The sequence below is a fragment of the Candidatus Methylomirabilota bacterium genome, from assembly GCA_035315345.1.
Taxonomy (GTDB): Bacteria; Methylomirabilota; Methylomirabilia; order Rokubacteriales; family CSP1-6; genus CAMLFJ01.
Genome location: DATFYA010000072.1, coordinates 1 through 40,535, shown reverse-complemented (window position 1 = coordinate 40,535; position 40,535 = coordinate 1). Strand labels below are relative to the sequence as shown.

Below are 40,535 nucleotides of genomic sequence, written 5' to 3'. Positions count from 1 at the left end.
CCACTCGACGTCGGTGACGTTCCTGTCCCGCGCGGCGATGGAGGACGGGGTGGCCGCGCGGCTCGGTCTGCGCAAGACCACGGTCGCGGTGCGCGGCTGCCGCGGCCTCACGAAGGCGGCCATGGTGCACAACGCGTACTGCCCGCGGATGGAAGTGGACGCCGAGACGTACGAGGTCCGGGCGGACGGTCACCTGCTCACGTGCGAGCCGGCGCGGGTGCTGCCGATGGCCCAGCGCTACTTCCTCTTCTGATCGCCGTGCTCGTCATCACCGAGCCTCGACTCTCCGTGGACGAGGCCGGCCTCACGGGCCGGCAGCGCGACACCGTCTGCCTCGGCTGGGAGGAGCGGCGGTGGAACCGGCGGCGGCTCACCACCACCGGGCGACGGGAGGTCGCGCTCGCGCTGCCCACCGGCAGCGTGCTCGAGCCCGGGGCGATCATCGCGGTGGAGGCGGCGTGGTATCTGGTCGTCGAGTCGCGGCCGGAGGCGCTGCTGGCGATCTACCCGGAGAGCCAGGAGCAGGCCGTGCGCATCGCCTTCGACGTGGGCAACCGCCATTTCACCCTGGCGGTGGAGGACGACGCGCTGCTGGTCCCCGACGACCTGGCCATGGAGCAGCTGGTCCGCCGCCTCGGCGTCCGCTGGGAGCGGCGCCAGGCGCACTACTCGCCTCTCGGCGGCGGTGATGACTGACCGCCGGCTCCTCTCGCTGCTGCACTTCGCGGACAGCGCGTTCCCCACCGGCGGCTACGCGCACTCGTTCGGCCTCGAGCACTACTGCCAGGCCGGCCTCGTGCGTGACCGCGATGGCCTGGAGCGCTTCCTGGTGATGCAGCTGGAGGGCTCCGGCGGACCGTGCGACGCGACGGCGGTCGCGGGAGCCTTGCGCGCGGCGGGGCGGGAGGATCTCGAGGCCTGTCGGCAGCTGGACGCGGCGCTCGAGGCCATGAAGGTCGTGAAGGAGTTCCGCGAGGGCAGCCGTCAGATGGGGCGGCAGACCCTGCGGGTGGCCGTCGCGCTCACGGGCGATCGGAACCTCGCCGTCCACCTGGACGACGTCAACACGGATCGGACGTCGGGCCACCACGCGGTCGCCTTCGGCATGGTGGCGGGGACGCTCGGCTGGGACGCCGCGGCCGCGGCCGTCGCGTTCCTGTATTCCACCACCGCGCTGCTGATCGGCGCCGCGCTGCGACTGCTGCCGATGGGCCAGGTCGAGGGGCAGGGCGTGCTGTGGAGCCTGCACCCGGTGATCGAGCGCGTCGCCCAGGACGCCGCCGAGCGCGGCCCCGAGGATCTGTGGAGCTTCACGCCCGGTCTCGACATCCAGGGCATGCTCCACGAGCGCCTGGACGCGCGGCTCTTCCGCTCATGACCGAGGCCGCCCGGGCGAGCGCCCCACTGCCGAAGCCGGTCAAGATCGGGATCGGCGGCCCGGTCGGCTCGGGCAAGACCGCGCTGGTGGAGTCCCTCTCGCGCCGACTGCGCGATGAGCTCGACATGGCGGTGATCACCAACGACATCTACACGCAGGAGGACGCGGAGTTCTTGATCCGTCGGGGCGCCTTGCCGGCCGAGCGCGTCGTCGGGGTGGAGACCGGCGGCTGTCCGCACACCGCCATCCGCGAGGATGCCTCGGTCAATCTCGAGGCGGTCCACCGCCTCGAGCGCCGCTTCCCGGGGCTCGACCTGCTGCTGGTGGAGAGCGGCGGCGACAACCTGGCCGCGACGTTCAGCCCGGAGCTGGTGGACGCCACCATCTACGTCATCGACGTGGCGCAAGGTGACAAGATTCCTCGAAAGGGCGGGCCCGGCATCATGCGGTCGGATCTGCTCGTGATCAACAAGATCGATCTGGCGCCCTACGTCGGCGCGGATCTCGCGGTCATGGAGCGCGACGCCACGCGCATGCGAGGAGGCCGACCGTTTGTCTTCACCAATCTTCGGGCCGGTGAGGGCGTCGATGCCATCGTCTCCTGGATCCGGCGCGACCTGCTCTTTCAGTCCTGACGCGGCCGGGCTGGCCGGGGCGCCGCATCGCACCGGCCGCGACGGACGGCTGCGGCTGGCCTTCGAGGCGCGCGACGGACGCACCGTGCTCCGGGAGCGGCGCTTCACGCTGCCGCTGCAGGCGCTCGAGCCCATGGACCTGGGCGACGGCGGTGCCACGCTCCTGCTCCTGAACCCGACCGGCGGCCTGCTCGCCGGCGATCGGCTGCAGACGCAGATCGCGCTCGGCCCGGGCAGCGCGGTGTGCCTGTCCACGCCGTCGGCCACCCGGGTGTACCGCAGCCCCGGGCCGCCCGCGGTCCAGCACGTGGCGATCGAGATCGGCGGCGGGGCCACGCTCGAGTGGCTGCCCGATCACGTCATTCCCTCACCGGGGGCGCGGCTCCGCCAGTCCACCGAGATCGCGCTGGGCCCCGATGCCACGTTGCTCCACCTGGACGCGTGGGCCGTCGGGCGGGCGGCGCGAGGCGAGACGTGGGGGTTCGACCTGCTCGACAGCCGCCTGACCGTCCGCGACGACTCGGGACTCCTCCTCCGCGAGCGATCGGTCTTGTCGGGCAGCTTGCCGCGCGACGGCCTCGGCGGAACCGAGGGCTTCGGCTACGTCGCCACCTTCGTGGCCGTGCGGTCGGGCTCCGCGGACTGGGACGGCCTGGCGCGCACCCTCCACGAGACGGCGGGCGGGGTGGGAGCCGACCTGCGCGCCGGGGTCACCACGCTCGGCCGCGGCGGGGTCATCGCCCGCCTGCTGTGCGCCTCGGCGCCCGCGCTTCGGTCCGGGGTCGAGGCCTTGTGGACCTGCTGTCGTCGAACGCTGCTGGCCAAGGGGCCGCTTGACCTGCGAAAGCTGTGAGCGCACTCGAGGAGGAGAGACCATGACCGAAGCGCCGACGCCCGAGGACCTGGGCGCGCACGTGGACCGCGCCGCGAAGCTGATCGGCCTGCCGATTCTCCACGCGCATCGCGCCGGCGTCATCCAGGCGATGGGGGTCATCGCGGCGGCGGCAACGCTCGTGATGGACTTCCCGCTCCCGGACGATGTCGAGGCCGCCCCGGTGTTCGAGCCATGAGCGACCTGGACTACGTGGGAAGCGACGGGCTCGGCCTGGTCGCGGCCATCCGCGCCCGGCGGGTGAGCGCGCGGGCCGTCACCGAGGCCGCGCTGGCCCGCGCCGCCTCGCGCGGCGTCGCGGTGAACGCGTTCACCGCGGTGCTGGCCGACCAGGCGCGCGCCGACGCCGAGCGGGTCGACGGAGCCCTCGCGGCCGGCCGCGAGCCCGGCCCGCTGGCCGGCCTGCCGTTCGCAGCCAAGAACCTCTTCGACGTTGCCGGCGTGACCACGCTCGCCGGCTCCCGCATCAATGCGAGCCGACCTCCCGCGAGGCGTGATGCGGCGGCGGTGGCCGCACTGCGGCGGGCCGGCGCCATCCTGATCGGCGCCCTGAACATGGACGAGTACGCGTACGGCTTCACCAACGAGAACGCGCACCACGGCGCCGTGCGCAACCCGCACGATCCGGCCCGCGTGGCCGGCGGGTCCTCCGGCGGCTCGGGAGCGGCGGTGGGTGCCGGGCTCGTGCCGCTCGCGCTCGGCTCGGACACCAACGGCTCGGTGCGCGTGCCGGCGGCGCTGTGCGGGGCCTTCGGCTTCAAGCCGACCTACGGGCGCGTCTCGCGGATCGGCTGCGCGCCGCTGGCGGGCAGCCTCGATCACGTCGGCGCCCTCGGCCGCTCGGTGCGCGATGTCACCGCCGCGTTCGACGCCATGCACGGGCCCGACCCGGAGGATCCGGTCTGCGCCCGCCGTCCCGCCGAGCCCTGCCGACCCGTGCTGGGGCAGGGCATCGACGGCCTGCGCATCGCGGTGCTCGACGGCCACTTCGCCCGAGGCGGAGAGCCGGACGTCTTCGCCGCGGTGGCCGCCGCGGCCTCGGCTCTGGGCGTGTCGCGCCGGGCCACGATCCCCGAGGCCCACCGCGCCCGGGCCGCCGCCATGGTCATCACCGCGTGCGAGGGGTCGTCCAATCACCTCGACGATCTGAAAACGCGGCCGCAGGACTTCGATCCGCTCACGCGCGACCGGTTCCTCGCCGGCGCGCTGGTTCCCGGCGTGTTCTACCAGCAGGCGCAGCGGTTCCGCGCCTGGTACCGCGCGCAGGTGGCCCGGCTCTTCGGCGAGGTCGACGTGCTGCTGGCGCCGACCACGCCGTGCCCGGCGCCGCGAATCGGCCAGGACCGGATGGTGCTGGACGGCGTGGAAGTGCCGGCGCGGGCCAGCCTGGGCCTCTTCACCCAGCCACTCTCCTTCATCGGCCTGCCCGTGCTGTCGGTGCCGGTCCGGACGGGGCCGCTCCCGGTGGGCGTGCAGATCATCGGGGCGCCGTTCCGCGAGGCGCACGTCCTCCGCGTGGGAGCGCTGCTGGAGGCCAAGGGCGTGGCCGCAGCGGTGCTGGCGCCATGACGATCAACGACCCCGCGGTGGTGGCGGAGGTCACCGCCGCATTCCTGGACTACGAGCGCGCGCTGAACGACAACGACGTGCCCGCGCTGACCGCCTGGTTCTGGACGAGCCCGCTCACGATCCGCTTCGGGCTCGCCGAGAACCTCTACGGGCACGAGGCCATCAGCGCGTTCCGACGCGCTCGGCCGAGCGTGGACATCCGGCGCACCATCGCCAACACCGTGATCACCGCCTACGGGTCCGACTTCGCGACCGCCAACACCGAGTTCACCAAGCGCGACTCCGGCCGTCGCGGCCGGCAGAGCCAGACCTGGATGCGGACCGAGGACGGGTGGCGGGTGGTGAGCGCCCACGTGTCCTATTCTCCTGCCCAGGATTGAGGCTGCCTGCTCACGCGGTGGGCACGTCCGATGACCGCCCGGGCCGCGGCCCGGGCTAAGCGCCTGAATTGCCGCCCCAGGTCACGGGCACACGCCTTGCTGCGCAGGAGCGCATGAGCAGGGCAACCGGGCCGGGGCGCTTCGACGAGATGGTCACGACCGCGCTGCCGTCACTGGTGAGCGAGGCGAGGCACGCCGGCGGGCGGGTCTACCGCAGCGTCATGGCACGGATGGAGCTGCCGCTGCTGCGCCACGCGCTCGAGCTGTGCGGCGGCAACCAGCTGAAGGCCGCGAAGCTCCTCGGGATCAACCGGAACACGCTCCGCAAGCGCCTGCGGCTGCTCGGGCTCCTTCCGCCCGCCGGGACGAACGGGACGAGCGCGGGAAGCGCGGCCCACACCGCGTAGGCTGGACGGCCCCCGGGGGGCGGGGTAGACTCCGCAGCGGTGCGTTCGCGAGCCGCCGGGCTTGTCCCGTTGCTGGTCCTCGTCGCCTGCGCGGGCGCGGGCACCGGGCCCGGCTCCGGTGAGCCGGTGCATCATGTGAAAGGCGGCTTCCGGAACCTGGATCCCGATTTCGGGCGGGCGTCCGGCTGGACCCGGTGGACCTTCATCCTGCGCCGGAGCATGCAGAGCCTGACATCCCCCCGTCGCTTCGACGCACCGCGAGTCGCCAACGACGGGGCCGCGCTGCGGAGGCAGCCGCCGTCCACCACGATCACCTGGGTGGGACACGCCACCCTGCTGGTGCAGGTGGACGGGCTCAACGTGCTCACCGACCCGCAGTGGAGCGATCGGGCCGGGCCCACGTCCTGGCTCGGGCCCCGGCGGCTCGGGCCGCCCGGCCTCGCCTTCGAGGCGCTGCCCCGCATCGACGTGGTCGTGATCTCGCACGATCACTACGATCATCTCGACCTGCCGACCGTGAAGCGGCTGGCCGCCGCCCACGACCCGCTCTTCATCGTCCCGCTCGGCCTGAAGCCGTGGTTCGCGGACAATGGGATGACCCACGTCGAGGAGCTCGACTGGTGGCAGGAGCGCGAGCACGGGAGCGTACGATTCATCTGTGTGCCGGCGCAGCACTTCTCGCAGCGCTCCTTCTGGGACGCCAACCGGCGCCTCTGGGCGTCGTGGGCCATCGTGGGTCGGGGAAAGCGGCTGTACTTTGCCGGCGACACCGGATACTTCGCGGGCTTCAAGGAGGCGGGGCGACGTCTCGGACCGTTCGACGTGGCCGCCCTGCCCATCGGCGCCTACGTGCCGGCCGAGATCATGAAGTGGGTGCACGTGACTCCGGAGGAGTCGGTGCAGGCCTTCGTGGACCTGGGCGCGCGGACGATGGTGGCGATGCACTGGGGCACGTTCGATCTCGCGGACGAGCCGCTCGACGAGCCGCCCGTCCGCATGATCGCGGAGATCCAGCGGCGCAACATCGAGGCCTCGCGCGCCTGGATCCTCAAGGTCGGAGAAAGCCGAGCCTGGTGAGGGTGCTCATCATCGAGGACGAGCCGGATATCCGGGACCTGCTCGCCTTCCACCTCGAGCGCGAGGGCTACACGGTCACGAAGGCCGGCAACGGGGCGGAAGGCCTGCGGCTGGCGCGCGCGGCGCCGCCCGATCTGATCCTGCTGGATCTCATGCTCCCGGAGATGGACGGTTTCGAGGTGTGCCGGCGACTGCGCCAGGACCCGGCGACCCAGGGGGTGCCGCTGGTGATGCTCACCGCGCGTGGTGACGAGGTGGACCGCGTGCTGGGCCTCGAGCTGGGCGCCGACGACTACGTGGTCAAGCCGTTCTCGCCGCGCGAGGTGGTGGCCCGCGTCCGCGCGGTGCTGCGTCGCAGCCGCCCCGCCGCCGGCACCACGCCGGTGACCGTCGGTCCCCTGCAGATCGACGCGGCCGCGCACACCGTCTCCGTCGACGGCGTACCGGTCAATCTGGCTCGGCGCGAGTTCGACCTGCTCCGGGCGCTGGTCGAGGCCCGGGGGCGCGTGCTCTCGCGCGAGTTCCTGCTCGAGCACGTGTGGGGCTATACCGCGGCCGGCGAGATCGAGTCGCGCACGGTGGACGTCCACGTGCGCCGCCTGCGCCAGAAGCTCGGACCGGCCGGACCGCGGATCGGCACGGTCACCGGGGTCGGATACCGCCTGGAGCGTGACGACTGATGGCGATGCTCCTGCGGACGATCCGGCGCAGCATCGCGCTGAAGCTGACGCTGACTCTGATCGGCTTCGTGGCCATCTCCGGCGCGGTGGCCGGCCTGTACCTGAGCCGCGCGCTCCAGGCCTTCGCGGTGGAGTCGCTCGAGACCAGGCTCGGGGCGGTGGCCGCGGTGGCCCACGAGGAGGCCGCCGCCGCGCTGCGGAGCGGGACGCCGGCCTCGATGCAGGAGCTCGTGGGACGGATCGCTCGCTCGACCGGCGCCCGGGTGACCCTCATCGCCCCCGACGGACGGGTGCTGGGCGAGTCGGCGCGCGGGCTCGGCGATCTGGCCGCGATGGACAACCACGCCGACCGCCCCGAGGTGCGCGCCGCGCTCGCGGGACGGCAGGGTCGCGACCTGCGGCACAGCACGACCATCGCCGCTCCGCTGCTCTACGTGGCGGTGCCAGTTCGCGTGGACGGACGCCTCGTGGGGGCGCTGCGCCTGGCCCTCCCGGTCTCGGCGGTGACCGCCTCGTACGCCACGCTGCACCAGGTGATGCTGGCGGGTGGTGCGGTGACCCTGCTGGTGGCGCTCGGCATCGGAGTCTTCGTGGCCGGGCGGGTCACCCGGCCGGTGGTGGAGATGCAGTCGATCGCCCGCCAGATGAGCGAGGGCAGCTTCCTCGTGCGCGCCCCTACCGGGTCCACCGACGAGATCGGCATGCTCGGCCGCTCGCTCAACGTGATGGCCGGCCGCCTGCGCGAGAAGATCGGCGACCTCGGGCAGGAGCAGGCCAAGGTCACCGCGATCCTCGACGCGATGGTCGAGGGGGTGGTCGCGGTGGACGGGCAGGAGCATGTCCTGCTGATGAACGAGCAGGCGCGCGCGATGTTCGCGCTGGGCAGCGCCCGCGGGGAGGGCAAGCCGTTCCTCGAGGTGATCCGCAACGCCGACCTCCACGAGATCTTCCGGGCGGTGCACGCGGGCGGGGAGGCGGCGCTGCAACGGGAGATCGAGCTCACCAGCCCGCCGCGGATCCTCGGCGTCAACGCGGTCAGGCTGGCCGCGAGCGGCGACCGCTCCGCCGCGGGGCCCGGCGTGGTGCTGGTGCTCCACGACGTCACCGCGCTCCGGCAGCTCGAGCGGGTGCGCACCGAGTTCGTGGCCAACGTCAGCCACGAGCTGCGGACGCCGCTCACCGCGATCCAGGGCTACCTGGAGACCCTCCTGTCGGGGGCGCTCGAGGAGCGGGAGAACGCGCGCCGTTTCCTCGAGATCGCGCTCCGCCACAGCGAGCGGCTCGGGCGCCTGCTCAACGACCTCACCGATCTCTCCAACATCGAGCTGGGCAAGGTGGCCCTGCGGCGGGAGCCGGTGCGGGTCGACGAGGTGGTCGCCTCGGTGGTCGGCATCATCGCCCCGCGCGCCGCGCGCGCGAAGGTGGACGTGACCTCCCACGTCCCGCCGGATCTTCCCCAGGTCCCGGCGGACCGCGACCGGCTGGCCCAGATCCTGATCAATCTGGTGGACAACGCGGTCAAGTACACGCCCGAGGGCGGCTCCGTGACGGTGACTGCGCGTCGCGTGGCGGAGAGCACGATCGAGACGGCGGTCACCGACACCGGCATCGGCATCCCGCCCGCCGATCTGCCGCGCATCACCGAACGCTTCTATCGCGTCGACCGAGCCCGTTCGCGGGAGCTGGGCGGCACCGGGCTCGGCCTGGCCATCGTCAAGCACCTGGTGATGGCCCACGGCGGCCAGCTCGGCATCGAGAGCGAGCAGGAGCGCGGCACCAGCGTCCGCTTCACCCTGCCCATCGAGCCCCCCGCGGTCTGATCCGGCGGTTGTCCGACAAGTACGCGACAGATCGAGTCTGCCCGCGTTTCCTGAGGCATTTGACAAATCCAGGGTCATGGAAGATTACTTCCGATAGGCGTTCCATTTTCACTTGGGCACCAGCCCAGAACAGGAGGCGACCTATGGCGCTCGCGCGGTTCCGCACCTTTTCCCAGTGACCGGATGATCCTTTGCGAGACGTGACGGATATCCAGGGGCAGATGAATCGGCTCCTCGACAGCTGTTGGGGCCGGCCCAGCCCCCTGGCCGGGCTGGCGCGGGCGTGGGCTCCGGCCGTGGACATGTACGAGAGCAAGGATGAGCTGGTCATTGCGGCCGAGCTGCCCGGACTGATCCATCCGGGGAGCGCAGCAGCGGCCGCATGAGGTGATGCATGACAGCGACTACCGAGCCGAGCGCTGGTGGGGCACGTTCGAGCCTCGTCTAAGGGGGCGGAGAGTCCCGGCGGGCAGGGGCCCAGCCAACTCCGCTCCCGCCGGCTCGTTTCTTCAAAACGTCAACGACCAATCTGGAGGCACCTGCGATGAGACGCCGAAGCGCAACGGTACGCTTCCCGGTGCTGGCAACGCTCGCACTGACCGTGCTGTTCCTGGCCGGCTGTGCAGGCCCGCTCAGAGACCCCCACATCGTCGGCCCGGCCGGACCTGCCGGCCCGGCCGGGCCTGCCGGCCCTCCTGGCCCGCCAGGACCACCCGGGCCGGCAGGTCCTTCGGGACCCGGTGGACCGCCCGGTGTCGCCGGCGCGCCTGGGCCAGCCGGCGCACCGCAAGCGTGGACGTCGTTCAGCGACATCCTGTTCGACTTCGACAAGAGCAACGTCCGCTCGACGGAGACGCCCAAGGTCGACAAGCTGGTGCAGTACATGAGGGACAACCCCAATATCGAGATCGGGCTCGATGGCTACACGGACCCGCGGGGCAATAGCTCCTATAACCGGAAGCTCAGCCAGCGTCGCGTGGACGCGGTGAAGGCCGCGCTGGTGGGCGCAGGCGTCCCGTCGTCGCGGATTCGCACGGGTGCCTTCGGCGAGACGCGGCCGAAATGCACCGAGTCCAACGAGACATGCTGGCAGCAAGACCGGCGGGTCGAAGTGCTCGTGCGTCCCGGAGGTTGACGCCGGCAGTGACAAGGGGGTGGCATCGTGTCGCCCCCTTGTCATCCCGCTCGCGGGGCATAGGCCGACCCTATCCAAAAATCGCACGCGCATCGGCAGGATGGATTGGACCTTTTGAGACGGCCCTGTACCATGTCGCCCGCGCCGGCCGAGTCCGGCGATCTTGCTGGGCATGAGGGACTAGGGAGGCCGTTCATGAGACGACGTGCGTTTCTGAAGACCGGAATGGGTGTGGCCGCGACCGCCGCGGTCGGGGGCCTCGCGCGGCCGTGGCGTTCGGCCGGCGCCGCTCAAGCCGGGGAGGCCAGGTGGCGCACGTTCGAGGTCGTGACGCGCGCCGAGGTCACCAATCCCACCGGCCCGACGCGCGTGTGGATCCCGCTGCCGGTGCAGCCGGACACCGACTACCTGAAGAGCCTCGGGCAGAGCTGGAGCGGCAACGCCGCCGCCACCCGCATCATCCGCGACGAGAAATACGGCGCGGCCATCTTGTACGCCGAGTGGCCGGCCGCCGAGAAGGCGCCCGCGGTGGAGGTGACGACGCGCTTTGCGACGCGCGACCGGATCGTGGACGTGACGAAGGCCGGCGGCAATCCGACGCCGGAGGACCGCTCCACGCTGAACAGGTATCGGGAGTCCACGAAGCTGATCCGCACCGACGGCATCGTGAAGAAGACCGCCCAGCAGATCACCAAGGGCGTCGACGGCGACGTGGAGAAGGCCCGTGCGATCTACGAGTGGATCGTGGAGAACACGTTCCGTGACCCGAAGGTGCGGGGCTGCGGCGTCGGCGACATCCGCGCGATGCTCGAGACCGGGAATCTGGGCGGCAAGTGCGCCGACCTCAATGCGCTCTTCGTGGGGCTGGCCCGCGCGGCCGGCCTGCCCGCCCGTGACGTGTACGGTATCCGGGTCGCCGACTCCGCCGAGTTCAAGTGCCTGGGCAAGAGCGGCGACATCACCCGGGCGCAGCACTGCCGGGCCGAGTTCTATGCTGCGAGCCTGGGGTGGGTGCCGGTCGACCCGGCCGACGTGCGGAAGGTCGTGCTGGAGGAGCGGGGCGGCATCCCACTCGACGATCCGACCACCCGGAAGGCACGGGCCAAGCTGTTCGGCCAGTGGGAGATGAACTGGCTCGCCTACAACTACGCCCACGACGTGAAGCTGGCCGGCTCGAAGGACGACCCGATCGCCTTCCTGATGTACCCGGAGGCCGAGACCGCGGAGCGGCGGAAGGACAGCCTCGACCCCGACACCTTCAAGTACAAGATCACCTCGCGCGAGCTGGGCGCCTGATCCCAGCCCCCGCTCGCTAAAATCTCTCCGACGGCCCCCGCCGCCGCGCGGGGGCGTCGCGCTGTCCGCCTCCGGCGTTTACCGATGATTTACCCCCGCGTCATCAATCCGTAACCGCACGCGGGCAGACTGCGCCCATGACGACCGCGACACGGCAGCGCGCGGGGGTCGATCCGATGGTGGCAAACCGGCGGGGCATGCCGGAGCAGCAGCCGGGCGCGAGCGGCAATCGGCCCGGCAAGGTGCTGGTGGTGGAGGACGAGGCCGATGTGGCCGAGATGCTCCGCCACAACCTCGGGAAGGAAGGCTACGACGTCCGGCTCGCCGCCAACGGCATGGACGCCCTCCGCCAGGTCAAGGACGTCCGGCCCGACGTGATCCTGCTCGACATCATGGTGCCCCAGCTCAACGGCTGGGAGACCTGCCGCCGCCTCAAGCAGGACCGGGAGACGCAGGCCATCCCCGTGATCATGGTGACCGGCCGAGTCGAGGAAGGCGACAAGGTGCTCGGCTTCGAGATGGGCGCCGACGACTACGTGACCAAGCCGTTCTCGCCGCGCGAGCTGGTGGCGCGAGTGCGGGCGGTGTCGCGTCGAGGCCGGACTGGGGAGGACTCGGCGGGCCAGCCGCTGCGGGCAGGCGACCTCGAGATCGATCGGCAGCGCTTCGAGGTCAAGATGAAGGGCCGGCTCGTGGAGCTCACCCGCAAGGAGTTCGATCTACTCGCGGCGCTCGTCCGCACCCCCGGCCGCGTGTTCGGCCGCGAGGAGCTGCTCGACCTGGTCTGGGGCCAGGATGGATTCGTCGAGCCCCGCACGGTCGACGTGCACGTGGCCCGGCTGCGGGCGAAGTTCATCGCCGCGCGAGCGCCCGGGCCCGGGATCGAGACGGTGCGCGGAGTCGGCTACCGGTTCCGCGAGCCGGCGTGAGTGGCCGTTCGATGCTCCGCGCCAACCCAAAGGAACAAGACAAGGAGATCGTGATGAAGAGATGGCACGTCCTCGCGTGGATGCTGGTGATCGCCGTCGCGTGGCTGCCGCTCCCGGCCGGTGCCCAGATGCTCATAAACGGGGCGGGCGCCACGTTCCCCTATCCGATCTACTCGAAGTGGTTCGAGGCGTACATCCAGGTGGATCCGGAAGTGCGCTTCAACTATCAGTCGATCGGCAGCGGCGGCGGCATCCGGCAGATCTCGGAGCGCACCGTGGACTTCGGCGCCTCCGACGGTCCCATGACTGATGACCAGCTCAAGAAGGCACCGGGCGAGCTCTTCCACATCCCCACCGTGCTCGGAGCGGTGGTGGCCACCTACAACCTGCCGGGCAACCCGCAGCTCTCCTTCACGGGTGACGTGCTGGCGGACATCTTCCTCGGAAAGATCACCAAGTGGAATGACGCGCGGATCAAGGCGCTCAATCCGTCGACCAGCCTGCCCGACCAGCCCATCGTGGTGGTCCACCGCTCGGACGGCAGCGGCACGACGTACATCTGGGTGGACTATCTCTGCAAGATCAGCCCGGAGTGGGAGCAGAACGTTGGCCGCGGCACGTCGGTGAAGTGGCCGGTTGGACTGGGCGGCAAGGGCAATGAAGGGGTCGCCGGCCAGGTGAAGAACGCGCCCGGGTCGCTGGGGTACGTGGAGCTGGCTTACGCGATCACCAACAAGCTGCCCGCCGCGAAGGTCCGGAACCAGGCGGGCAAGTTCATCGAGCCGACGATCGAGAGCACGACCGCGGCAGCGGCGGGGGCGGCGAGCAGCATGCCGGCCGATTTCCGGGTGTCCCTGACGAACGCGGCGGGGGCCGAGGCCTATCCGATCGCCAGCTTCACGTGGCTGCTCGTGTACAAGGACCAGACCAACGAGGCCAAGGGCCAGAACCTCGTGAAGTTCCTGTGGTGGGCCATCCACGATGGCCAGAAGCATCCCGCGGCGCTGCTGTACGCTCCGCTGCCGGCCCCGGTGGTGAAGGAGATCGAGGCCAAGATCAAGCAGATCACCTTCTCGGGCCGGCCGCTGCTGGCGGCGCACTAGGCTCGATGGCGGGCGAGTCGACCGCCGGGACGGGGACGGCCGATCGGCTGTCCCTGCCTCCGCGCGCCATCGGCGGTAGCCGGGCCGGTCGGGGCGACCGCGTGTACACCGCGGTCCTCCTCTCATCGGTGTCGCTCGTGCTGCTGCTGGCGGCGGGGCTCGTCGTCGCGCTGGTCCGGGAATCGTGGGACGCGATCCGGACCTTCGGGTTCCGCTTCCTGGTGACGTCGCACTGGGATCCCGTGGCGGGCGAGTTCGGGGCCCTCCCGTTCGTCTACGGGACGCTCCTCTCCTCACTGCTGGCGCTCCTGATCGCGGTCCCGCTCTCGCTCGGGGCGGCCATCTTCCTGGCCGAGCTGGCTCCATCGTGGATCCGTCCGCCCATCGCGTTCCTCATCGAGATGCTCGCGGCGGTCCCGAGCGTCGTGTACGGCCTATGGGGCATCTTCGTGCTGGTGCCGTGGCTACGCGACTGGGTCCAGCCGGCGCTGGGGCGGACACTGGGCTTCCTGCCGCTGTTCCAGGGCCCCCCTTACGGCATCGGCATGCTCGCGGCGGGCATCATCCTGTCCATCATGATCATGCCCTTCATCACATCGGTGAGTCGCGAGGTCCTGCTCGCGGTGCCGGGCTCGCAGCGTGAGGCGGCGCGAGGCCTGGGTGCAACCCGGTGGGAGACGACCCGCATCGCCGTCCTGCGCTACGGACGGTCGGGGCTCATCGGTGCCTTCCTGCTGGGCCTCGGAAGGGCGCTCGGGGAGACGATGGCGGTCACCATGGTGATCGGCAACCGGCCCGAGATCGCCGCCTCCTTGTTCGCGCCCGGCTACACGATGGCCAGCGTGCTCGCCAACGAGTTCACCGAGGCGACGTCCGACCTCTACGTGTCGGCGCTCGTCGAGATCGGTCTCCTGCTCCTCCTGGTTACCGTCGTCGTAAACGGGTTCGCCAAGCTCCTGGTCTGGAGCGTGGGCGGCCCGGTGCGGGGCACGCGGGAGTGAGTCCCCGGGTCCGGCGGCTCGTCAATTCCGCCATGAGCGGGCTCACGTTCGCGGCGGCCGTACTCGCCATCTGTCCGCTCCTGCTGATCTTCGGATTCCTCCTGTACCAGGGCGCGTCGGCGCTGAACTGGGACTTCTTCGTTCACCTCCCGAAACCGGTCGGGGAGGCCGGCGGCGGCGTGGCCAACGCGATCGTGGGCAGCCTGATCGTGATCGGTCTGGCCGTCGCGCTCGGGCTGCCCGTGGGAATCCTGGGTGGCGTCTACCTGGCGGAGTCGCGCGACCGCCGGCTGCCGTGGCTGCTGCGGTTCGTCGCCGACGTGATGAACGGGGTCCCGTCCATCGTGTTCGGGATCTTCGCCTACACCGTGGTGGTGCTGCCGATGCGGCGCTTCTCGGCCCTGGCCGGGGGCCTGGCGCTGGGCCTGATCCTGATCCCGATCGTGCTTCGGACCACCGAGGAGATGGTGCGGCTGGTCCCCAACGCGCTGCGGGAGGCCGGGCTCGGCCTGGGCCTGCCCCAGTGGAAGGTGAGCCTGCGGATCGTCATCCCGGCGGCCCGCGCAGGCATCATCACCGGGATCGTGGTCGCGGTGGCGCGAATCGCCGGGGAGACCGCTCCGCTGCTGTTCACCGCGCTCGGCAATCGCTTCTGGCACCAGGGGCTGGATCAGCCGATCGCCGCGCTTCCGCTGCAGATCTACGCCTACGCCATCGCCCCCTACGACGACTGGCACCGCCAGGCCTGGGCGGGGGCCCTGGTGCTGATCACGCTGGTATTCCTGGCGAGCCTCGCGGCCCGAGTGGCGACGCGGGACCGGGCCATCGCGCGGCTCCGGTGAGCATGGGAGACGGTCTCTACGTCAAGGGCCTCCGGGCCTGGTTCGGTGACAGCCTGATACTGAAGGGGGTCGATCTCACGGTCGCACCCAACGCGGTGACGGCCATCATCGGACCGTCCGGCTGCGGGAAGTCCACGTTCATCCGCTGCGTCAACCGCATGCACGAGACGGTTCCGGGGGCGCGGGTGTCCGGGCAGGTGCTGCTCAACAGCGAGGATCTCTACGCACCGGGCGTGGACCCGGTGCAGGTGCGGCGGCGGATCGGCATGGTATTCCAGAAGCCCAATCCGTTCCCGACCATGTCGGTCTTCGACAACGTGGCGGCCGGGCTGCGACTCGGGAGCATCCGGCGGAAGGCGCACCTCCACGAGCCGGTGGAGCGGGCGCTCCGCCACGCGGCGCTCTGGGACGAGGTGAAGGACGAGCTCGACAAATCGGGCGTGAGCCTGTCGGGTGGCCAGCAGCAGCGCCTCTGCATCGCGCGGGCCCTCGCGGTGGATCCGCAGATCCTCCTGATGGACGAGCCGTGCTCGGCCCTCGACCCGATCGCCACCGCCAAGATCGAGGAGCTGATCCACGATCTCAAGAAGGAGCTGACGATCGTCATCGTCACCCACAACATGCAGCAGGCGGCACGAATGTCGGAGTGGACCGGCTTCTTCCTGTTGGGGGAGCTGGTGGAGTTCGGGGTGACGAAGGACATGTTCACGACCCCCGGTGACAAGCGGACCGAGGACTACATCACCGGCCGCTTCGGATAGGCGAGGAGGGACTTCCGGTGCAACGACATTTCCACGAGGAACTCGAGGGCGTCAAGCACACGCTGCTCGCCATGGGAGGTCTCGTCGAGGACCAGATCCGTCGGGCCATGAAGGCGCTCCTGGAGCGCGACGACGCGCTCGCCCAGGAGGTCATCGACCGCGATCGGCAGGTGAACACCTACGACGTCGAGATCGACGAGCAGTGCGTGAGCCTGCTCGCGCTGCATCAGCCCGCGGCGGGCGACCTGCGCTTCATCACCACCGCCATGAAGATCGTCACCGACCTGGAGCGCATCGGCGACCAGGCGGTGAACATCGCCCAGCGCGTCCTCGAGCTGAACCGCGAGCCCCGGCTCAAGCCGTACATCGATCTCCCGCGCATGGCGGAGCGGGCCCAGCGCATGGTCAAGGAGAGCCTCGACGCCTTCGTGGCCCGGGACACCGCGCTGGCCCGGCGGGTGTGCGGGGAGGACGCGGAGGTGGACGCGCTCAAGGAGCAGATCTTCCGCGAGCTGCTGACCTTCATGATGGAGGATCCGCGGACGATTCCGCGCGCGATCCGGGTCATCCTGATCTCCCGCTTCCTGGAGCGGGTCGCCGACCACGCCACCAACATCGCCGAGATGGTAGTGTACCTGGTCGAGGGCAAGATGATCCGGCACACGCTGGCCTGAAACGACCGGGATGTATACTGGCTCTGTGAGTGCTGATCGCAGGTATCAACTGCAGTCCGAGGAAGCCAACCGCCGTCTGGACGCCCTCCTGGAGCACCTCCGGGTCCCCGAAGCCGCCTGGCCGTTCTACGCCGAGATGCTCACCACCGCGCTCAAGATGTACGAGGACGGCGCGGGCGTCGCGGATCTCAAGATCGCCAACGCCGCGTTCAAGGAGATCCGCTACGGGTTCAAGGTGTTCGCGCCGTGGCGCAACGTCCCGAAGGTCACCATGTTCGGCTCGGCGCGCACGCCGCGATCGAGCCCGATCTCCGAGCAGGCCTTCGCCTTCAGCAAGCGCATCACCGGGGCGGGCTGGATGGTGATGACCGGGGCGGGCGCGGGCGTGATGGGCTCGGCCCAGGAGGGAGCCGGGGCGGAGCGGTCGTTCGGCCTCAACATCCGGCTGCCTTTCGAGCAGGAGGCCAACCCCTGGATCGCCGACGATCCCAAGCTGATCTCGTTCAAGTACTTCTTCACCCGCAAGCTGTTCCTGGTGCGCGAGGCCCACGCGATGGTCTTCCTGCCCGGCGGCTTCGGCACCGCGGACGAGGCCTTCGAGGCCCTGACCCTCGTGCAGACCGGCAAGTCGCCGGTGCTCCCGCTGGTCATGCTGGACGAACCCGGCGGGACCTACTGGAAGCGCTTCGACGAGTTCGTCCGGCGCGAGATGGTCGGACGGGGACTGGTCTCCGCGAACGATCCGGGCCTCTATCGCATCACCGACGACGTGGAGCAGGCCGCGACCGAGGTGGAGAGCTTCTATCGCCTCTGCCACTCGCAGCGGTACGTGCGGGACTCGCTCGTGCTGCGGATCCGCCACGCGCTGGCCGAGACCGTGCTGGCCGACGTCAACCTGCAGTTCCGGGACATCCTCACCGCGCCGGCCACCCAGGCGCCCGGGCCGGTGCCGGGCGAGGGCGACGAGCTACCCGACCTTCCGCGGCTGGTGTTGCCGTTCAACCGCTCGGACTACGCCCGCCTGCGCAGCCTGCTGGACTTCGTGAACGCGGCCGGCTGAGCCCGGCCCGCGCCGACTGCTAGCTCTCCGCCTCGTCCCGCTCCTCGGTGTGCTGACAGTTCGTGCACACCCAGGTGCGCAGCAGGGTGATCCGCTTCGGATCGCGCCTCAACGTCCAGGGCATGAGCTTGCGGGCGCCACAGACCGGGCACGTCTCGGTGGCCTGACCCGGCTGGACCTCGTGGGGGAGCCAGGGGATCTTGGGTTTCATGCGCGCGATTATACGTGATCGAGTCGGGAGCGGGGTGGCTTAGCGTAGTCCGGTGGACGCCTCGGGCCGGATCGTCTGGACGCTGGTCGGCCTCGGCGCGCTCGCGCTCGTCGTCGCGCTTCCGCTGGCCGTGCGCAGCCGCTTCGAAGGCGTCTGGATCCCGTCCGCGTCGATGGCGCCGACGCTGCTGGCCGGCGACTACGTGTTGATGGACAAGGCGGCCCACTGGCCCGCGCGCGGCGATCTGGTGGTGTTCACGGATCCGGCCGAGGCCGATCAACTGCTGGTCAAGCGCGTCGTCGGCGTGGGCGGCGAGCAGATCGTCGTGGACGGCCACGACGTCTACGTCAACTGCGAGCCGCGGAGCGATGGATGCCGCCCGCTCGCCGAGCCGTACGCCGACTGGAGCGCCGAGGCGCGGGCGCCCGGCAACGCGGGGCCGGTCCAGATCCCGACCGAGGCGGTCTTCGTCATGGCCGACAACCGGAACGCGGGCGAGGACAGCCGGCACTGGGGCCCGCTGGCGCGCGACCGCATCGTCGGCCGTCCGGTGTGGGTCTACTGGTCCGCGGACGGAGACGGCCACCCGCGGTGGGACCGCGTCGGCCGGCGCCTCCACTAGCTCGCGATCGCGGCGGATGCCGAACGCCTTCCGGCTGCTCTTCGTGGCCAACGTCGTGTTCGCCACGAGCTACGGCGTCACGCGGGTGGTGCTCGACGACGTGCCGCCCGCGATGCTCGGCTGCGCGCGCTCCGTGATCGGCGCGGTGATCCTGGTGACCTGGGCCGGGCGCGGGCTCCGCACCGAGCGGATCGCCGCGCGCGACCACGGGCGCATCGCCCTGATGGGCGTGGTGGGCTTCGCGCTGGCCTTCGGCCTCGGCAACTGGGGCATCGAGCGCTCCACCGCCAGCAACGCCGCGCTGCTGATCACCGTCGAGCCGACCTCGCTCCTCCTGCTCTCGCCGGCGCTCCTGGGCGAGCGGTTGACCCGGCGCGAGGCCGTCGGGGCCGCGCTGGCCCTGTTCGGCACCGTGGTGGTGGTGGTGAACGGTATCCCCGGTCTCACGCAGTCGCTGGCCCCGCACTGGCGCGGCGACCTGTTGCTGATCCTCTCCGGCCTGGCCTACGCGGCGTACTCGCTGCTGGGCCGCGGGGTGCTGGCGCGCCACCCGGTGCTGGTCGTGACCGCATGGTCGATCCTGTGGGGCGCGCTGACCATGGCGCCGCTCGCATGGCTCGAGTGGCGCGCCGGCCTCACGCCGCGGTGGACCGCGGGCGCGGTGGCGGGAACGCTCTACCTCGGGGTGGTCATCACCGCGCTGGGCTACGCGGTCTGGAACTGGTGCCTCGAGCGGCTGGGCGCCTCGCGCGTGGCCATCTTCGTCAACGTGCAGCCGCTCGCGGGCGCCCTGATCGGGGTGTGGTGGCTGCACGAGCCGCTGACCGTGTTCACGGTCGTGGGCGGGCTCGCGATCCTGACCGGCCTGCACCTGACGGTGAAAGCCGGCGGGAGAGAGTAGAATACCCGACATGCGGCGGGTCCGAGTGGGGCTGGCCCAGGTCAATCCGACGGTGGGAGCCGTCGAAGCCAACGCGCGCATCGTGACCACCGGCATGGAGCGCGCGCGCACCCTCGGCTGCGACATCGTCGCGTTCCCCGAGCTGGTGTTGACCGGCTATCCGCCGGAAGATCTGCTCTTCAAGCCCGCCTTCATCGAGGCCAACCTGCGCGCGCTGGCGGATGTCGCGCGGGCGAGCCGGGGCCTCACCGCGGTTGTCGGCTTCGTGGACAAGCGTGACGACATCTTCAACGCGGCGGCCATCCTGCACGACGGTGCGCAGGCCGGCACCTATCACAAGCAGTACCTGCCCAACTACGGGGTCTTCGACGAGAACCGCTACTTCCAGTCGGGCACCGAGGCGCCCGTCTTCACGCTGGGCGACACGGTGGTGGCCGCCAACATCTGCGAGGACATCTGGTACCCGACCGGCCCCACCACGCTGCAGGCGCTCGGGGGTGCGGAGCTGGTGCTGAGCATCAACGCCTCGCCGTACCACGCGGGCAAGGGGCGCTTCCGCGAGAAGATGCTGGCGACCCGCGCGGCCGACGACCTGGTCTGCCTGGCCTTCGTCAACATGGTGGGCGGGCAGGACGAGCTGATCTTCGACGGCCAGTCCTTCATCTTCAACGAGAAGGGCGAGTGCCTGGCGCGGGGCAAGGCCTTCCAGGAGGACTTCGTGGTCGCGGACCTGGATCTCGACGAGGTCTTCCGGGCGCGGCTGCACGACTCGCGCCGGCGCAAGGAGAAGCTGCGCGCCACCGGCGCCCAGTCGCGGCGCATCGCGCTGCCGCCGCTGCCCGCGCCGGCCCGCCCCAAGCTGCCGCCGCACGAGGTGGCGGTGCTCGAGCCGGTGGACGAGATCTACGAGGCGCTCGTGCTCGGCACCCGCGACTACGTCACCAAGAACGGGTTCACCCACGTGGTGCTCGGCCTCTCCGGCGGCATCGACTCCTCGCTGGTCGCCGCGATCGCGGTCGAGGCCCTGGGCGCGGCCAACGTCACCGGCGTGACGATGCCGTCGCAATTCTCCTCGGCGGGCACGCGCGGCGACGCGGCGCGGCTGGCCCGCAACCTGGGCATCGAGTTCTTGCGCCTGCCCATCCAGCCGGTGCTGCAGGCGTACCGCCGCGCGCTCGCCAAGCCGTTCAAGGGGCTGAAGGAGGACGTCACCGAGGAAAACCTCCAGGCACGCATCCGCGGCAACTACCTGATGGCGCTCTCCAACAAGTTCGGCTGGCTGGTGCTCACCACCGGCAACAAGAGCGAGATCGGCGTCGGCTACTCCACGCTCTACGGCGACATGGCGGGCGGCTTCGCGGTGATCAAGGACGTGCCCAAGACGCTCGTGTATCAGGTATCCGAGCACGTCAACCGCCGCGCCGGCCGGGACGTCATCCCGCGCTCGGTGTTCGAGCGCGCCCCGTCGGCCGAGCTGCGGCCGGACCAGACCGACCAGGACACCCTGCCGCCGTATCCCGTTCTCGACGCGATCCTCGAGGCGTACGTGGAAGGCGATCAGGGCGTGGCGGACATCGTGGCGCGCGGCTTCGACGGCGCGACGGTCAAGCGGGTGATCGCCATGGTGGACCGCAACGAGTACAAGCGCCGCCAGGGTCCCATCGGCATCAAGATCACGCCGCGCGCCTTCGGCAAGGACTGGCGCCTGCCCATCGTCAACCGCTTCCGCGAGTAGCCTCGCGGCGGCCGGCTTCGACCGCGATGTCTCCCGGCGGACGGATCGACCCCGCAGATCATCTGGCCCGCCCCTGGCGCGTCCACGCCCTCGCCGCCGCGGAAGGGCTGGCCCTCCACGACATCTGGGAGGTCCCGACCCCGCTTCCCGCCGACGTCTCGCTCGCGCACTGGGTCGAGGCCTTCCGCGGCGAGCAGTCGTCGGCGGCGACCCGGGCGCTGTTCGCCATCCGCTGGTGGCTCGGCCGGCGGTTCGGCTGGGACCGCGGCAGCGCCGGCTTCGTGCCGATCTACCGGGAGGCCGAGGAGCAGCTGTCGCGGATCGAGAACCGGACGGTGACCGGGTTCCTCCACCTCTCGCTGGTGGAGCGGCGCCCGCGGCTGGCGGTGTACGTGAGGCCGCACGGCGGGCTCGGGCGCGCGTACATGCGTCTCATCGAGCCCTTTCGCCGCCGGGTGGTCTATCCCGCGCTGCTCGCGGCGGGCGTCCGCGCGGTGCGCCGGCTGGCGCCCCGCTGACACGCGGCTCAGGAGGGCGACAGGGCGTCGAGCGACTGCAGCGTGGCGAGGCGGCGGTAGATGCCGTCCTCGCGGGCCATCAGCTCGTCGTGGGTCCCCGTCTCGGCGATGCGGCCTCCGTGCACGACCACGACCCGGTCGGCGTGCTTCACGGTGGCCAGCCGGTGCGCGATCACCAGCACGGTGCGGCCGCGCATCAGCTCGGAGAGCGCCTGCTGGACGAGGAATTCGCTCTCCGCGTCGAGGTCCGAGGTGGCCTCGTCCAGGATCAGGATCGGCGGATCCTTGAGAAACGCCCGCGCGATCGCGAGCCGCTGGGCCTGGCCGCCCGAGAGCTTGACCCCGCGCTCGCCCACCGGGGTGGCGTAGCCCTCGGGCAGGGCCGCGATGAAGTCGTGGGCCTGGGCCTGCCGCGCCGCCCGCTCGAGCTCGGCGAGGGTGGCGCCGGGCCGGCCGTAGGCGATGTTGTACTCGATCGAGTCGTGGAACAGGAACGTGTCCTGGGTCACGATGCCGATGAGGCCGCGAAGCGAGCCCACCGTGACCGTCCGGAGATCGTGGCCGTCCAGCGTGATACGGCCGGCGGTGACGTCGTGGAAGCGCGGCAGCAGCTCCATCAGCGTCGTCTTGCCCGCGCCGGACATGCCCACGAAGGCCACCAGCTCGCCCTTCCGCACGGTCAGCGAGATGTCCTGCAGGGCCCACGTCTCCGACTCCGGATAGCGGAACCCCGCGCCCTCGAACACGATGGTGTCGGTGAAGCCGGCGAGGGCGTGCGCGTCCGGGGCGTCCACGATGGCCGGCGGCGTGTCGAGGATCTCGAACACCCGCTCCACCGAGGCGATGGACTGCTGCACGGTGTTGGCCATGCGGGAGAGCTGCCGCACCGGCCCGTAGAGCAGGATCACCGCGGCGGTGAACGAGAAGAACTCGCCCGGGGTCAGCGCGCCGGAGATGACCCGGTAGCCGCCGTACCAGAGCGCGCCCATGATGGCCAGCGCGCCCAGCACCTCCATGATCGGCTCGGCCATCTCGTCGACGCGGCGGTCCTTGAGGGCCAGGGCCAGGAGCCGGTCGTTGACCTGATCGAATCGCTCCTGCTCGAGGCGCTCGCGCCCGAAGGCCTTGACGATCTTCGTCCCGGTGAAGGACTCCTGCAGGACCACGTTCAGCTCGGCGATCTTCTGCTGGGCGCGCCGGTTGATCTTGTAGAGCTTGCGGCCGATGATCCGGACCGCGAGCCCGACCACCGGGAACACCGCGATCGCGATCAGGGCCAGCACCCACTCGCGCAGGAACATCACCACGATCAACGCGACGATGGTGCCGACGTGCCGCACCGCCATCACGAGCACGGTGGAGGACAGGCGGGCCAGCCGGTTGACGTCGGTCACCACGCGGGTCATCAGCTCGGCGGAGTGCAGGGAGGCGAAGAAGGACAGCGGCATGGACTGGATGTGGGCGTACAGCTCGCCGCGGATGCGGGCGATCACGCGCTCGCCCACCGAGGCCATCAGGTAGGACTGGCCGAAGCGCCCCGCGCCCTTGATCACGTAGGTCGCCAGCAGCACCAGCGGGATCAGGCGCAGCATCGTCACGTCGCGCTTCAGGAAAATGTCGTCCATCGCCGGCTTGACCAGCCACGCGATGAAGGCCTCGGAGCCCGACACCACCAGGGCGAGCACCCCGCCCAGCGCCAGGAGCGGCCAGTAGGGCCGCAGATACGGCACCAGGCGCGTGAGGAGGTGATAGCGCGCGGTCACGCCGTCCTCCGCGCGGCGAGCAGCCGCTGGTAGAGCGCTTCCGTGCGCTGGATCTTCTGGGCCATCGAGAACACGGCTTCGACGCGCTTGCGGCCGGCCCGGGCCATGGCCTTGGCCCGCGTCGGGTTCTCCAGCACGCGGAGGATCGCCTGGGCCAGCGCGTCCGGATTGCGGGGCGGGACCAGCAGGCCGGTCTCGCCCTCGACGATCAGCTCGGGGTGCCCCTCGATGTCGGTGGCCACGACCGGGGTCTCGACCGCGAGGGCCTCGCGGAGCGAGCCGGTGAGCCCGAGACCCGCGTAGGAGGCGTCGACGACCAGGTCGCTGCCGGACAGGATCTCGGGGATGTCCTCGCGGTGCCCGAGCACGAACACCGACTCGCCGATCCCGCGCCGGAACGCCTTGTCCCGCAGGACCGGCACGCGCGGCGGCGGCGCCCCCACGAAGAGCAGGCGGGCGTGGGGGGCGGCGTGGCAGACGCGGGTCATGGCCTCGAGCACGTCGTCGTTGCCGCGCCACGAGCGGATGCCGACCTGGGTGACCAGGGCGTGGCCGGGCCCGAGCTGAAGCTCGCTGCGGATGGCCCGGCCGTCGACGCCGGCATGGAAGCGTCCGAGATCGGTGCCCGAGTAGATCACCTCGATCTTGCCCGGCGACACGCCGGCCGACACCAGCCCGCGCTTGATCGACTGGCAGACCGCCACGATGGCGGTCACGCGCGACGTGGTGTAGCCGAGCCGGCTCCAGCGGTCGGGCGGAAAGCTCACCCCGCGGTTCAGGATCAGCACCGGGATGCGCACGACCAGGCCGGCGAGAAGGGCGAGGGTACGAGCCCGGCCCTTCTGGCAGTGGACGACGTCGATCCGGTGCTCGCGGATGAGACGGGCCAGCGCCCACGCGGAGGCCAGATCCGCCCCGCTTCGCATCGGCACGGTGGCGTGCTGCACGAGCCCGGAGGCGCAGGCGCGCTCCCAGTGGGGGTTGGGCCGCGTGGCCACCACGACGTGATGGCCGTGCCCGGCCAGGCCGGTGGCCAGGTCGCGCAGCTGGATGGCCGCGCCGGTGAAGTAGTCCCCCTTCGGGTAGATCTGCAGGATGTTCACGTGGTGCCCCGCGCGATCGCCGTCACCGACGGCCGGTCACCCCGCGCGGTAGAACTCCTTGATCGCGGCGATGACCGTGTCGATCTCCTCCTCGGTATGCCCGGCCGAGATCGGCAGACTGAGGATCTCGCCGACGAGCGCCTCGGTGCGGGGCAGAACCGGCGGATCCAGCAGCTCGACCGCGGGCTGACGATGGGCCGGAACCGGATAGTGGATCCCGGTGGCGATGCCGCGCGCCTTGAGGAAGGCGGCGAGCCGGTCACGCTCGGAGGCCCTGACCACGTAGAGGTGGTAGACGTGCCGCGCGCCGGGCCTCTCGGTGGGCAGCGCCAGCGGGAGGTCGGCCAGCCCGGCGTGATAGCGGGCGGCCAGCGCGCGCCGATGCTCGTTCATGGCGTCGAGCCGCCGCAGCAGCACGCGGCCCACCGCGGCCTGGATGTCGTTGAAGCGCAGGTTGAAGCCCAGCTCGGCGTGGAGGTCCTTGCTGAGCCGCCCGTGGTCGCGCAGCCGTCGGCATCGGGCGGCCACGTCGTCGTCGTCGGTGGCCAAGAGCCCGCCGTCGCCCATGACCGGCAGGTTCTTGGACGGATAGAACGAGAAGACGCCGGCCCGCCCGAACGAGCCCACCTTGCGACCTTGCCAGGCGGCGCCGTGCGCCTGCGCGCAGTCCTCGAGGAGCCAGAGGCTGCGCGCCTCGCACAAGGCGCGGATGCCGTCGAGGTCGGCGGGATGCCCGTAGAGGTGCACCGGCACGAAGCCGACCGTCCGGGGCGTGGCCTTCGCGGCGGCGTCCGCCAGATCCACGGTGTACGAGGCATCCACGTCGACGAACACCGGGACCGCCCCGGTGACGCAGATCGCCTCCACGGTGGGGAAGGCGGTGTGCGAGGGAACCAGGACCTCGTCGCCGGCCTTCACGCCGCAGGCCTTGAGCCCCATCCACAGGGCGGCGGTGGCGCTGCTGGTGAGGACGGCGTGCTTCACCGCCAGGTACGCCGCGAACTCCTGCTCGAAGGCGCGGCATTCGGGCCCGAGGATGTACTGCCGCGAATCGACCGCGGCGAGCACCGCGGCCTTGATCTCGCCGTCGACCGGCGGTCGGGAGAGCGGAATGGACGCCATCGGCAAGTTCTCGTCGCCTACGGATGCAGGCGCGAATACTTGCCGCGGAAATAGAGCAGGGGCTCCTTGCCGAGGTCGGCCCGGGCGTCCGCGGTCTCGACCTGCGCGACGAAGATGGTGTGGTCGCCGCCCGGATAGGCGTGCACCACCGTGCACTCCAGCTCGGCGAGCGCCTCGGCGATCACCGGGAGCCCGAAGGGACCGGTGCGGTAGTCGAGGCCGATGAACTTCTCGTCCCCCGCCGAGGTGGTCGCGAACCGCCGTGAGACGCCTTCCTGGCCCATGCACAGGATGTTGACCGCGAAGCGGCCCGCCGCCTGGATGGCCGGATAGCTTTGCGCCTTCTGCGAGACGCAGACCAGGACCAGGGGCGGGTTGAGCGAGACCGAGGTGAATGAGCTGGCGGTGAGGCCGGTGGGGCGACCGCCCTCGTCCCACGCGGTGATGATCGTCACCCCGGTGGCGAAGTGGCTCATCACACGCCGGAAGTCGTCGGCTCCGAGCACGTGACCGTTGTAGCAATTCCGGCCCGATTTTTCAAGTTCGCCAAGGGCTTGGACGGCATGGCGACGGGCTCTCCGCGTTGACGCGGCGGTGCGTCGCCCCTATACTGCGCTCACAGCATGGCCACACCCGCCGCTCCGACCGAACGCACCGTCCTCGACGCGCTTCGCGAGATCCGGGATCCGGACCGAAACCAGGACATCGTGAGCCTCGGCCTCGTGAAGGAGCTGCGCATCCAGGACGCCGAGGTCTCGTTCACCCTGGCCTTCACCGGGCAGGCGCCGGCCACCAAGGCGCAGCTGCACAGCAGCGCCTCGCGCGCGGTCTCGCAGCTGCCCGGGGTGAGCCGCGTGAGCGTGAAGATGGGCTCGGCGGCGGCGCGCCCGCCGGCCGCCGGGCACGCGGGCCACGCGCCCGGTCAGCCGGCGGCGCCCGCGCCCGCCGACTTCATCCCCGAGGTCAAGCACACCATCGCGGTCTCGTCCGGCAAGGGCGGCGTCGGCAAGTCCACGGTGGCGGTGAATCTCGCGCTGGCCCTCAAGCAGTCGGGCGCCCAGGTGGGATTGGTTGACGTCGACGTGTACGGTCCCGACGTGCCGCTCATGATGGGGGCCAAGGGCCGCCCCGGCATGTTCGACAACAAGATCATTCCGGTCGAGGCACACGGCATCAAGATCATGTCGATCGGCCTGCTGGTGGCCGAGCGCGAGGCGCTGGTGTGGCGCGGCCCGATGATCCACTCGGCGGTCCAGCAGTTCCTCCGCGACGTGAACTGGGGGCCGCTCGACTACCTCGTGTTCGACATGCCGCCGGGCACCGGCGACGCGCAGCTGTCGCTCTCGCAGGTGGTGCCGCTGTCCGGCGTGGTCATGGTCACCACGCCGCAAGAGGTGGCCCTCCTCGACGTGCGCAAGGCACTCGGGATGTTCCGCAAGCTCAACGTGCCGATCCTCGGCATCGTTGAGAACATGAGCTACTTCGTCGCGCCCGACACCGGCCGGCGCTACGGCATCTTCGGCGAAGGCGGCGGCCAGCGGGTGGCCGACGAGTTCGGCGTGCCGCTGCTGGGCCAGATCCCGCTCGAGATGGAGACGCGCGAGGGCGGCGACGCGGGCGTGCCGATCACGGTGGGCCAGCCGGACTCCGCCCAGGCCCAGGCCTTCCGGACGATCGCGGCCGCGGCCGCCGCGCGGGTCGAGGCGGTCGCCGCGCTCAAGCTCCCGAGTATCGGGTGAGGTAGTGCCTCAGGTCTCCCTGCCGATCTTCCCGCTCCCCGAGCTGACGTTCTTCCCTCGCACCATGTTGCCACTGCACATCTTCGAGGCCCGCTACCGCGCGATGATCACCGACTGTCTGGCGCGCGACGAGCGCCTGGCGGTGGTGGGCCTCAAGCCCGGCTACGAGGCCGCGTACGAGGGCAAGCCGCCGGTGTACGACGTGGCGGGGGCCGGCCGCATCGTGCAGTGGGAGCGCCTGCCCAGCGGCCGCTACAACTTGTTGCTCCGAGGCGACTGCCGGGTGCGCATCGATCGCGAGCTGCCCGCCGACACGCTCTACCGCATGGTCGCGGCGACTCCGCTCGAGGAGACCGGGGCCGAGGGGCCGAGCGTCCTGGCGCTGGCCGACCGGGTGAGGGCGCGCTGCCGGCAGATCCTGACCGCGGTGGGCCGGTCCGGGGCAGAGCTGCAGACGGGCCTGGACGCGGTCCGCGATCCGGCCGAGCTGTGCGATCAGGTCGCCTCGGCGCTGGTCCCCGCCGCGGCCGCTCGCCAGGCCCTGCTCGAAGAGCTGCACGTCGAGCGGCGGCTCGAGCGGCTCGCCTCCGCGCTGGACGATCTGCTGAGCCATCTCACCGGCGAGGGCGGACGGGCGTGAGGCGCGCGGTCCTGGCCGTCCTGCTGCTCGCCGCCCTGACCGCGCCCGCGATGGCCGCGACGCCTCGCTGGGCGTGGCTCGGGGTGCGCATCCGCGATCTGTCCGAGCAGGAGATGGAGGATATCTCCAAGCGGTTCGGCATGCGCGAGGGCTTCGGGGCGGTGATCGTGGAGGTCATCAAGGAGACGCCGGCGGCCGCAGCGGGGCTCGAGACCGGCGACCTGGTCGTCGCCTTCCGGGACCGCCCGGTGGTCGACACGCGGAGCCTCCAGCGAGCGATCGCCTCCACCACCGTCGGCGAGACGGTGCGGCTGACCGTGCTGCGGCGCGAGGAAGGCCGCCGGCCCGTGCAGGTGAAGGTCGGTCCGATGCCCGACCAGGTTGCGGCCGAGCGGGTGGCGGCCGAGTACGGCTTCCTGGTGCGGGAGCCCGATGGCCAGCCCGAGCTGGGCGGGGCGCGGCCCGCCGTGACCCCCTCGGTGGCCGCGGTACTTCCCAGGAGCCGCGCCGAGCGGGCGGGCGTCAAGGTCGGCGACGTGCTGACCGAGGTGAACGGCCGGCCGGTGGTCACCCTGGACGCGGTCCGGGAGGCGCTGCTGGCGGCCGGTCCGGACGGCCCGCTCCCGCTGGTGCTGCGACGGGATCAGGAGCGCATCGTGGTGACGCTGGAGCCCACGGGGAGCCGCTGAAGTGTCGCGTCACACACCGGACTTCGGGAGAGACTCTGGCATGAACGAGCGGAGGGACCTGTGGGAGATGTCGGCGGGGGAGCTGGCGGGGTTGATGGGGGAGGGGCGGGTGACGGCGGTGGAGGTGGTGGAGGCGTGTTTGAGGAGGATCCGGGAGATCGAGGAGACGGTACAGGCGTGGGCGTTTCTTGATGCGGAGTATGCGGTGGCGCAGGCCAAGGGGGCGGATGAGCGGCGGCTGTCGGGGAGGCCGGTCGGGTCATTGAATGGGGTGCCGGTGGGGCTGAAGGACATCATCGATACGGCGGACATGCCGACCGAGAACGGGTCGGTGCTGCACGCGGGGCGGACGCCGTCGCGCGACGCCGGAGTGGTGGAGCGGCTCCGCGCGGCGGGAGCCGTCATCCTGGGCAAGACGGTCACGACCGAGTTCGCGACGCGCACGCCGGGGAAGACCCGCAATCCCCACAATCCGGCGCACACGCCCGGCGGCTCGTCGAGCGGGTCGGCCGCCGCGGTGGCCGCGGGCATGGTGCCGCTCTCGCTCGGCAGCCAGACGGGAGGCTCGGTGATCCGCCCGGGGGCCTATTGCGGCGTGTTCGCGCTCAAGCCGACCCACGGCCTGGTGTCGCGCCACGGAATGTTCCGCCTCTCCGGCAGCCTGGATCACGTGGGCCTGTTCGCGCGGACCGTCGAGGACCTGGCGCTGCTCCTCGAAGATCTGGCCGGTTACGACGAGCGCGATCCGGATTCGATCGCCCGGGCCCGGGCCCCCTATCGCGCCCTCGCCGCGGAGGAGCCGCCGATCGAGCCGCGGTTCGGCTTCTTCCGGAGCGGCCGCTGGAGCCAGGTGGACGCGGACGCGCAGGCCGCGCTGGGCGAGCTGGTCGAGCATCTCGGCGGGCGGGTGGAGGAGTTCGATCTGAGCGTCGGCGCCGACGAGCTGGCCGAGCGGCACCGGACGGTGATGGACGCCGAGATGGCGATCAACCTCAGGCGTGAATGGGAGACCGGGCGCGACCGCCTGTCGACGGCGCTGCAGAGCCGGATCTCCCACGGTCGGGAGGTGCGCGCGCGGGAGTATCTGGCCGCGAAGGAGGCCACCGCCGCGCTGCGGACGACCTTCGCCGAGCTGTTCGAGCAGCGCTACGATGCCATCCTGACCCCGGCGGCGCACGGGACCGCGCCGGCCGGCCTCGAATCCACCGGCGAGCCGACCTTCAACTCGATGTGGACGCTGCTGGGCCTGCCCGCGATCAGCGTGCCCCTGCTGGAGGGGGCCAACGGGCTCCCGCTCGGCGTGCAGCTCGTCGGCGCGCGCGACAGCGATGCCCGGCTGCTCCGGACCGCGCGCTGGCTCGCGGAGTCGGTCGCGAGATAGGGTGTCGCCGCCCCTCACCCCGGAGGGGAGAGGGGGAGAGGACACGGACGGTATACTGGGCGGGCCATGATCGTCCTGGGCATCACCGAGACCCACTGCGCCACCGCGGCCCTGCTGCGCGACGGCCGCATCATCGGCTGCGCCTCCGAAGAGCGGTTCAGCCGGCTGAAGAACGACGCCGGCTATCCGCGGCGGGCCATCGACGCTCTCCTGCGCGAGTGCGGGATCACGCCGGATCAGATCGACGTGGTGGCGCTGGCGGGCGCCCGCGCGGCGTCCCGGGAGTGGCTCAACCGGGTGCTCCACGACGAGGTCTACGCGCGGGAGTACTACGGCGTCTCCTGGCCCTCGCCCGGTCGGACTTTTCGCAAGAAGGCTCGAAAATGGGGCGCGAAGCTCGGGCTGAGCGACGCCTCGCGGGGCAAGTTCGGCATCTCCGAGCGCGAGCGCCTGGCTTTCGTCACCGACCACCTCGGCATCGCCGGCGAGCGCATCTGCGCGCTCGACCACCACCTCTGCCACGCCGCGGCCGCCTACTGGGGCGGGGGCTTCGGCGGGCGCGAGGCGCTGGTGCTCACCAACGACAACTCGGGCGACGGGCTGTGTGCGACCGCGTCGACCGCCGCCGGGCTCGCCATCGAGCGCCGCGAAGCCACGCCGAGCGCCCCCGGGTCGGTGGGCGCCTTCTACTCGTTCGTCACGCTGGCCCTCGGCATGAAGTTCGGCGAGCACGAGTACAAGGTCATGGGCATGGCCCCCTACGCGCCCGAGAAGTACGCGCGACGCGCGGAGGAGGCCCTGCGCGCCGTCTTCGATCTCGACGAGGGCCGGCCCGCCCGCTTCCGCTGGCTCGCCCCGGGCGAGCGCTACGCGCTGCTCCTGCGCGCGATGGTGGGCCTGCGCTTCGACTGGGTGGCCGGCGGGGCCCAGCGGCTGCTCGAGGACATCCTGCTCCGCTGGGCCCGCCTCATGCGGCAGCGCCACGGGGGCAGCCGGCTCGCCCTGGGCGGCGGCGTGTTCATGAACGTGAAGGCGAACATGCTGATCGGCCAGGAGGACTGGGTGGAGGAGCTGTTCGCGTTCCCCTCGTGCGGCGACGAGTCCAACGCGGTGGGCGCCGCGTATCTCGGCTACGTGCAGGCATGCGCGCGACGGGGGCAGGTGGCGGCGCCGCAGCCGTTCGGGCCGGCCTACCTCGGCCCGTCGGTGACCGACGAGGAGGCCGAGGCGATCATCACCGAGCGGGGGCTCCACGGCCGGTACAAGATCGCCTATCAGGACCACATCGAGGAGCGTATCGCGGAGCTGTTGGTCTCCGACGGGGTGGTGGCCCGGTGCGCGGGCCGCATGGAGTTCGGGGCCCGGGCGCTCGGCAATCGCTCGATCCTCGCGAATCCCTCGGACCACCGGGTGGTCGGGCTCATCAACCGCATGATCAAGAACCGCGATTTCTGGATGCCGTTCGCCCCCACGGTCCTGGCCGAGCGGGCGGGGGACTACCTGGTCAACCCCAAGGGCTTTGCGTCGCCCTACATGATGCTGGCCATGCCCACCAAGCCGGCCGCGCGCGACGCCCTGGCCGCGGCGATCCATCCGCACGATGCGACGGCACGGCCGCAAATTTTGGAGAAGGCGTGGAACCCGGAGTACCACGCGGTGATCAGCGAGTTCCAGCGGCGGACCGGCGTGGGCGCGGTGCTCAACACCTCGTTCAACCTCCACGGCGAGCCGATCGTGGGCGGCGCCGCCGACGCGGTGGACACGTTCGAGCGCTCCGGACTGCCACACCTGGCCATCGGCCACTGGCTGCTCTCGAAGAAGTAGCGGTGTCGCTCCCCACCGTCGACGGCCCGTGCTTTGTGTGCGGCGCCGTCGACGCCGACCCGCTCTGGACGACTCCGGATCGCGCCTTCGCGGTGCCGGGCCTCTACACCGTCGCGCGCTGCCGGCGGTGCGGGTTCCTCTATCAGCGGCCCCGCGTCCGCGACGATCACCTGGCCGACTGCTACCCCGATCACTACCCGCGCCACCAGGAGCCCTCGCCGCGCGTGCCGCTCAAGGGCTCGCCCGGGCGGGTGCGCGCCGCGCGCTGGGCGCTCGCCTCGCGCCTGGGCTACGCCGGCATGGCGGACGCGACCGCCGGCCCGCTCACGCGCTGGCGCGGGCGGTGGCTGGCGCGGCGGATCCGGTGGGACTGCCCGCCGTGGCGAGGACGCGGGCGCTACCTCGACGTGGGCTGCGGCTCGGGCGGAGCGCTCGGCGTCGCCCGGGCGCTCGGCTGGCAGGTCGCCGGCGTCGAGGTCGACGAGGCGGCCGCGAAGAAGGCGCGGCGCTTTTCGGAGCGCGTGCACGTGGGGGATCTGCTCGGCGCCCCGTTCGGCCCCGGCGGGTTCGACGTGGTGAGCTCGTTCCACGTGCTCGAGCACGTGCCGGATCCGGTGGCCGCGGTGCGCCGGATGCTGGAGTGGCTCGACCGCGACGGGTTGCTCGTCCTCGAAGTTCCGAATGCGGGCGGCCTCGGCGCGCGGCTCTTCGGCCGCGCGTGGTCGGGGCTCGAGCTGCCGCGGCACCTCTCGCAGTTCACGCCGGAGACGATCGAGCGCGTGGTGACGCGGGCCGGAGGACGGGTGGTGTGGTGCTGGCACCAGGCCAAGCCGCGCTACTACCTGTGGAGCCTCGGGTTCTGGCTGCGGGATCGCCACTACGGGCGCCTCGCGCGGCTCGCCGAGTGGCGGCCGGTGTACGGGGTGCTCAAGCTGCTGCTGGAACTGCTGTTGCCGGTGGTGCGGTGGAGGGGGCGCGGGGAGGTGATCCGGGTGGGGGTGGAGAAGGGGTAGCGCCGCTCGCACCGCCCCTCACCCTGCCCTCTCCCCTGAGGGGAGAGGGGGAGAGGTTGACAACCTTTAATAGCCGCGGGGGCGGTCGACCTGGTAGCGGAGCGGGCGTCCGGCGACGTAGCGACGGAGGTTGTCGGCGAAGATCGGCCCGATCTCGCGCGGGGTGCTCGGGCCCGAGATGTGCGGTGTCACCACCACGTTGTCCATCCCCCAGAACGGATGGGCGGGCGGCAGCGGCTCGGTGTCGAAGACGTCGAGCACGGCGCCGCCCAGGCGGCCGCCCCGCAGCGCGGCCAGCAGGGCCGCCTCATCCACGATGGGGCCGCGGGCGACGTTGATCAGCCACGCCGACGCCTTCATCGCGCCCAGCTCGGCGGCGCCCAGCAGCCCGCGCGTCGCGTCGCTCAAGGGCAGGGTGAGCACCACGAAGTCGGCGCGGGCCAGCGCGGACCGCCGCGCGGCGGTCCGGTAGACGCGCTCGGCCTCGCGCGTCCTGCGTCCGCTGCGGGTGACGCCGATCACCCGCATGCCGAGGGCGCGGCCGGCGCGCGCGACGTGGCGGCCGATGTCGCCCAGCCCCACCACGCACAGGGTCTGGCCTCGGAGCGGGATGGGATCGATCGGCTCCCACCGCCGGGCGCGCTGGCTCGCCAGGAACCCCTTCATCCGCTGCGTCACCCAGAGGCACCAGCCGACGCTGTACTCGGCCATCCACGGCCCGAAGATCCCGGCCGCGCGCGTGACACGCACGTCCGCGGGCAGCTCCGGCACGAGCAGGCGCTCGACGCCGGCGCCCATGCATTGGATCCAGCGCAGCCGCTTCGCCTGGCCGAGGAAGCGGGGCGGCAGCCCCCAGCAGTAGAAGATCTCGGCCTCGACCGCGGGGCCCTCGGCCTCCTCCGGCGTCGAGGCCACGTGGACCGAGAAGGACCGCGACGGCAGGCGGATCAGATCGGCGTACGCGCGCGCCTCTCCCGCCTGGGGGTAGTAGACGAGGATGCCGCGGGTCACGCGCCGATCTTGGAGAGGAGCTCGTCCTCGAACGAGAAGTCGACCGGCCGCGCGGTGAGGCCCTGGGCGCGATACCAGTCCCACGTCTGGGCGAGCCCGGCGTGCAGCGTGTAGCGCGGACGGAGGCCCAGGGTGGCCCGCAGCTTGGTGGTGGTGTGCACGGCGTGACAGTCGTACACGAGGTTCTGCCCGAAGACCGGCCCCGGCTTGTCGAAGCTCTTGAGCAGCGCGGGGTCGAAGTGGCGGAGGGTCACCGGCCGGCCGACCACCTCGGCGATCAGCTCCACGAAGCCGACCTGGCTGATCACGTCCTCGCCCATGACGTTGTAGGCCTGCCCGTACGTCCGGCCGTCACCCAGCATCGCGGCCATCACCTCCGCGAGGTCCTCGACGTGGCCGAACTGACGGAGCCAGCCGCCGTGCCCCGGCACCAGCACCGGCCGCCCGCGATGGATGCGGTCCATGAAGAAGGCTTCGTTGTTGCGCGTGTTGAGCGGGCCCATGACGTGGGTCGGCCGCACCACCGTCACCGGCAGGCCCCGGTCGCGGTGCCGCTCGAAGAGGGCGTCCTCGCCACCGATCTTGTGGCGAGCGTAGTCGCCCCAGTAGAGGCCGCGCGGCGTCTCCTCCGAGTAGGGAATCGGCAGGTGGTGATCGTAGACGCGGGCGGTGGACACGAAGACCACGTGGGGCGAGCCCTCGAGGGCGTCGAGCAGCGCGGCCACGTCCTCGGGAAGGGTCGGGGCGTAGGTCACGTCGAACACCCCGTCGAAGCGCTGGCCGCGCAGGCGCTCCCGGAGGCCGGGGTGATCCTTCCGGTCGCCGGTGATGCGCGACACCCCGGCGGGCAGCCGCTCCGGATTCCGCCCGCGATTGAACACGGTGGTCTCGTGCCCGCGCCGGCGCAGCGCCTGCAGCAGGTGGAGGCTGATGAACTCGGTGCCGCCCATCACGAGCGCGCGCATGACCGCGGGCGATTCTATCAGAGCCAGCCGGCGCGCTTGAAGCGGTAGTACAGCAGGCCACACAGGCCCACCGTGACCACCATCACCATCGGATAGCCGTAGCGCCATTCCAGCTCGGGCATGAACCTGAAGTTCATGCCGTAGACGCCGGCGATCATGGTGGGCACCGCGAAGATGGCGGCCCAGCCGGTGATCCGCTTGGTGGCCTCGTTCTGCGCGATGGTGGTCAGCGACAGGTTGGCCTCGAGCGCGGTGGACAGCAGCTCGCGGAGGTTGTCCACCTTCTCGTTGATCCGGACCGCGTGATCGTAGACATCGCGGAAGTAGGGGGTCGCGTCCTCCGGGATCAGGTCGATGCCGGGTCGCATGAGACGGTTGCACATGTCGACGAGCGGAGAGACCCCGCGCTTGACCTCGAGCAGGTCGCGCTTGAGGGTGTAGATGCGCATGGTGGTCTCCCGGCTGATCCGCTCGTTGAAGATGTCATCCTCGAGGACCTCCAGGTCGTCCTCGAAGGCGTCCACGATCGGGAAGTACTGGTCGACCACGAAGTCCATGATCGCGTGCAGCACGAACGCGGGGCCCTTGGCGAGCAGGTGGGGCGTGGCCTCGCACCGCGCGCGCACGTCGGCGTACGAGAGGGACGCGCCGTGGCGGACCGAGACCACGTAGCGCGCGCCCACGAAGAGGTGGGTCTCGCCGAACGCGATGCGGCGGTGCTCCCGGTCCGGCTGCGCGGTCCGCAGCGCGATGAAGAGCGCGTCGCCGTAGCGCTCCAGCTTCGGCCGCTGGTGGGCCAGGTGCGCGTCCTCGATGGCGAGGTCGTGCAGGCCGAACTCGGCCTGGACCTGGCGGAGCAAGGCCTCGTCGGGCTCGTAGAGGCCGATCCACACGAAGCGGTCGTCCTGCTTGATGACCTCGCTGATGTCGTCGAGCGCCACGTTGGCCACGCGGTAGCCGCCCGCGTAGGCCGCGCACGCGACGACCGGCCCGGGATGGCTCGCGGAAGTCATGGCGCTCCCCCGGCCATCGGGTGACCGATCCGCTCGGCTCGCATTCGGTGGCGCCCGACCATGCTCGGGCTAGCCGACGGTCACCGCCACGCAGGTGGTGGTGCGGGTCACCCCGTCGATGACGCCGATGGCGTCGGTCACGAGGCTGCCGATCGCGTCGAGGGACTGGCCGTCCACCACCGCGATGAAGTCGTAGGGCCCGGTGACCGCGTCCATCGCGGCCACCGTGGCCCTCGGGCTCTTGATCTTGGTCAGCGACTTCTTCACGTTCTTGGTCTTGCCCGCCGCGGTCTCGATCAGCACGTACGCCTTCATGGTCGTCTCCTTTGTCAGCGGAAGATCCACCAGCCGGCCAGCACGGCCGCGGCCGCCCCGATCGCGCCCGCCATCCGCCGGAAGTTGGTGCGGAAGAACGGGATGGCGAAGAACGGGGACCGCCGCTGCGAGGGACGAAGGCGTCCGTCGAGCAGGCCGTCCACCACGGTCATGGCCTCGCTCATCAGCACCTCGGTCGTGACCCGCGCGAACGCGGGGTCGGCGAGAGCCGGGTGTCCCACGTAGCCCGCCCCGCCGTTGCGCAAAGGATAGTTGGGCACGAGGCGCTCGGCGAGGGAATAGCGCGCGGCGGGGAGCCGGCGGTATCCCTCGTCCACCAGATCGGGACGCAGGACGAGCATGATGGAAGTCTCCCACCAGCCGCCGTGCGCATCCTCGGAGAATGCCTGGCGCTCCCGGGCGGAGAGGGGGCGGCCCAGACCGGCCTCGATGCGGGGCAGCAGGCGGCCCCGCAGGAACTCCCACGCCAGATGGCCGGTGAAGGACGCCATCATGATCGAGTGGCGGCGCGACACGATGGCCGCAGCCTCCTCCAATGCGACCAGGTGGCCCGGCCCGCCGTGGCCGTTCGAGACGAGCACGTGCCGGAAGCCGGCGCGGGCGAGCGCGCGCCCGTAGTCGACGACCGCATCGCGCACCACCCGCTGCCGGACCGTCACCGTGCCGACCGTGTCGAAGGTGAATGAGCCCAGATGCAGCGTCGGGGCGAGCACCGCCGACCATCCCGGACGCGTGGCCACCACGCGCTCGGCGACCGCTTCGGCGAAGTGGCGGGCGGTGAAGGCGTCGACGCCGAGCGGCAGGTGCGGGCCGTGGGTCTCCAGCGGGCTCACGGTCAAGATCACCACGGTGCGCCCCCGGTCGAGCGCGTCCAGCTGCGGGGTGGACAGCTCTTCGAGCCTGAGGATGCTCAAAAGCTGCTCCCGTGCGTCGCGGCCAGGTACTCCTCCTTGGCTCGCTCCAGCTCTGAGACCAGCGCGCGCCGCTCGGCGAGCAGGCGCGCGGCCGACTGGCGATGGGTCAGGGCGAGCCAGCCGAAGCGGAGCTGGCTCCGCAGCCGGCCCACGCCACGCAGGTACCGATAGGCGAGGAGGCCGGACATCGGCAGGGAGAGCGCGAAGAGAACGGCCCAGCCGAGGCTCGTGAGTCGCCACACCACCCACACTTCCAGCGCCCAGAAGAGCGGGAAGGCGAGGATGCTCGCGAGGAGCCGCGTGGTGGCGTAGTCAGTCTCCTTGCGTGCGGTGCGGCGGGCGAGCCAGCGCGGCAGCAGGTAGGGCAGGGCATTGACCAGAAGGCCGTAGGCGAAGAGCGGCAGACCCAGCGAGGCCTCCCAGGAGCGCCGCAGTCGTGTGCCGGGGACCCGCTCCGCGCGAGCGCGCACCGCCTGGTCTCGCACCTGGTGGGCCGCCAGCATCGCCCGATAGCGCTGCAGCGCGGCGCACAGGCGGTCCACGCGCGCGGGATCGCGCTGCTCGAAGTGGGCCACCGCGTTGGCGATGGTCCGCGAGAGGCGCAGCGGGTCGATCTGGCGCGTGCCGAGCCCGCGCTCCCGCTGCAGCTCGCGGATGAGATCGGCGCTGTAGATCTGCTCCACCGCGCGGATCAGATCCTGCCGCTCCGGCCGGGCGACGTGGAGCACCTCGGCCTCCATGCCGTGCTGGATCGCGGTGGTCAACGCCTCCACGGCCTTGACCGCATCGTCGCGGTAGGCGCTCGCATAGGCGGGCAGCGAGATCGGCTCGCCGAACGAGACCCGAACATGGCCGCCGAAGGACTTGCGGGCCTCGAAGTTGAGCCCCACCGGGACCAGGGCCAGGGGCCGGCCGCGGCGCGACGACTCGTACTCGAGCGCGATCCGGGCGGCCCCCGTCTTGATGCGCTGCACGCGGCTCTCCGAGTGCGTGGTGCCCTCGGGATAGATGCCGATGACGCCGCCGCCTTCCAGCGCGCGGAAGCACGCCGCGAACGCGTCGGTGTTCCGCTCCATCCGGGTCGGATCGTCCTGCTTTCGGTAGACCGGAATCGCTCCGCACGCGGTCAGGAAGCGGCCCACCAGCGGGTTGCGGAACAGGGCGGCGGTGGCGAGGTAGTGGACTTCCCGGTGGAGGACGCCACCGACGAGCAGGGAGTCGATCAGGTTGTTCGGGTGGTTGATGCAGAGGAGGACGGGGCCGTCGGGCGGCACCCGCTCGGCCCGGGCGACCTCGACATGCTTGAAGAAGAACCAGATCCAAAACCGCCCAAGCAGCCGGACGATCGCGTAGAACCGGTCACCGGGCTCCCGTCGAGCACTCGTCCGGATCTCGGTGGTCATCACCCGGCGCCGGCGACCACGGCCGCCAGGAGCGCCCCGACTGCCGCCCGGCGGCGGGTCACGACCGACTAGACCGCGAGGTCGGCGGAGCGGATCCGCTTGACCCCCGCCTTGGTCATCTGGTCCCAGGCCTTGGCGAGCGAGCCGCCGGTGTCGATGCCGCGGCAGGCATCCTCGATCACCGAGGCGCCGAGGCCTATCTTGCGGGCATCGAGCGCCGACCAGCATACGCAGAAGTCGGTGGCGAGCCCCACCAGGTATACCTGCTGAAAGCCGCGATCCTTCATGTAGCCGGACAGCCCCGTGGTCGTCTTGCCGTCCGCCTCGAAGAAGGCGGAGTACGAGTCCATATGCTTGCGGTAGCCCTTGCGAATCACCAGCTCGGCGTGCGGGATCTTGAGATCCTTGTGGAAGTCCGCGCCGGGCGTGCCCTGCACGCAGTGCTCCGGCCACAGCACCTGCGTGCCGTACTCGAGGGAAACGGCCTCGAACGGTTTCTTGCCGGGATGCGAGGACGCGAAGGAGACGTGGCTCGGGGTGTGCCAGTCCTGGGTCAGGATCACGTGCTCGAAGCCACCGGCCAGCTTGTTGATGAGGGGCACGATCGCGTCGCCCTCGTTGACCGGCAGGGCGCCCCCCGGGATGAAGTCGTTCTGCACGTCAACGACCAGGAGCACGTCGCGCGGACCTGGCTTGATCTTGGCGGCCTGGGCGTGGGCCCGGGAGGCCATCGACATCGCGACCGCGCCCGCCACCGTGTGCCTGAGGAAGTCCCGGCGTCCCAGCATGGTCTCGTCCTCCCTGTCTCGCGTTCGCGGCGCCGCGTGCCTCGCCGGCCCGGATGGGCCGCTCTCGGGCGTGAGTATAGTCCCGTCGCCCGCGCGGGCAAGAGCCTACCCGTCGGGCTCGATGACGACCGCCATTCCGTTGGCGAGCACCTCGGTGACCCCGGCCCCCACCTCGTTGGCGTCGTAGCGCATGGAGACGATCGCGTTGGCGCCGAGCCATGGCCGCGCGCTCGCTCCGCTCACTCGACGACCGCGACGCCTTCGATCTCGATCAGGCAGCCGTCGTCGTAGAGGCCCTTGACCTCGACCAGGGTCGTGGCCGGGTAGTGCCGACCGAAGTACTCGCGGTAGACCCCGCCGATCTCACGGGTCTTGGCCTTGTAGTCGTTCTTCGAGAGCACGTAGATCGTGAGCTTGAGCACGTCGTTCAGTTGCCCGCCGCGCGCCATCACCACCGCCTTGAGGTTCTCGCACACCTGGCGGAACTGAGCGACCAGGTCGCCCGGGCCCACCACGTGACCTTCGCGGTCGGTCGCGACCTGTCCCGCGATGTAGACCGTCTTGCCGCCCTGCGCCTCCCAGCCGTGGGAGTAGCCCGCGGGCTTCATGAGGGTGGGCGGATTGATGGGCTGGGTGAGCTTGGGCATGGCGTGGCTCCTCCGGGTGAGAGTTATCCGAACGGGTCCCAGGTGGTGACCTTCTCCGGGGCGATACGGTAGATGCGCCGCACCTCGCCCGGGAAGCGATACGAATCCGGGTAGCCGTCGCGGCCGAGATAGCGGCGGGCCAGCCGGTCGAGATGCGCGTCCGCGCCGTGCTCGGTGATGTCCACCACCGTGCCCCGCACCGCGACGTAGCGGTTCGGATCGTCGGGATCGGCGATCTCCAGCGCGACCGCCTTGCGCGCGGTCATGTTGAGGTCCTTGCGCCGGCCCGCCGCCGAGTTCACCAGGACGTCACGGCCGTCGTAGTCCACCCACACCGGCGTCACCTGGGGCGTGCCGTCCGGCATCAAGGTGGAGAGGTGCGCGATGCTCGGCTTCTCGAAGAGATCCAGGAACTCGGCGGGGATCGGCCCCGCCACCGGCCGGGCGCGCTTCCACGCGTCGTAGCGGGCCGCGAAGGCGGGATCCATGCGGGTCAGGCGCGCGTGGCCGATGCGGCGGCTCCGCATCATGTGCTTGTAGGCGAACGGCACCGGCTCG

General features: G+C 71.1%; 45 protein-coding genes and 1 pseudogene. 31 read left to right on the top strand and 15 right to left on the bottom strand.

Annotated features, from left to right (window positions below):
* The 21 genes from ureC to VKN16_08415 form a co-directional block, all read left to right on the top strand.
* On the top strand, nucleotides 1-253 hold a 253-nt coding region (ureC, locus tag VKN16_08515; protein ID HME94242.1), incomplete at its 5' end, for an urease subunit alpha.
* A 5-nt stretch (nucleotides 254-258) separates the two neighbouring features.
* A complete protein-coding gene (locus VKN16_08510; GenBank protein HME94241.1) occupies nucleotides 259-696 on the top strand; it encodes a hypothetical protein in 438 nt (145 codons plus the stop codon).
* A complete protein-coding gene (locus VKN16_08505) occupies nucleotides 689-1,378 on the top strand; it encodes an urease accessory protein UreF (protein ID HME94240.1) in 690 nt (229 codons plus the stop codon). The genes VKN16_08510 and VKN16_08505 overlap by 8 nt, the downstream gene beginning before the upstream one ends.
* Nucleotides 1,375-2,013 carry an urease accessory protein UreG gene (gene ureG / locus VKN16_08500; GenBank protein ID HME94239.1) on the top strand — a complete coding sequence of 213 codons (639 nt, stop codon included), beginning with the start codon at nucleotides 1,375-1,377 and terminating at the stop codon, nucleotides 2,011-2,013. Before VKN16_08505 ends, ureG begins: the two co-directional genes overlap by 4 nt.
* Entirely contained in the window at nucleotides 1,967-2,866 is a 900-nt protein-coding gene (locus tag VKN16_08495) for an urease accessory protein UreD (protein ID HME94238.1), read from the top strand. The genes ureG and VKN16_08495 overlap by 47 nt, the downstream gene beginning before the upstream one ends.
* Nucleotides 2,867-2,888: 22 nt before the next feature.
* Entirely contained in the window at nucleotides 2,889-3,083 is a 195-nt protein-coding gene (locus VKN16_08490) for a DUF4089 domain-containing protein (protein ID HME94237.1), read from the top strand.
* The gene (locus tag VKN16_08485) at nucleotides 3,080-4,474 is read left to right on the top strand and encodes an AtzE family amidohydrolase (GenBank protein ID HME94236.1); all 1,395 of its coding nucleotides are present in this window, start codon (nucleotides 3,080-3,082) and stop codon (nucleotides 4,472-4,474) included. The genes VKN16_08490 and VKN16_08485 overlap by 4 nt, the downstream gene beginning before the upstream one ends.
* On the top strand, nucleotides 4,471-4,854 hold the full coding sequence (gene hpxZ / locus VKN16_08480) for an oxalurate catabolism protein HpxZ (protein HME94235.1): 384 nt from the start codon (nucleotides 4,471-4,473) through the stop codon (nucleotides 4,852-4,854). The genes VKN16_08485 and hpxZ overlap by 4 nt, the downstream gene beginning before the upstream one ends.
* Before the next feature lie 113 nt (nucleotides 4,855-4,967).
* Complete coding sequence (locus VKN16_08475) at nucleotides 4,968-5,261, top strand: helix-turn-helix domain-containing protein (GenBank protein HME94234.1); 294 nt, start codon at nucleotides 4,968-4,970, stop codon at nucleotides 5,259-5,261.
* Between the two features lie 69 nt (nucleotides 5,262-5,330).
* Complete coding sequence (locus tag VKN16_08470) at nucleotides 5,331-6,338, top strand: MBL fold metallo-hydrolase (GenBank protein HME94233.1); 1,008 nt, start codon at nucleotides 5,331-5,333, stop codon at nucleotides 6,336-6,338.
* The gene (locus tag VKN16_08465; protein HME94232.1) at nucleotides 6,332-7,018 is read left to right on the top strand and encodes a response regulator transcription factor; all 687 of its coding nucleotides are present in this window, start codon (nucleotides 6,332-6,334) and stop codon (nucleotides 7,016-7,018) included. Before VKN16_08470 ends, VKN16_08465 begins: the two co-directional genes overlap by 7 nt.
* Nucleotides 7,018-8,838, top strand: coding sequence for an ATP-binding protein (locus VKN16_08460; protein HME94231.1), 1,821 nt, complete (start codon nucleotides 7,018-7,020; stop codon nucleotides 8,836-8,838). The genes VKN16_08465 and VKN16_08460 overlap by 1 nt, the downstream gene beginning before the upstream one ends.
* Before the next feature lie 544 nt (nucleotides 8,839-9,382).
* The gene (locus VKN16_08455; protein ID HME94230.1) at nucleotides 9,383-9,973 is read left to right on the top strand and encodes an OmpA family protein; all 591 of its coding nucleotides are present in this window, start codon (nucleotides 9,383-9,385) and stop codon (nucleotides 9,971-9,973) included.
* Between the two features lie 195 nt (nucleotides 9,974-10,168).
* Nucleotides 10,169-11,269, top strand: coding sequence for a transglutaminase domain-containing protein (locus tag VKN16_08450; GenBank protein HME94229.1), 1,101 nt, complete (start codon nucleotides 10,169-10,171; stop codon nucleotides 11,267-11,269).
* A 137-nt stretch (nucleotides 11,270-11,406) separates the two neighbouring features.
* Nucleotides 11,407-12,198, top strand: a complete 792-nt coding sequence (locus VKN16_08445) for a response regulator transcription factor (protein ID HME94228.1) — start codon at nucleotides 11,407-11,409, stop codon at nucleotides 12,196-12,198.
* Between the two features lie 80 nt (nucleotides 12,199-12,278).
* Entirely contained in the window at nucleotides 12,279-13,301 is a 1,023-nt protein-coding gene (gene pstS, locus VKN16_08440) for a phosphate ABC transporter substrate-binding protein PstS (GenBank protein HME94227.1), read from the top strand.
* A gap of 5 nt (nucleotides 13,302-13,306) precedes the next feature.
* The gene (gene pstC, locus VKN16_08435) at nucleotides 13,307-14,302 is read left to right on the top strand and encodes a phosphate ABC transporter permease subunit PstC (GenBank protein ID HME94226.1); all 996 of its coding nucleotides are present in this window, start codon (nucleotides 13,307-13,309) and stop codon (nucleotides 14,300-14,302) included.
* A gap of 32 nt (nucleotides 14,303-14,334) precedes the next feature.
* Nucleotides 14,335-15,144, top strand: coding sequence for a phosphate ABC transporter permease PstA (gene pstA, locus VKN16_08430; protein HME94225.1), 810 nt, complete (start codon nucleotides 14,335-14,337; stop codon nucleotides 15,142-15,144).
* Nucleotides 15,145-15,146: 2 nt separating this feature from the next.
* Entirely contained in the window at nucleotides 15,147-15,905 is a 759-nt protein-coding gene (gene pstB / locus VKN16_08425) for a phosphate ABC transporter ATP-binding protein PstB (protein ID HME94224.1), read from the top strand.
* Between the two features lie 17 nt (nucleotides 15,906-15,922).
* Complete coding sequence (phoU, locus tag VKN16_08420) at nucleotides 15,923-16,579, top strand: phosphate signaling complex protein PhoU (GenBank protein HME94223.1); 657 nt, start codon at nucleotides 15,923-15,925, stop codon at nucleotides 16,577-16,579.
* A gap of 25 nt (nucleotides 16,580-16,604) precedes the next feature.
* A complete protein-coding gene (locus VKN16_08415) occupies nucleotides 16,605-17,639 on the top strand; it encodes an LOG family protein (protein HME94222.1) in 1,035 nt (344 codons plus the stop codon).
* A 19-nt stretch (nucleotides 17,640-17,658) separates the two neighbouring features.
* On the opposite strand, the gene VKN16_08410 is transcribed toward VKN16_08415, so the two are convergent.
* Nucleotides 17,659-17,850 (bottom strand): hypothetical protein, encoded by a 192-nt coding sequence (locus VKN16_08410; GenBank protein ID HME94221.1) that lies wholly within the window; start codon nucleotides 17,848-17,850, stop codon nucleotides 17,659-17,661.
* A 52-nt stretch (nucleotides 17,851-17,902) separates the two neighbouring features.
* Here VKN16_08410 and lepB point away from each other — a divergent pair, with 52 nt between their 5' ends.
* Genes lepB through VKN16_08390 form a run of 4 tightly spaced genes read left to right on the top strand, consistent with a single transcriptional unit; the run spans nucleotide 17,903 to nucleotide 21,626 of the window.
* Nucleotides 17,903-18,472: a signal peptidase I gene (lepB, locus tag VKN16_08405; GenBank protein ID HME94220.1), complete on the top strand. Its 570-nt coding sequence runs from the start codon at nucleotides 17,903-17,905 to the stop codon at nucleotides 18,470-18,472.
* 16 nt (nucleotides 18,473-18,488) lie between these two features.
* Nucleotides 18,489-19,373 carry an EamA family transporter gene (locus tag VKN16_08400; protein ID HME94219.1) on the top strand — a complete coding sequence of 295 codons (885 nt, stop codon included), beginning with the start codon at nucleotides 18,489-18,491 and terminating at the stop codon, nucleotides 19,371-19,373.
* Between the two features lie 10 nt (nucleotides 19,374-19,383).
* Nucleotides 19,384-21,108 (top strand): NAD+ synthase, encoded by a 1,725-nt coding sequence (locus VKN16_08395; protein ID HME94218.1) that lies wholly within the window; start codon nucleotides 19,384-19,386, stop codon nucleotides 21,106-21,108.
* Nucleotides 21,109-21,134: 26 nt separating this feature from the next.
* Nucleotides 21,135-21,626, top strand: a complete 492-nt coding sequence (locus VKN16_08390) for a DUF2867 domain-containing protein (protein ID HME94217.1) — start codon at nucleotides 21,135-21,137, stop codon at nucleotides 21,624-21,626.
* 8 nt (nucleotides 21,627-21,634) lie between these two features.
* On the opposite strand, the gene VKN16_08385 is transcribed toward VKN16_08390, so the two are convergent.
* From VKN16_08385 to VKN16_08370, 4 genes are read right to left on the bottom strand one after another with little or no spacing between them, the layout of a single operon-like run.
* Nucleotides 21,635-23,389 (bottom strand): ABC transporter ATP-binding protein, encoded by a 1,755-nt coding sequence (locus VKN16_08385; GenBank protein HME94216.1) that lies wholly within the window; start codon nucleotides 23,387-23,389, stop codon nucleotides 21,635-21,637.
* Complete coding sequence (locus VKN16_08380; GenBank protein ID HME94215.1) at nucleotides 23,386-24,492, bottom strand: glycosyltransferase family 4 protein; 1,107 nt, start codon at nucleotides 24,490-24,492, stop codon at nucleotides 23,386-23,388. Before VKN16_08380 ends, VKN16_08385 begins: the two co-directional genes overlap by 4 nt.
* 36 nt (nucleotides 24,493-24,528) lie before the next feature.
* The gene (locus tag VKN16_08375) at nucleotides 24,529-25,614 is read right to left on the bottom strand and encodes a DegT/DnrJ/EryC1/StrS family aminotransferase (GenBank protein ID HME94214.1); all 1,086 of its coding nucleotides are present in this window, start codon (nucleotides 25,612-25,614) and stop codon (nucleotides 24,529-24,531) included.
* A 17-nt stretch (nucleotides 25,615-25,631) separates the two neighbouring features.
* Nucleotides 25,632-26,120, bottom strand: coding sequence for a flavin reductase family protein (locus VKN16_08370; GenBank protein ID HME94213.1), 489 nt, complete (start codon nucleotides 26,118-26,120; stop codon nucleotides 25,632-25,634).
* A gap of 117 nt (nucleotides 26,121-26,237) precedes the next feature.
* Here VKN16_08370 and VKN16_08365 point away from each other — a divergent pair, with 117 nt between their 5' ends.
* The 6 genes from VKN16_08365 to VKN16_08340 all read left to right on the top strand — a co-directional run bounded on the left by VKN16_08365 (nucleotide 26,238) and on the right by VKN16_08340 (nucleotide 32,900).
* A complete protein-coding gene (locus tag VKN16_08365; protein ID HME94212.1) occupies nucleotides 26,238-27,353 on the top strand; it encodes an Mrp/NBP35 family ATP-binding protein in 1,116 nt (371 codons plus the stop codon).
* A 4-nt stretch (nucleotides 27,354-27,357) separates the two neighbouring features.
* Entirely contained in the window at nucleotides 27,358-27,993 is a 636-nt protein-coding gene (locus tag VKN16_08360; GenBank protein ID HME94211.1) for an LON peptidase substrate-binding domain-containing protein, read from the top strand.
* Entirely contained in the window at nucleotides 27,990-28,682 is a 693-nt protein-coding gene (locus tag VKN16_08355; protein ID HME94210.1) for a PDZ domain-containing protein, read from the top strand. The genes VKN16_08360 and VKN16_08355 overlap by 4 nt, the downstream gene beginning before the upstream one ends.
* A 40-nt stretch (nucleotides 28,683-28,722) precedes the next feature.
* The gene (locus VKN16_08350; protein ID HME94209.1) at nucleotides 28,723-30,063 is read left to right on the top strand and encodes an amidase; all 1,341 of its coding nucleotides are present in this window, start codon (nucleotides 28,723-28,725) and stop codon (nucleotides 30,061-30,063) included.
* A gap of 66 nt (nucleotides 30,064-30,129) precedes the next feature.
* On the top strand, nucleotides 30,130-31,887 hold the full coding sequence (locus tag VKN16_08345) for a carbamoyltransferase C-terminal domain-containing protein (protein ID HME94208.1): 1,758 nt from the start codon (nucleotides 30,130-30,132) through the stop codon (nucleotides 31,885-31,887).
* Between the two features lie 2 nt (nucleotides 31,888-31,889).
* Nucleotides 31,890-32,900, top strand: a complete 1,011-nt coding sequence (locus VKN16_08340; protein HME94207.1) for a class I SAM-dependent methyltransferase — start codon at nucleotides 31,890-31,892, stop codon at nucleotides 32,898-32,900.
* Nucleotides 32,901-32,966: 66 nt separating this feature from the next.
* On the opposite strand, the gene VKN16_08335 is transcribed toward VKN16_08340, so the two are convergent.
* The 10 genes and pseudogenes from VKN16_08335 to VKN16_08290 form a co-directional block, all read right to left on the bottom strand.
* Nucleotides 32,967-33,911, bottom strand: coding sequence for a D-2-hydroxyacid dehydrogenase (locus VKN16_08335; protein ID HME94206.1), 945 nt, complete (start codon nucleotides 33,909-33,911; stop codon nucleotides 32,967-32,969).
* Nucleotides 33,908-34,876, bottom strand: a complete 969-nt coding sequence (locus VKN16_08330) for an NAD-dependent epimerase/dehydratase family protein (GenBank protein HME94205.1) — start codon at nucleotides 34,874-34,876, stop codon at nucleotides 33,908-33,910. Before VKN16_08330 ends, VKN16_08335 begins: the two co-directional genes overlap by 4 nt.
* Before the next feature lie 17 nt (nucleotides 34,877-34,893).
* A complete protein-coding gene (corA, locus tag VKN16_08325; protein ID HME94204.1) occupies nucleotides 34,894-35,889 on the bottom strand; it encodes a magnesium/cobalt transporter CorA in 996 nt (331 codons plus the stop codon).
* Nucleotides 35,890-35,958: 69 nt separating this feature from the next.
* A complete protein-coding gene (locus VKN16_08320; GenBank protein HME94203.1) occupies nucleotides 35,959-36,204 on the bottom strand; it encodes an Lrp/AsnC ligand binding domain-containing protein in 246 nt (81 codons plus the stop codon).
* 14 nt (nucleotides 36,205-36,218) lie between these two features.
* Nucleotides 36,219-37,139 carry a creatininase family protein gene (locus tag VKN16_08315; protein ID HME94202.1) on the bottom strand — a complete coding sequence of 307 codons (921 nt, stop codon included), beginning with the start codon at nucleotides 37,137-37,139 and terminating at the stop codon, nucleotides 36,219-36,221.
* Nucleotides 37,136-38,542, bottom strand: a complete 1,407-nt coding sequence (locus VKN16_08310) for a lysophospholipid acyltransferase family protein (GenBank protein ID HME94201.1) — start codon at nucleotides 38,540-38,542, stop codon at nucleotides 37,136-37,138. The genes VKN16_08315 and VKN16_08310 overlap by 4 nt, the downstream gene beginning before the upstream one ends.
* Nucleotides 38,543-38,610: 68 nt before the next feature.
* Complete coding sequence (gene pncA, locus VKN16_08305) at nucleotides 38,611-39,273, bottom strand: bifunctional nicotinamidase/pyrazinamidase (protein HME94200.1); 663 nt, start codon at nucleotides 39,271-39,273, stop codon at nucleotides 38,611-38,613.
* A 162-nt stretch (nucleotides 39,274-39,435) separates the two neighbouring features.
* A pseudogene (locus VKN16_08300) lies at nucleotides 39,436-39,546 on the bottom strand (heavy metal-binding domain-containing protein).
* 23 nt (nucleotides 39,547-39,569) lie between these two features.
* Nucleotides 39,570-39,977 (bottom strand): RidA family protein, encoded by a 408-nt coding sequence (locus VKN16_08295; protein ID HME94199.1) that lies wholly within the window; start codon nucleotides 39,975-39,977, stop codon nucleotides 39,570-39,572.
* 23 nt (nucleotides 39,978-40,000) lie between these two features.
* The coding region (locus VKN16_08290; GenBank protein HME94198.1) for a TIGR03618 family F420-dependent PPOX class oxidoreductase at nucleotides 40,001-40,535 on the bottom strand (535 nt) is incomplete at its 5' end.

Bases quoted from the DNA above. Each gene is read 5' to 3' on its own strand.
- VKN16_08455 (HME94230.1), top strand. From the start codon at position 9,383: ATGAGACGCCGAAGCGCAACGGTACGCTTCCCGGTGCTGGCAACGCTC.
- pstC (HME94226.1), top strand. From the start codon at position 13,307: ATGGCGGGCGAGTCGACCGCCGGGACGGGGACGGCCGATCGGCTGTCC.
- pncA (HME94200.1), bottom strand. From the start codon at position 39,273: ATGGCCTCCCGGGCCCACGCCCAGGCCGCCAAGATCAAGCCAGGTCCG.
- VKN16_08365 (HME94212.1), top strand. From the start codon at position 26,238: ATGGCCACACCCGCCGCTCCGACCGAACGCACCGTCCTCGACGCGCTT.
- VKN16_08345 (HME94208.1), top strand. From the start codon at position 30,130: ATGATCGTCCTGGGCATCACCGAGACCCACTGCGCCACCGCGGCCCTG.
- pstA (HME94225.1), top strand. From the start codon at position 14,335: ATGAGCGGGCTCACGTTCGCGGCGGCCGTACTCGCCATCTGTCCGCTC.
- VKN16_08485 (HME94236.1), top strand. From the start codon at position 3,080: ATGAGCGACCTGGACTACGTGGGAAGCGACGGGCTCGGCCTGGTCGCG.
- VKN16_08460 (HME94231.1), top strand. From the start codon at position 7,018: ATGGCGATGCTCCTGCGGACGATCCGGCGCAGCATCGCGCTGAAGCTG.
- VKN16_08410 (HME94221.1), bottom strand. From the start codon at position 17,850: ATGAAACCCAAGATCCCCTGGCTCCCCCACGAGGTCCAGCCGGGTCAG.
- VKN16_08295 (HME94199.1), bottom strand. From the start codon at position 39,977: ATGCCCAAGCTCACCCAGCCCATCAATCCGCCCACCCTCATGAAGCCC.
- VKN16_08450 (HME94229.1), top strand. From the start codon at position 10,169: ATGAGACGACGTGCGTTTCTGAAGACCGGAATGGGTGTGGCCGCGACC.
- VKN16_08395 (HME94218.1), top strand. From the start codon at position 19,384: ATGCGGCGGGTCCGAGTGGGGCTGGCCCAGGTCAATCCGACGGTGGGA.
- hpxZ (HME94235.1), top strand. From the start codon at position 4,471: ATGACGATCAACGACCCCGCGGTGGTGGCGGAGGTCACCGCCGCATTC.
- VKN16_08330 (HME94205.1), bottom strand. From the start codon at position 34,876: ATGCGCGCGCTCGTGATGGGCGGCACCGAGTTCATCAGCCTCCACCTG.
- VKN16_08350 (HME94209.1), top strand. From the start codon at position 28,723: ATGAACGAGCGGAGGGACCTGTGGGAGATGTCGGCGGGGGAGCTGGCG.
- VKN16_08310 (HME94201.1), bottom strand. From the start codon at position 38,542: ATGACCACCGAGATCCGGACGAGTGCTCGACGGGAGCCCGGTGACCGG.
- VKN16_08445 (HME94228.1), top strand. From the start codon at position 11,407: ATGACGACCGCGACACGGCAGCGCGCGGGGGTCGATCCGATGGTGGCA.
- VKN16_08320 (HME94203.1), bottom strand. From the start codon at position 36,204: ATGAAGGCGTACGTGCTGATCGAGACCGCGGCGGGCAAGACCAAGAAC.
- VKN16_08495 (HME94238.1), top strand. From the start codon at position 1,967: ATGCCATCGTCTCCTGGATCCGGCGCGACCTGCTCTTTCAGTCCTGAC.
- pstS (HME94227.1), top strand. From the start codon at position 12,279: ATGCTGGTGATCGCCGTCGCGTGGCTGCCGCTCCCGGCCGGTGCCCAG.
- VKN16_08505 (HME94240.1), top strand. From the start codon at position 689: ATGACTGACCGCCGGCTCCTCTCGCTGCTGCACTTCGCGGACAGCGCG.
- ureG (HME94239.1), top strand. From the start codon at position 1,375: ATGACCGAGGCCGCCCGGGCGAGCGCCCCACTGCCGAAGCCGGTCAAG.
- VKN16_08475 (HME94234.1), top strand. From the start codon at position 4,968: ATGAGCAGGGCAACCGGGCCGGGGCGCTTCGACGAGATGGTCACGACC.
- VKN16_08390 (HME94217.1), top strand. From the start codon at position 21,135: ATGTCTCCCGGCGGACGGATCGACCCCGCAGATCATCTGGCCCGCCCC.
- VKN16_08400 (HME94219.1), top strand. From the start codon at position 18,489: ATGCCGAACGCCTTCCGGCTGCTCTTCGTGGCCAACGTCGTGTTCGCC.
- VKN16_08375 (HME94214.1), bottom strand. From the start codon at position 25,614: ATGGCGTCCATTCCGCTCTCCCGACCGCCGGTCGACGGCGAGATCAAG.
- VKN16_08490 (HME94237.1), top strand. From the start codon at position 2,889: ATGACCGAAGCGCCGACGCCCGAGGACCTGGGCGCGCACGTGGACCGC.
- corA (HME94204.1), bottom strand. From the start codon at position 35,889: ATGACTTCCGCGAGCCATCCCGGGCCGGTCGTCGCGTGCGCGGCCTAC.
- pstB (HME94224.1), top strand. From the start codon at position 15,147: ATGGGAGACGGTCTCTACGTCAAGGGCCTCCGGGCCTGGTTCGGTGAC.